This window comes from Rhizobium nepotum 39/7, from assembly GCF_000949865.1.
Classification (GTDB): Bacteria; Pseudomonadota; Alphaproteobacteria; order Rhizobiales; family Rhizobiaceae; genus Agrobacterium; species Agrobacterium nepotum.
This window is the reverse complement of sequence record NZ_JWJH01000014.1, coordinates 1-57,671: the sequence shown is the minus strand read 5'-3', so window position 1 is coordinate 57,671 and position 57,671 is coordinate 1. Positions and strand designations below refer to the sequence as shown.

Sequence of the window (57,671 nt, the reverse complement as noted above, 5' to 3'; positions counted from 1 at the left end):
ATGAAGCGCCAGGGTGAAATCCTCACCTCCGCAACGACCTTCGGCTTTGATGGTTCCGACCTGATGCCGGGCAAGATCGGTGCCGGTGCATTCTGGACCGGCATGATCGATTTCGTCGGCGGCAAGGCCGCAGATCAGGTCGCCGCCGATATCCAGAAGGCCTGGGACGGCCTGAAGTAACCTCAACAGAGCTTGGCCCGGCGGTGATACCGTCGGGCCTTTGCCAACGGAACGACCCGACGACCGCATAAAATCAGCGCGGCGCGGAGAGGATCAAGGGAGGGAACATGGCTCAACAACTCGTTTCTGCCATAGGCGTCATGGTGGCCGGCGTTTTTGCCTGCGCCGCCTATTATTGGCTATCCGACAAACTGTTGCAGGTGATCTTTCCCGTCCGCTCGGGAGACGTGTTGCAGGCATCCCGCAACCTCAATCGCCGCGCGGCGGTCCGGCCCTGGCTGTTCGTCGGCCCGGCCCTTCTCCTTCTTTTGGTCTATTTGGTCTATCCGGTCATCGCGACGCTGATCCTGTCGTTTTACGACCGGACCGGCGCCGAATTCGTCGGCCTTGCCAATTACCGCTGGGCGTTCTTCGATGCGGGTTTCCGGCAATCGATCTTCAACAATATTCTCTGGCTGGCCGTGGTGCCGGCCGCCTGCACCTTCTTCGGCCTCGTCATTGCCGTCATGACAGACCGCATCTGGTGGGGCAACATCGCCAAATCCATCGTCTTCATGCCGATGGCCATCTCCTTCGTCGGCGCATCGGTCATCTGGAAATTCATCTACGAATACCGCGCCGAAGGGCAGGTGCAGATCGGTCTTCTAAACGCCGTCGTCGAGTTTTTCGGCGGCAATCCGGAGGTGTGGATTTCCATGCCGTTCTGGAACAACTTCTTCCTAATGGTTATCCTGATCTGGATTCAGACCGGTTTCGCCATGGTCATCCTGTCTGCGGCGCTGCGCGGCATTCCGGAGGAAACCATCGAGGCTGCGGTCATCGACGGCGCCAATGGCTGGCAGATTTTCTGGAAAATCATGGTTCCGCAAATCTGGGGCACGATCGCCGTCGTCTGGACCACGATCACCATTCTCGTTCTCAAGGTTTTCGATATCGTGCTGACCATGACCAACGGCCAGTGGAACACCATGGTTCTCGCCAACCTCATGTTCGACTGGATGTTCCGCGGTGGCGGCGATAGCGGCCGAAGTGCTGTTATCGCGCTTATCATCATGGCCGCCGTTACGCCGATCATGGTCTGGAATATCCGCCAGGCCAACCGCGAGATGGAGGGCCGCTGAGATGGATATCGTAAAACGTCTGCGCCGCGTCGGCCTGCCGCGCCTCATCGTCCACGCCAGCGTGCTGGTCGTCGTGCTTCTATGGCTCCTGCCCACGCTCGGCATTCTCGTCAGCTCGCTGCGTGACAAGGACCAGATTACGGTGTCGGGCTGGTGGACGGCTTTCTCCAGCTCCGAACAGACGGCGGCGGTTCGCCTCGCCGATGCTGCCGTGCAGAAGCAGGACGGAAACCGCTATGTCATATCAGGCAACGTCTTCGAAAGCGGGCAGGGCGGCAAGGTTGCTGCCTTCGGCGTCCGCGTGCAGGAGCCGACAGCCTTCAAGGCGGGAGAGGCGGCCGATATCGGCGACGGCGAGACGCTTCTCGTCAATGCCGACGGCACCTATGAATACAGCAAGGCCTCCAGCTTCGAAGGTGCGCGCGGCAAGCGGGTCTATCTATCCGTTGCGACGCCGCCGGTCTTCACGCTCGATAATTATCGCACGGTCCTGACCTCGGAAGGTATCGGCCAGTCCTTCGTCAACTCCTTGACGGTGGCCGTGCCCGCAACGGTCATCCCCATCCTCATCGCCGCCTTTGCCGCTTACGCCCTGTCATGGATGAACTTTTCCGGCCGCAATCTTCTGATTGCAATGGTGGTGGGCCTGATCGTCGTGCCGTTGCAGATGTCGCTGATCCCGCTTCTGAAACTCTACAACGAAATCGGCAATATCTTCGGCGTGCCGTCCAAGACCTATGCCGGCATCTGGCTGGCGCACACCGCCTTCGGTCTGCCGCTCGCCATCTACCTGCTGCGCAATTACATTTCCGGCCTGCCGAAAGAGATCATCGAAAGCGCCCGTGTGGATGGCGCGAGCGATTTCGAAATCTTCGTCAAGATCATCCTGCCGCTGTCATTCCCGGCGCTCGCCTCCTTTGCCATCTTCCAATTCCTGTGGACCTGGAACGACCTGCTCGTCGCTATGGTCTTCCTCGGCACGCAGAAGGACGAGCTGGTGCTGACCGGCGCCTTGAACGCGCTGCTCGGTTCGCGCGGCGGCAACTGGGAAATTCTCACCGCCTCGGCCTTCGTCACCATTGTCGTGCCGCTTGGCGTCTTCTTCGCCCTTCAACGTTATCTCGTGCGCGGCCTGCTCTCAGGCTCCGTCAAGGGAGGCTGATTATTCCATGAACGCCCATACCAGACAGGATGAGACAATGACCGCTCCGGTGACTTCCGCTTTGACGCCCAACAAGGATTGGTGGCGCGGCGCCGTGATCTATCAGATCTACCCGCGCTCCTATCAGGACTCCAACGGCGATGGTATCGGCGACCTCAAGGGCATCACCGACCGGCTGGCGCATATTGCCGGTCTCGGCGCGGATGCGATCTGGATTTCGCCTTTCTTCACCTCGCCGATGAAGGATTTCGGTTACGACGTCTCGAACTATGTCGATGTCGATCCGATGTTCGGCACGCTTGCCGATTTCGACGGGCTGATTGCAGAGGCCCATCGCCTCGGCGTCCGCGTGATGATCGATCTCGTCCTGTCGCACACTTCGGACCAGCACCCGTGGTTCGTGGAAAGCCGTGCCAGCCGCAAAAATCCCAAATCGGATTGGTATGTCTGGTCGGACAGCAAGCCTGATGGCACGCCGCCCAACAACTGGCTGTCGATCTTCGGCGGCTCCGGCTGGCAGTGGGATCCGACCCGCATGCAATATTACATGCACAATTTCCTCACCTCGCAGCCGGATCTCAATCTGCATAATCCGGAAGTGCAGGAGGAGCTGTTGAATGTCACCCGCTTCTGGTTGAAGCGCGGCGTCGATGGCTTCCGCCTCGACACGATCAACTTCTATTTCCACGACCTGCAACTGCGGGACAACCCGGCGCTGGCGCCGGAGCGCCGCAATGCCTCCACGGCGCCTGCGGTCAACCCGTATAACTTCCAGGAGCATCTCTACGACAAGAACCGCCCGGAAAACATCGCGTTTCTGAAGCGCTTCCGCGCCGTGCTGGACGAGTTCCCTGACATCGCCGCCGTCGGTGAAGTGGGTGACAGCCAGCGCGGTCTTGAAATCGTCGGTGAATATACCTCCGGCGATGACAAGATGCAGATGTGCTACGCCTTCGAATTCCTGGCGCCGGACGCTCTCACCCCTCAGCGCGTTGCCGATGTGCAGGCGGATTTTGCCAAAGCCGCGCCGGAAGGCTGGGCCTGCTGGGCCTTCTCCAACCATGATGTCGTGCGCCATGTCAGCCGCTGGGGTGACCATGTCGAAGACAAGGATGCTTTCGCCAAGGTGCTTTCGGCGTTGTTGATGACGCAGCGCGGTTCCGTCTGCATCTATGAGGGCGAAGAACTGGGCCTGACCGAAGCCGATATCGCTTTCGAGGATTTGCAGGACCCCTACGGCATCCAGTTCTGGCCGGAATTCAAGGGTCGTGATGGTTGCCGCACGCCGATGGTGTGGGATGCGGGCCACGCTCAGGCCGGTTTCTCGACCGCCGACAAGACCTGGCTACCTATTCCTACTGAACACAAGCAGCGCGCCGTCAGCGCCCAACAGGGCAATGAGGCTTCGGTGCTGGAGCATTACCGCCGGTTCCTCTCCTTCCGCAAAAAGCACCCGGCTTTCGCCAAGGGCGGCATCGAATTCCAGCCGGTGGAGGGTGACGTGCTGAGCTACACCCGCACGCTCGGCAACGAAACCGTTCTTTGCCTTTTCAATCTGTCCGAGACGCCCGCAAAGGCGACATTGCCGGATGGGAACTGGGAGGTTCTCGATGGCCATGGCTTCGCAAGCGACCTTGAGGGTAAAACCGTAGAACTTCCGGCATGGGGCGCTTTCTTCGCCCGTTACGCCTGAAAAAATTGGGAGGAACGCCACATGACAAGTCTCGTTCTCAAGGATATCCGCAAATCATACGGGCAGGTAAAGGTTCTGCACGGCATTGATCTGGAGATAGAACAGGGCGAATTCATCGTTTTCGTCGGCCCCTCGGGCTGCGGAAAATCGACGCTTCTGCGGATGATCGCCGGTCTGGAGGAAATCACTGGCGGCGAGATGTATATCGATGGGCAACTGGTCAATGAAATCCCGCCTTCGCGCCGCGGCATCGCCATGGTGTTCCAGTCCTATGCGCTTTATCCGCATATGACGGTTTACGACAACATGGCCTTCGGCATGAAGATAGCCAGGGAAAGCCGCCAGGAGATCGACCGCCGCGTTCGCGCCGCCGCCGAAATCCTGCAACTGACGCAATATCTGGAGCGCCTGCCCAAAGCCCTGTCCGGCGGCCAGCGGCAACGCGTCGCCATCGGCCGGGCGATTTGCCGCAATCCCAAGGTCTTCCTGTTCGATGAGCCTTTGTCGAACCTTGATGCGGCGCTGCGTGTCGCCACCCGCATCGAGATCGCCAAGCTCAACGAACAGATGGCCGATACGACGATGATCTACGTCACCCACGATCAGGTGGAGGCGATGACGCTCGCGGACCGTATCGTCGTTTTGAATGCGGGCCGCGTGGAACAGGTCGGCCCGCCGCTCGAGCTTTACGAAAACCCCGCCAACCTCTTCGTGGCGCGGTTCATCGGCTCGCCCGCGATGAACATCCTCGCGGCAAAAATCGTCGGGAGCGGAGAGTGGACCTCGATCGAACTTGCCGGCGGCAAGACGCTCGCCGTCAATGTTCCAACGCCCGCCTCGGAACAGGGCAAGGCTGCGAGCTTCGGTGTCAGGCCGGAAGATCTAAGCATCGTCACCGGTGATGATTATCTCTTCGAGGGCAAAGTCTCGATCGTCGAGGCTCTCGGTGAAGTGACCCTGCTTTATCTCGAGGCGCCCAAGGGGCAGGAGCCGATCATCGTCAAGGTGCCGGGCATCGTTTCCGTCGGCAAGGGCGAAATCCTGCGCTTTGCGGCACCGCAGAAAAAGCTTCATCTCTTCAACGACGAAGGCAAGACCTACCGCCTGTAATCGTCCAGCGCGCCAGAAAAGCCGGCCCCGGAACGGAAGACGTTCCGGGGCCTTTTCATGATCTTTTGCCGCTGTGGAAAAACGCTGGCAATGTGCCGCTTCCGGTCTGTTTAAGGTGACGCTGATATAAATTGTTAAAGACTATGACCTAATCTTGGATGCGTTGTTAGAGCATGGGAGTCCGGGCGTGCAGAGCGGTGCGGGTGTTATCAAGAACAGTTACCTGACAAGGGAAGAATCCTTCATGTACGACCGCGAAGGCCGGTTTCGCATGGAAGATACCATGAATGCGGCGCGCATCGAATATACCGAGAAGGCCGTCATGCACATGGCCGCCCGCCGTTGCGACGTCACCCGCATCTCGCAGACCGAAGCGGTGCTGGCGCTACTGACGAAATACAACCTGCCCGACCAGTTTTATCTGGATATCCCCGACGCCCGCGTCACCAAGATCGGCTGTGTGCTGTTGCGCGTCAATGTCAACAACACCATCCATGTCCGCTTCCTGCGCATGCTGACGCAAAAGGAACTGGACCGCATTTTCGTGTTCAGCACGCACCCTGCCCACAAGGACCGGAAGCTCGATGTTCGGTCGTTCTGAGTAACTCTCCAGCTATTGGCAAAACGGCTCGATCGGTGGTGTCCGTTGCTCACGTCGTCGTGTCCCATCATTGCTAACTATTATCACCAGATGGTATAAGGGGAGCGAAGAGGATATCGGCATGGCAAGCAGCGCTAATCTCGGTCATCACCTTGAAACCTATGTCTCCGATCTTGTGAAGTCGGGGCGGTATAACTCACGGAGCGAAGTGCTGCGGGAGGGCGTTCGGTTGGTGGAAGAGCGTGAAAAGAAACTGGCGGCTCTCGATGCAGCCATTGCACGGGGCATTGCCGATGCAGATGCGGGCCGCGTCACACCGGTCGAAGATGTCGCATCGGAACTGGGTGCCAAATACCGGAAGATGGCGGAAGAACGCGGCTTGTGATTGTCGTTTTGACCGACGAGGCCAAGACAGACCTCGAACGTATCGGCGATTTTATTGCATCCGGTAATCCCCGGCGGGCCGAAACATTCGTCGGCGAATTGCTTGACCGACGTTTAAGGCTTGCGGAAATGCCTCGGGCGTTCCCACTTGTGCCCCGTTACGAGAAAACCGGCATTCGCCGCCGCCCTTACGAAAACTATCTCGTTTTTATCGCATTGCCGAGACGCGCGTGGAAATTTTGCACATCTTGAACGGTGCACAGGATTACGAATCCATTCTTTTCTCAAAAGACTAGCGGCAGACAGTCCCGCAATGATTGCCTCTGCGTTTGCGCCTTACTCCGCTAGGTTGCGGGTTCAAGAAAGCCCGCCCAGAACCGTCTGCTTCAGCTTCACATCCGGCACTTCGGCGAAGGTAAGATTGCTGCGGCCGAAATAGGATTTCTGGTTGGTGGCGGACCAGTCGTTGCAGACAAGTTTGTAGCGCTCTCTCGTTTCCGGTTTTTCCGGCATGGCGTAAAGATAGTCGCCGGTGCGGTCGGCAAGCGGAATGTCACCATCCTGATTGCAACGCTTGAGGATTTGCGCAAGCACCTCGGCATCCACTTCCGTCACCATCAGCTTGCCGTCGAAACGCAGGGAAGCGTTGAAATCGTAGCGGCTGATATCACCCTGCGGCAGACCTGCGCCGAAGGAGGTGTGGCCGATGAAGCCGACATCCGCACCGGTTTTTGCGGCGATGAACTGCGCCACATGGCGTCCGGCCTCATCCACGGTCATCGCCTTTTCGGTTTTGCCGACGATCGCCCGTTCTTCCACCGTGAGATGTTTTTCGAGCGTCTGTTCGATCAGTCCTTTGAGCGCCGGAGAGGCGGGAACGCTGCTATCGATGGCGACGGTCTCGATGGTCGGAGCCTTGCCGGAGGCAGCGATCGTCGCGATGGCCATGGAGGTGCACCATGAGCCGGTGTGGACATAGCATGTGGCTCCCTGCGCATGGACGAAGTTCAGGTGATCGTGGCCACCGACCAGCAGGGTGCCATCCGGCAGCAATGGCAGGATGTCGCGGTCGGCAACGACGCCTGCATGGCTGAGAACGATGTTGATCGCATCCCGCTTGACGATTGTGGGCAGATTTTCCTTCGCCCATTCCACGGGCTGGGGAACATCCAGCATTTCGCGCGTCGCCTTCGGATAGGTGTTGATCGCGTTGGTGGCGAGGCCCGCAACGACGATCTGCCGTCCGCCCACACTTACCTCGGCGCTGGCCGGTGCGTAGGCAGCGCCGGTCCGCTTGTCGATGATGTTGGAAAGCACGGTAATGCCGAGCGCTTGGGCGCGGCTGACGAAATTGGCGAGATCATTGTCGATATCGGCCTCATGGTTGCCGATATTGATGACGGTGGGAGCGAGTTTTGCGAGTGCCGCCAGGAACGTCCACTCGATTTCGCCGCCCGAACGTGTCGCCACCGCATTACCGGTTTCGAACAGGTCACCGTTCAGAAGAATAATATGGGGCGCCCTGTCGGCGGCGATGCGGGTTTCTATTGCCGCGAGAAGCTGCCCGATGCGCTCATAGGCCGAATGCAGGTCGGTGATCACGATCGCGCGCAGGGGCACATCCTGTGCCTCAGCCGGCGGCGCCGCCACCATCAGTGGCAGCACGGCGGTGCCAGCCATGAGTTTCAGCACATCGCGGCGTTTGCTTGAGAAAATCGTCATATCCGGCCCCATCATCTGCAATTGCGCCATCGTCTCGCGGCTGGCTGAGAAGGCCCTATAGGGCGATCGTCACAGCCGCATGACAAGTTTGACGTTTAAGAGACGGGAAATAAAGCGGTTTCAGCGCCGGCTTTTGCCGGGCAGAACAAAGGACCGGAGGCGAAGGCCGGATCGGGCTTTCGCCTCCGGGCGATCAATGGAACAGAACGCTGGCGCCCTGGTCGGCCGGGCCGACATTGCGGCGGAAGGGGGCGAAAAGTTCGCGGCCCATGCCCCATTCGTTGCCGGAAAGATCGGCGCGCGCCGGTTCGCGTTTTGCCAGTTCTGCAGCAGAAACCAGCACTTCCAGCGAGCCGGAAACGGCGTCGAGACGAATGATATCGCCGTCACGGATGAGCGAGATCGGGCCGCATTCGGAAGCTTCCGGGGTCACATGGATTGCGGCCGGCACCTTGCCGGAAGCGCCGGACATGCGCCCGTCCGTCACCAGCGCGACTTTGAACCCACGGTCCTGCAACACGCCGAGCGGCGGGGTCAGGCGGTGCAGTTCCGGCATGCCGTTGGCCTTCGGGCCCTGGAAGCGGACGACGGCGATGAAATCGCGGTTGAGCTTGCCGTCCTTGAACGCGTCCTGAAGCTCCTGCTGGTCGTTAAAGACGATCGCGGGCGCCTCGATGATGTGGCGTTCGGGTTTGACGGCGGAAATCTTGATGACCGATTTGCCGAGATTGCCCGTCAGCATTTTCAGGCCGCCGGTTGGCTGGAACGGCGTTTCGACGCTGGAGAGAACCTTGGGGTCGTGGCTCTGCTCGGGAGAGGGCTGACGGACGACCGCACCCTTTTCGTCGAGCTTGGCATCCACGGTGTAGGCTTCAAGACCGTGTCCGAAGACGGTGCGCACATCGTCATGCACGAAGCCCTGCTTCAAAAGCTGCTTGATGAGGAAGCCCATGCCGCCGGCGGCGTGGAAGTGGTTCACATCCGCAAGCCCGTTGGGGTAGACGCGGGCGAGCAGCGGCACGATATCCGAAAGGTCGGAAATATCCTGCCAGGTGAGGATGATGCCGGCAGCGCGCGCCATGGCGATGAGATGCATGGTGTGGTTGGTGGAGCCGCCCGTGGCATGCAGGCCGACGACACCGTTGACGATTGATCTTTCGTCAATCATCTCGCCCGCTGGGGTAAATTCATTGCCCTGTGCGGTGATGGCGAGCGCCCGCTTGGCGGCTTCGCGCGTCAGTGCTTCGCGCAGCGGCGTGCCGGGATTGATGAAGGAGGAGCCGGGCATATGGAAACCCATGATCTCCATCAGCATCTGGTTGGAATTGGCCGTACCGTAGAAGGTGCAGGTGCCGGGACCATGATAGGATTTGGACTCGGCCTCCAGCAGTTCGGCGCGGCCGACCTTGCCTTCGGCATAAAGCTGGCGGATGCGGGATTTTTCGTCGTTCGGCAGGCCTGTCGTCATCGGGCCGGCGGGAATGAAGACGGAGGGCAGGTGGCCGAAGGAAAGTGCTGCAATGACGAGGCCGGGCACGATCTTGTCGCAGATGCCGAGATAGACGGCCGCGTCGAACATGTTGTGCGATAGGCCGATGCCGGCGGCCATGGCGATGGCATCGCGGGAAAACAGCGAAAGCTCCATGCCCGGCTGGCCCTGGGTCACGCCGTCGCACATGGCTGGCACGGCACCCGCCACCTGCGCCACGCCGCCCGCTTGCGCGGCAGCCTCGCGGATGATCGCCGGAAAGGTCTCGTAGGGCTGGTGCGCCGACAGCATGTCGTTATAGGCGGTGATGATGCCGAGATTGCCAACCCGGTCGCCGGCAAGGAGGTCCTTGTCGGCGGGGGAACAGACCGCAAATCCATGCGCGAGATTGCCGCAGGAAAGAGTGGAGCGATGAACGCCTTTCGAAACCTGCAGCCGCAGCCGTTCGAGATAGGTCTCGCGGTAGGGCTTGGAACGTTCGACGATGCGGGCGGTAATGGCCTGAATGCGGGAATCGGCGGACATGAGCGTTCATCCTGTTCGTTGGTCGAGAACCGGCGTTCCGGGAGATGAAGGACCGGTTATCGTGTTTTCGTCTTCTTGTCGTCGGGCGCTGTCGCGGGCCGCTTGCGCGGCAACCGCGTCGGCTTATGGCGCCCAGTAAATATCCACGGCGGTTTCCGCCCGGTTCAGCACGGCGCGGATCGGCATTTCGTCCTCATCCTCGCCTGACTGCGCTTTTTCGAGCGTCGCTTTTTTGGTGGCGCCTTCGATATGCAGCACCAGAAAACCAGCGTCGTGAAGGCTGGAGAAGTTGAACGTCAGTCGCTCTTCTCCCGCATTTTCCGCTGCCATGGTCAAAACGCCGCGCGGCTCGTCGAGGTCGAGCGCCTCGTAGAGATTGTCGCCCCCGGGAAAGAACGATGCCGTGTGGCCATCTGTTCCCATGCCGAGCACAACGACATCGAACGGGTCGCAGATCGCCTCGGTCTTGACGGTCGCAAGCGTCGCCGCATCTTCAGGCGAGGCCGCCGGCTGGAACAGCGGCACGAAATAGGCCGCCTTCGCCTTGTCCTGCAAAAGGTTCTCGCCGACCAGACGATGGTTCGAGCGTTCGCTTTCCGGCGGCACGAAACGCTCGTCCACCAGCGTCACGCTGATGTTGCTCCAGTCGAGATCGTGGCGGGAAAGCGCCTGAAAGAACAGCTTGGGTGTGGAACCGCCGGAAACGGCAATGCTTGCCGTCCCGTATTCTTTCGTTGCCGCGTCCAGGCGCTGGGCGATATCGGCTGCCAGAGCGTTCGCCAGTTCGGCGGCGGTGTCGAAGACATGCATTGTTTCGCTCATCTCCGCGCCCTCAATCCGCGTCATGCCAGGTGCGGCCATCGCGCTCGATCAGCGCGATCGAGCCGCTCGGACCCCAGGTCCCGGCCGTGTAGCCCTGCACGCCCTGCGCCAGATCTTCCCAGCTCTTGAGAATGGGGTCGACCCAGTCCCATGCCGCTTCCACTTCGTCGCGGCGCATGAACAGCGTCTGGTTGGAGCGGATAGTATCCATCAAAAGCCGCTCATAGGCATCGGGGCTGCGCACGTTGAAGGCTTCGGCAAAGCTCATATCCAGCGAGACCTGACGCAGGCGCATGCCGCCCGGGCCGGGGTCCTTGATGAGGAGCGATTGCTTGACGCCTTCGTCCGGCTGCAGGCGAATGACCAGCTTGTTGGCCTCGATCTTGCCAGCCGCATCATCGAAGATCGAATGCGGGATCTGCTTGAAAGTAACGACGATCTCGGAAACGCGGGTCGCAAGACGTTTGCCGGTGCGGATGTAGAAGGGAACGCCGGCCCAGCGCCAGTTGGCGATCTCGGCCTTGATGGCGACGAAGGTCTCCGTGTTGGAAACGCCGCCCTCAAGCTCCTCCAGATAACCCTTGACCGGTCCGCCTGCGGAAGCGCCGGCGCGGTACTGGCCGCGAACGGTGAGCTTCTCGACATTGCTCGTATCGATCCGCTTCAGCGAGCGCAGAACCTTCAGCTTCTCGTCACGCACGGCTTCCGCATTCATGGATGCGGGCGGCTCCATGGCAACGAGGCAGAGCAATTGCAGGATATGGTTCTGCACCATGTCGCGCAGCGCGCCGGCCTTGTCGTAATACCCCGCGCGGCCCTCGAGCCCGACCGCTTCTGCGACCGTGATCTGCACATGGTCGATATGGGCCGAATTCCACAGCGGCTCGTAAAGAGCGTTGGCGAAACGCAGCGCCATCAGGTTCTGCACCGTCTCCTTGCCGAGATAGTGGTCGATACGGAAGATCTGTTCTTCCTTGAAGACATGGCCGATCGTGTCGTTGAGAATCTGAGCGGAAGCAAGGTCGCGACCGATCGGCTTTTCCACGACGATGCGGGTCGAGCGGGTGATCAGCTTGTGTTCGCGGATCTTGTCGGCAATATCGCCGAAAATGCCCGGCGCGACAGCCAGATAGAATGCGCGTATGCGTTCCTTGCCCTCATCGAGCAGTTTTTTCAGCAGGTCCCATCCATTGCCTGACTTGGCGTCGACGGGCACATAGAAAATCCGGTTGAGAAACAGCGCGACCTGCGCATCGTCATATTCGCCCGCCTTCAGATGCTCCTTCAGCGCGTCCTGCGCGAATTTGCGATATTCCTCGTGGGTCATGACCGAACGCGACGCGCCGATGATGCGGGTAGGCTCCGTGAACTGGCCTTCGACCTGACGGTGATAAAGGGCCGGCAGAAGCTTGCGCTCCGCCAGATCGCCGGTGCCGCCGAAAACGACACAATCAAAAGCTTCAACAGGAATAATCTGACTGCTCATATCGATTCTCTCGATCTTCAAGGGTTGGGGCATCCATAATCTAATCGATTTAAAAATGCCAGTCTCAGTTATGTGAAATTATGATTTTTGGCTTTCGGGGGATGAAACCGGTGCCGATATCGTCATTTGTTATGCCGGCTGGAAGGCAGGTTTTTTGAACAGGCCCCTTGCCGGCGGCGGAACGGAAAAAAAGAAGAAAACGATAATCGCTGCAATTTTCACCATCCATGATCGCGGTGTCGGTTCTTCGGCGTTGCATGACGCATCGACACTGTCCAGAAGCAGTTTCGCATCATGCCTTTGCCATTCAGGCACGCGGATTTCCATGCCTCCGAAAGCGACAGCCAAATGCCAGTTTACGGAAACAATATGCGCTGCAGGGACCGTGATGTGGATGCCGTAGGCACGCAGAAACGAACATGTCACTGCGGTTTCCGCCATCCCGTAACCGGTCACAATCGTTATAGGCCTGTCGCTGGGTCTTTGCATCTGATCTCCAGAAGTAGGCAGCTTTCCTAAAACCTGTCCCGCAACGCATACCATGACAACGCCAGGAACAGCAGCGGCGTCCGCAGCGAAGCCCCACCCGGAAAGGATGGCACCTTCAGCCGGGCGAAGGGTGCCAGCATGTCCTTTTTGCCGAGAACGAGATCGGCATAGAGCTTGCCGCAATAGTTCGAGAGCATCACCCCATGGCCGGAATAGCCACCGATGGAGGTGACGCCGGGCATCACTTCCCGCACGAAGACCTGTCGCGGCAGGGTGATGCCGACGGAGCCGCCCCATGAATGGGTGACATCGACATTTTCAAGCTCAGGATAGATTTCCGCGATCTGACGGCGGATATGGCTGGAAATATCGCGTGGCGTATCGGCGGTGTAGGCTTCGCGCCCGCCAAACAGCAGCCGGTTGTCGGTCGTCTTGCGGAAGTAGCGCACCACGAAACGGGAATCGGCGACGGCTTGCCTGCCAGGAATGATGTCGGGATAAGCGTCGAGCGGCGCGGTCGCGCCGATGAAGGAGCGGATCGGCATGATATGGGCGGCCGTCACCGGCTCCAGATTGCCGATATAGGCATTGGTCGCGATAAGCACCCGCGTCGCCGTCAGCGTACCGCTGGGCGTTTCGATGATCGTCTTGCCGCCGGACTGGTGGATGGATCTGGCGGGCGTCATTTCGTGAATATCCGCGCCTGCGGCTTTTGTCGCTTTGGCAAGGCCGACCAGCAGCTTCAGCGGATGGATATGGCCGGTGCCGGTGTCGTGGGTACCGCCGAAATAATGGGTGGAGCCGACACGTTTGCGCGCCTCCGCCCGCTCCATGTAGGAAATATGCGGATAGCCGTAGCGATTGTTCATCGCATCGACGCTTTTGCGGTAGTCGTCTTCGTAAGCCGCCTTGTGCGCCACATAGAGCTGCCCCGGCAGATACTCCATGTCTATGCCGTGGTCGCGGGCGAAGTCGAGGACGTAATGTTTGGCATCCTCGGCAATGTCGAACAGTACCTTCGATTGCTCGAAGCCGATCTGCTCTTCCATCTCGTCGGGAAACGAGCGCTGGCCGGTGCCGAACTGTCCGCCGTTGCGGCCTGACGCGCCGTCACCGAAACGATGCGCCTCGATGAGGGCGACGGAAACGCCGTTGGCTGCGAGATTGCAGGCAGCCTGAAGGCCGGTGTAACCGCCGCCGATAATCGCGACGTCCACCTGTTTTGACCCGTCAAGCGCCGGATATTCCGGCCGCTCGCCAACGGTTGCCTGATACCAGGAAATTCCCGGCGCAATCGGGCTTTGCCATGTCATGCTGCGAACACCTCACACGTTGAGAAGCAGGAATTCCCGCTCCCAGGGGCTGATGACCTGCATGAAGGTCTCGAATTCCCCGCGTTTCAGGCCCGCATAAAGGCCAACGAATTCATGGCCGAACACCCGCTCGAACTGTTCTTCGCCCTCAAGCAGCGCCACGGCTTCCAGAAGGCCGCGCGGCAGGTCGATGGAGCCTTCGTTTGCCGTCTCGGCGGTCGGCTCGGTCGGTTCGATATTGTTGACGATGCCCAGCCAGCCGCAGGCAAGCGAAGCGGCAAGCGCGAGATAGGGATTGGCATCCGAACTCGGCAGGCGGTTTTCGACGCGCCGCGCCTGCGGGCTTGAAATCGGCACCCGGAAGGCTGTGGTGCGGTTGTCGTAACCCCAGGCATTGTTGACCGGGCAGGCCATGTCGGGCGTCAGGCGGCGATAGGAGTTCACGTAGGGCGCAAGCATCACCAGCGCATTTGGAACGTAACGCTGCATGCCGCCCACGAAGGAGAAGAACTCCTTGGAAGGGCCGCCGTCCTTGTTCGTGAAAATATTGCGACCGCCGTCGATTTCCACCACCGACTGGTGGATATGCATGGCCGAACCGGGTTGGCCCTGCATGGGCTTGGCCATGAAGGTGGCGTAGATGCCATGCTTCAGGGCAGCCTCGCGGATGGTGCGCTTGAACAGGAACACTTGGTCGGCAAGCTCGATCGGATCGCCGTGACGCAGGTTGATTTCAAGCTGGGCCGGGCCTTCCTCGTGGATCAGCGTGTCGATCTCGAGGCCCTGTTTTTCGGAGAAATGATAGATGTCGTCGATCAACTCGTCGAATTCGTTGATGCCGGCGATGGAATAGCTCTGCCCGCCGACAATGGAGCGGCCCGACCTGCCCTTCGGCGGATGCAGCGGATAATCCGGGTCGTCATTCATGGCGACGAGGTAGAATTCGATTTCCGGCGCCACGACCGGCTTCCAGCCCTTTTCGCTATAGAGCGAAAGAACGTTCCTCAACACGTTGCGTGGCGTGTAAGGCACGAAATTGCCTTCGACATCCACCACGTCGCAGATTACCTGCGCGGTCGGGTCGCTTTCCCACGGCACGACGGAGAGCGTGGAAAGGTCCGGCACCAGCTTCAGGTCGCTGTCGCGCGGCTCGTAGCGGAAGTTTGCGGTCTCATCGGGATATTCGCCTGAGATCGTGTGGCGGTAGAGCGCGGAGGGCAGGGCGAGCGAGGTATCGCCCGTGAATTTCGCCGTCGGCATCATCTTGCCACGCGCAACTCCGGCAAGATCGGGTGTTATGCACTCGATATCCTCGATACCGCGCGCCCTCAACCATTGCGAAGCTTCGCGCCAGGAGGAAACGCCACGGGTGGAGGAGAGGTCGAGAGGAGGTTTTTTTGCCATGGTTGCCTGTTTTTTCGGGCGGAGCATGGTTTTCTTCGAGGGCATGTATCACCGGGTCTGTGTTTCGACTGGCGCCATCATAACCGGAGTTTGGCAATTGGCGAGGGGGAAAGCGCCATTGACAATGGGCGGCACTTCGAAAAGAGGAAAGGGAGAAGCAAACGGAAAACAACCATGGCAGAGAAATGTGACGTGCTGATTTTGGGGGCGGGGGCCGCCGGCATGATGTGCGCCATCCGCGCCGGCCAGCGCGGTCGCTCCGTTATCATCCTCGACCATGCCAAGGCGCCGGGCGAGAAAATCCGCATCTCCGGCGGCGGCCGCTGCAATTTCACCAACATCCATGCCGGGCCGAAGAATTACCTCTCCGCCAACCCGCATTTCGCCAAATCCGCACTCGCCCGTTACACGCCGCGAGATTTCATCGCTCTGGTCGAGAAACACCGCATCGCCTGGCATGAAAAGACGCTCGGGCAGCTCTTTTGCGACGACAGCGCCAAGGACATCATCCGTATGCTGCTTGGCGAAATGCAGGCCGCGAAGGTGAAATTGAGGCTCGAAACTGCCGTCTCTGATGTCGCCCATGATGGCGGGCGTTTTCGCGTGACGACCTCCGGTGGCGTTATCGAGGGAGAAAGCCTCGTCGTCGCAACGGGCGGCAAGTCGATCCCGAAAATGGGCGCGACCGGTTTCGCCTACCAGATCGCCGAGCAATTCGGCCTGTCGCTTCTCGAGACGCGCCCAGGCCTCGTGCCGTTGACGCTCGATCCTGCCGCGCTGGAAAAGCTGAGCCCGCTTGCCGGTGTCGCGGTCCCGGCTGAAATTTCCCACGGCAAGACGGCTTTCAACGAGGCGCTTTTGTTCACCCATCGCGGTTTGAGCGGCCCGTCCATCCTGCAAATCTCCTCCTATTGGAGGGAGGGCGATACGATCCGCCTGAAACTGGAGCCGGCGCGCGATATCCTCGCTTTGCTCAAAGAAGCGAAACAGATGAACGGTCGCCAGTCGCCGCAGACCGCGCTCTCGGAAATCCTGCCGAAGCGGCTCGCCCAGCACGTGGTCGAAAAATCCGGCCTGACCGGCAATCTCGCCGATATGTCCGACAAGATCCTGGCGAAGTTGGCGAATGAGGTGCAGGACTGGCAGATCAAGCCCGCTGGCTCCGAGGGTTATCGCACGGCGGAAGTCACGCTCGGCGGCGTGGACACGACCGGCCTTGATTCCCGCAGCATGGCGGCGAAATCACTGGCCAGCCTTTATTTCATCGGCGAATGTGTGGATGTGACCGGCTGGCTCGGCGGTTATAATTTCCAGTGGGCCTGGGCCTCCGGCCAGGCGGCAGGCGATTTCGCCTGAGACGGGCTCTATTGTTGAAATATTCGTGATTCTCTCCTCCGTCATGCCGGCCTTGAGCCGGTATCCAGTCAGCCCAAGTCCTTGGGCTGAAAAGACTCTTCACGCCGCACGGACGTGCGTCGGCTGGACCCCGGATCACGTCCGGGGTGACGGAGTGCGGATGTTACACCTTCGCCAAACTCGCTTTCGTTGACTGAGTTTACAGTCCATTTTTGTCCTTTTTAATATTGTGTTAATAGGCGCGGAGTCATCCTGACCGAATGCCAGCAAAGCCGGAATAGCATTATGGTCCGGCTGCACATGATGTCATGCTGGAGGCTCTTTACAGGGCATGGGTCGGTTGAGTTTTTAGTCAGGAGCCCGCGCATGAACAGATCCGCACATCGCCGCCCTCGCGCCATTGCCATCGCCCGCGCCGAAAGCGAGAGCAGGCAGTTTATCTTTCGCCTCACCGCAATCGCAGCCGGTGCTTTGGCTGCCCTGATCGCTCTTTTTTACTGAGGCCGGGCTCCTCTTCCTTGCCATTCCGACAATCGCGGTAAAGAACCGCCACGGCCGAGATGCGTCGGCCATATCGGCATAGAATTTCTCTTCCTGCCGGATGGCCTCCCGCCGCGTGCGCGGCTTTAGATTTTCAATGATAACCTGTGCTGCATAAAACGCGGGCATGTCGCTCATGTCACTCTCCTTGTTGCAGAAGATCATGATGCACGCCGTTTTTTGTTTTATCTGCGCAAGAAAATGCGCTACATTTTTCACTGATGAAAAACGTCACCTGGGATTCCTACCAGCTTTTCCTCGATGTATCCCGCAGTGGCGGCTTGACGGGTGCTGCGGCGCTGACGGGTTTGAGCCCGGCGACGATCGGGCGGCGCATGGTCGAACTGGAAGAGCGCATCGGCAAGGCGCTGTTTCTGCGCAGCCAGACCGGATACGCGCTGACGGCGGATGGCCGCGCCCTGTTCGACCGCCTTCAGGGTATGGAAAACGCAGCGAAGGACATCGAAGGATGGCAGAAGGCGTCATCCGCGTCTTCAGTTGTGCGCATTGCGGTCGGCACCTGGAATGCCTGGCTGCTGGCCGTGAATTTTTCCGCCATCTGCACGGATCGTGATGATTTCCGCATCGATCTTTTCATCGCCGAACAGCGGGCGTCTTTGGCGCATCGTGAAAACGACATCGGCATTCGCGCCTTCGAGCCGCAGGAGCGCAACCTCGCCGCCATCAAGACGGGAGAGGTGGCTTATGCGCCCTACAGGCTGCGCAACGCCGCCGCTTCCGTTGCCGACCGCTGGTTGGCGGTGGCGGGAGAAAACGCCATTTCCGCCTATCTGCGCTGGCCGCATGAAAACCGGCGCGACGATATCGTGGTGACCGTCAACAGGCCGACCGCGCTGCTCGATCTCACGCTCGCCGGGGCAGGGGTTGCGGTGCTTCCCTGTTTCGTGGGCGATGCGGACGCGCGGTTGATACGCGAGGGCGGCGAGATCGAGACGCTTCGTCACAACCAGTGGATCGTCATGAACAATGACGATCGCCACCGCCGCGATATACGGACGGTGGCGGACCGGATGACCAGGTTGATCAAGGGACATTCTGATTTATATGCCGGGCGCAAGAGCCGCCCAGCTTGAGTGAGACTCTATTTAGGTTGTACTTTTAGTTTTGATAATTTTTGGTTGCAGTCACTCAATAAACTGACAGGTTGTCTGGTGTAAAATAAATCCCTTTAGGTTGAGGTCATTATGATAATTTCACCGTCATATGTAAATGCGATGTCCGCAGCAGGAACGCCGGAAGAAGCGGCAAAAGTTTTTTACGCAGCAGTCAGCAAGGGCCTTGCGGCGGTCGTGGCCGACGCTCTTTCACAATCTGTAGCGGCAATTGCGCCGGCGGCCGCAGACGCCAAGATCGCAGGTTGGGAAAAGCTCATCGGGGGCGTGGCGATGCATCTGGCCTGGGAATCTCCCGCCATTCTGAACCCGATCCCTCTAACGCAAATTGCCTGCTTTGCTCCCTATGCACCCGAATTGCAGAGCAATGTCGAGGCGATGGGAGTGAATGTCAGTATCGGTGTTTCCGTATCGGCGAATTTCTGAGCCGGAGCACGTCGGGCACTTTTAGCTGGGCTTAAATGTTAAGGGCCGGAACATCGTTTATGATGTTCCGGCCTTTTCGTTTCAGGCGGCAGCGCTTCCCTGCGCGACGATAACCGGGATCAGAAGATCGCCCCAGTTGCCGCCGCCGCCGTGGTGGCGGGCCGAGCGGACCAGCTCAACGGAAACACCGGCTTCGACGGCTTTCATGACGGCCTGGTTAAGGCGGTGCAGATCGTTGGCCAGCATGCGGATGGCGACCTGCTGATCCTGCGTCATGGCGGAGGACTGCTCCTCGGCGCGTTCCTTGACGTGGGTCTTGATGGGGTTGTGAGCATTCATGGCATTTCTCCTCTCGTTATTGTCCGGGGTTTTTGACTGGATTTGCAAGCCCTTCCCGGCGTCGGGAAGGGCGTTTTTTCGGTTTATTCCGCCGCCGGGCGAAACTGGTCGTGCTCGGTGGATTCTTTCATGGCGGTGGTCGAGGACGTACCGCCCGAGATTGCCAGGGACACGGCGTCGAAATAGCCGGTGCCGACTTCGCGCTGGTGCTTGGTGGCGGTGTAGCCATTGATCTCGGCCGCGAATTCCGCTTCCTGAAGCTCTGAATAGGCCGCCATCTGCCGGTCCTTGTAGCCGCGCGCCAGTTCGAACATGCCGTAATTCAACTGGTGGAACCCGGCCAGCGTGATGAACTGGAACTTGTAGCCCATCGCCCCCAGTTCCCGCTGGAACTTGGCAATCGTCGCGTCGTCGAGGTGCTTTTTCCAGTTGAACGACGGCGAGCAATTGTAAGCGAGCTTCTTGCCCGGATGCGCCTTGTGCACGCCCTCGGCAAATCTTCGCGCCTGTTCGAGATCCGGCTTGGAGGTCTCGCACCAGATCAGGTCGCAATAGGGTGCATAGGCCACTGCGCGGGCGATGCAGGGTTCAAGACCGTTCTTCACTTGATAGAAACCCTCCACGGTGCGGCCGGCATCGTAATCCACGAAGGGCTGGTCGCGCTCGTCGATATCAGAGGTCAGAAGCTTGGCTGCCTCCGCATCGGTGCGGGCGATGACCAGCGTCGGCACACCCATGACATCGGCTGCAAGACGCGCCGCCGTCAGGTTGCGAATATGCGCCGCCGTCGGGATCAGAACCTTGCCGCCGAGATGGCCGCACTTCTTTTCAGATGCCAGCTGGTCTTCATAGTGAACACCGGCTGCGCCCGCCTCGATGAAGGCCTTCATGATCTCGAAGGCATTGAGCGGCCCGCCGAAACCGGCCTCCGCATCGGCAACGATCGGCGCAAACCAGGTGTCGACCGAAAGACCCTTGCCTTCCGCCGTCTCGATCTGGTCTGCGCGTTGCAGCGTGCGATTGATGCGCTTGGCAAGCTCCGGCGCCGCATTGGCCGGATAAAGCGACTGGTCCGGATACATGGCCGAGGCCGTATTGGCATCGGCTGCAACCTGCCAGCCGGAAAGATAGATCGCCTTCAGCCCGGCGCGCACCATCTGCATGGCCTGATTGCCGGAAAGCGCGCCGAGCGCATTGACGAAACTCTCCTCGTTGATGAGCGTCCACAGCCGGTTCGCACCCATCTCGGCCAGCGAATGGCGGATTTCGACAGAGCCGCGCAGCCGCTCCACGTCGGCGGCGGTGTAGGTGCGCTCGATGCCGTCGAAGCGTCCCTGCGGTGCACCCGGAACTAGTTTGTAAAAATCCGTCATACTTCTCTCTCCCATGACAAATGTGGTTTCGGAAACGTGCTGCCTTCAACTTCGTGAAGCGCCGTTCGATGTGACTACATTTACATTTTCGAGAGTTTGAACGCCAGAACAAACATAAAAACAGTGACTTGAAAGAAGTTATCCTGTAGGGTGCGTGACAGGGTGGAGTTGTAAAATTGTAAATTTTGTAAAAGTCTTCCGCCCGGTGAATTTGTAACAGGCTTGTATGTGTCGAGGACACAGAGGTGAGGCGGTGTCGGAAAACAAGATTTTTGCTGGTCCGCGCGTGCGCCGCATTCGCAACGGTCTCGCGCTGACGCAGACGGCGATGGCCGAGGCGCTGGCGATCTCGCCATCCTATCTCAATCTCATCGAGCGCAACCAGCGGCCCCTGACCGTGCAGCTGCTGCTGAAGCTTGCCTCCGTCTACAGGGTCGATCTGGACGACTTGCAGGGAGAAAGCGCCGGTTCCGCCGGGCAGTTGCGCGAGGTCTTCGCCGATCCGCTGCTGGCGGGGGAGGTGCCGTCGCCGCAGGAGCTGATCGAGGTTGCCGATGCTGCGCCCAATGCGGCAAGCGGCGTCGTCAAGCTTTACAGGGCTTACAGGGAGCAGGCCCAGCGCCTTTCCGACCTGTCGGATCTTCTGGCGCGGGAGGGGCATGAGACGGCGCTTTCCTCGACCCGCCTGCCGATCGACGAGGTGCGGCACGTCTTCGAAACCCGCCCGGCCTATTTTCATTCCATCGATGCGGCGGCGGAAGAACTCCACAAACAATTGTCGGCGGGCGACGATCTCGCCTCTGGCCTTCGCGCATGGATGCAGAAAAATCACGGCATCGTGGTCAGAACCCTGCCGGTGCATGCCATGCCCAATCTGCGGCGGCGTTACGACCGGCACTCCATGCGGCTGTTTTTATCCGAGCGTCTGTCGCAGCCGGACCAGCTCAGGGAAATGGCGATGGAAACCTGTCTTCTGGCGCTCCGCGACGAGATCGGCGCGGAGCTTGAAGGGCTTGGCCTGACGGGCGAGGAGGCGAGGCGCATTGCCCGCTTCGAGCTGGCGCGTTATGCCGCCCATGCTTTGATGATGCCCTATGGTGCGTTTCTGAGCGCCGCCCAACGCGCGAAATACGATCTCGGCGTCCTGCGCTCGCGTTTCAACGTCTCGTTCGAACAGGCCGCCAACCGCCTCGTCAGCCTGCAACGGCCGACGGCTGCGGCAATCCCGTTTTTCCTGATGGAAATCGACAATGCCGGCAACCGGTTTCGCATGGCGGGTGCCGGCGGTTTTCCGAGGGCGCGTTTCGGCGGTCTCTGTCCGCGTCTTAATGTCCACGCCGCCTTTGCCCAGCCGGGGCAGGTGCTGGTGGAGGCGGTGGAGATGCCGGATGGCGACGCCTTCCTGACGGTTTCGCGCACGCTCGAAGGTCCGCTGGCGGGTTTTGGCGAAAGGGTGCGGCGAACGGCCGTGCTGTTGGGCTGCGATCTGGCCCAGGCCGGGGAAACGGTTTACGGCGCTGCCGGCTCAGGTGTGCCGACCGTTGCCGTCGGTCCCTCGTGCCGGTTGTGCGAAAGGCAGGGCTGTCTGTCACGGGCGGAAGCGCCGCTGACGCGGCCGCTCGGTCTGGACGAAATGGTAACCGGTCTTAGTGTTTTCGACTTCCAGTAGGTGTTTCGCAGCGCTTTTCGAAAGGCGGAACACATTCGGTTGAAAATGCTGTGCTGCACATTTCCCGCTTGCTCCCTTTTGTTTTCCTTTCTAGTCTCTCAAAAAAAAGGGGATCACGCTTCCGTCGTGAGGTTGCGTAAACAGGAGACATCATGAAAAAACGTTCGCTCCGCCTGACTTTGGCCCTTACCTCCGCGCTCGTTGCAGCAGGCTCGGCAATGGCCCAGGAAAAGGTCGTTCACGTCTATAACTGGTCGGATTATATCGACGAATCGATCCTTACCGATTTCACCAAGGAAACCGGCATCAAGGTCGTCTACGACGTGTTCGACAGCAACGAACTCGTGGAAACGAAGCTTCTGGCCGGCAGCTCCGGTTATGACGTGGTGGTGCCGACCGGCCCCTTCCTCGCCCGCCAGATCAATGCCGGCGTGTTCCAGAAGCTCGACAAGTCCAAGCTGCCCAACCTCAAGAACTTGTGGCCGGAAGTTTCCGAGCGTCTGGCAAAATACGATCCCGGCAACGAATATGCCGTGAACTACATGTGGGGCACGACCGGCATCGGCTATAATGTCGCCAAGGTGAAGGCCGCTCTCGGCGATGTTCCGGTCGACAGCTGGGATATTCTCTTCAAGCCGGAAAATGCCGAAAAGCTGAAATCCTGCGGCATCAATATTCTCGATGCTTCGGACGAAACCTTCGCTATCGCCATGAATTACCTCGGCAAGAATCCCGACAGCAAGGAAACGGCCGATCTGGAAGCGGGCGGTGCGGTCTATTCGAAGATCCGCCCCTATGTGAAGACCTTCAACTCCTCCGCCTATATTGATGAGCTGGCGAATGGCGACAGCTGCATCACCATCGGCTGGTCGGGCGACATCCTGCAGGCGAAAAGCCGCGCCGAGGAAGCCAAGAACGGCGTCGAGGTGAATTATATCATCCCGAAGGAAGGCACCTATATGTGGTTCGACAACCTTGCCATCCCGGCGGATGCCAAGAATGTCGAGGAAGCCCACACCTTCATCAACTATCTGATGCGGCCGGAGATCATCGCCAAGGCGTCCAACTACGTTCAGTATGCGAACGGCAACCTCGCCTCGCAGGCCCTGATGGACGAGTCCGTCGCCAAGAACCCTGCGGTCTATCCCGATGCCGAGACGATGAAGAAGCTCTTCACCATCTCGCCTTACGGACCGAAGGAACAGCGTGTCTTGAACCGCGTCTGGACGCAGATAAAAACCGGCAGCTGATAGCTCCGCACGCTGGTTGAGAAACGGCCGGCGGGCCTGTTTCTCTCATCCCTTTGCCGGCAGGTCATGCACCCTGCCGGCGCTGCCCGCCTTCCAAAATCAAACGGATTTGAGGGTAGGGTGGATGGCGAAAACTCTGGGGCCGGTCAAACGCAAATTTAGCCCTTGGGATAATCCCGATGCGGTTCCCTTCATCCGTTTTGAAAACGTCACCAAGCGTTTTGGCGATTTCGTCGCCGTCGACAATCTGACGCTCGATATTTACGAGCGCGAGTTCTTTTCGCTGCTCGGCCCTTCCGGCTGCGGCAAGACCACGCTGATGCGCATGCTGGCCGGTTTCGAGGAACCGACCGATGGGCGCATTCTCCTTCAGGGCAAGGATATTTCCGGCGTGCCGCCCTACAGGCGTCCGACCAACATGATGTTCCAGTCCTATGCGTTATTCCCGCATATGTCGGTGGAAAAGAACATCGCCTTCGGTCTGGAGCAGGATGGTCTGCCCAAGGCGGAAATTGCCTCCCGCGTGGAGGAAATGCTGCGTCTCGTGAAACTCAGCGAATTTGCCAGGCGCAAGCCGAGCCAGCTTTCGGGCGGCCAGCGGCAGCGCGTGGCGCTCGCCCGTTCGCTCGCCAAGCGGCCGAAGGTGCTTCTCCTGGACGAGCCGCTCGGCGCGCTGGACAAGAAGCTGCGCGAGGAAACCCAGTTCGAGCTGATGGACATCCAGACCAATCTCGGCTTGACCTTCCTGATCGTCACCCATGACCAGGAAGAGGCGATGACGGTGTCGGACCGGATCGCGGTCATGGACAAGGGCATGGTTGTGCAGGTGGCGACGCCGGCCGAGATTTACGAGGCGCCGAACAGCCGTTACGTGGCGGATTTCATCGGCGACATCAATATCTTCGACGCGAACGTCGTCGCCAATGCTTCCGACGTCAGCAAGCCGGGGCTGGTGACGCTGGATTGCGACGGACTGGCGGTTTCAGTGGAACAGGAATGCACCGCCGCGACCGGTAGTCGGGTGGCCTTTGCCATTCGCCCGGAAAAGGTCCGCATCTCGGTCGATCAACCCGCCGATAGCGCCATCAATTCCGCCTATGGCGAGGTCTGGGATATCGGCTATCTCGGCGATTTTTCGGTGTTCATCGTCAAGCTTGCCGATGGCCGTGTCATCCGCGCGGCGCAGGCGAATGTCTCGCGTCTCGTGGATCGCCCGATCACATTCGGTGATATGGTGTGGCTTAACTGGAAACCGGATTCCGGTCTTGTGCTAACGCGCTGAGGGAGGCTTTCATGGCGATCACCACTCCCGAAAACCGGCAAAGCCCCTGGCGATGGCTGGTCGTTGCAGTTCCCTATTTCTGGCTGCTGCTGTTTTTCGTTGCGCCGTTTTTGATCATTTTCAAGATATCGCTTTCGGATACGGCGATATCCATGCCGCCCTATACACCGGTCTTCGAAGGATTTTCAAAACTCGGGGCCTTCTTCTCGCAACTCGATTTCGAGAACTACCTGTTCCTGACGGAAGACCCGCTCTACATCGACGCCTATCTGTCGTCGCTGCGCATCGCCTTCATCTCCACCTGCCTGCTTTTGCTGATCGGTTATCCCATGGCGCTGGCCATGGCGCGCGCGCCGTCATCCATCCGCCCGACGCTGGTGATGCTGGTGATCCTGCCGTTCTGGACCTCGTTCCTGATCCGCGTTTATGCCTGGATCGGTATTCTTAAACCCGAAGGCCTGTTGACGGTGCTGTTCCAATGGCTCGGTTTTCTCGGGCCGGACCAGCAGGTCAATATCTTCCGCACCGAGACGGCGATCTTCATCGGCATCGTTTATTCCTATCTGCCCTTCATGGTGCTGCCGCTCTATGCGGCGCTGGAAAAACTCGACAATACGCTGCTGGAGGCGGCCGCCGATCTCGGTTGCCCGCCCTGGAAAGCCTTCTGGAAGATCACATTCCCGTTGTCGCTGCCGGGCGTCGTCGCCGGCTCGATGATCTGCTTCATCCCGATAACAGGTGAGTTCGTCATCCCCGATCTGCTCGGCGGCGCGCAGACGCTGATGATCGGCAAGACGCTCTGGACGGAATTCTTCGGCAACCGTGACTGGCCATTGGCGTCCGCCGTCGCCGTGCTGCTGCTGCTGTTGCTGGTGGTGCCCATCGCCATTTTCCAGAACCAGCAAAAGAAGGTGGGGTGAGGCCATGAAGCGCGGAAAATTCGACATCACCGTCCTGACCCTCGGTTTTGCCTTTCTCTATATCCCGATCATCATCCTGATCGTCTATTCCTTCAACGCCTCCAAGCTGGTCACCGTCTGGGGCGGTTTTTCGCTGCAATGGTACAAGTCCATGTGGTCGAACCAGGGGCTGATGGATGCGGCCTGGGTAACGCTTCGCGTCGGCATTTTGAGCGCCACCATCGGCACCATCCTCGGAACGCTGGCGGCGTTGTCGCTGACGCGGTTCGCACGGTTTCCAGGGCGGATGCTGTTTTCCGGCATGATCTATGCGCCTCTGGTCATGCCGGAGGTCATTACCGGCCTGTCGCTGCTGCTTCTGTTCGTGGCCGTCGGGGTGGATCGCGGTTTCTGGACGGTGGTCATCGCCCACACCACCTTCACCATGTGTTACGTGGCGATCGTCGTGCAGTCGCGCCTCCTGACCTTTGATCGTAGTCTGGAGGAGGCGGCGCTCGATCTCGGTTGCCCGCCGGTCAAAACCTTCTTCCGCATTACTCTGCCGCTGATCTTCCCGGCCGTCATCGCCGGCTGGATGCTGGCGTTCACGCTGTCGCTCGACGATCTCGTGATCGCAAGTTTCGCCACCGGTCCCGGTGCAACCACGCTGCCGATCAAGATCTATTCGCAGGTTCGCCTCGGCGTGACGCCGGAAATCAACGCGATCTGCACCATCCTCATCGGACTTGTCACCATCGGCGTGATTGCTGCTTCCATCGCCTCCAAACGTACCGAACTCCAGCGGATGAAGGACGAACACGCAGCGGCGCGAAACTGATCGGATATGTCTCTCCGGTTTCTACGCGTTACTGTTGAAGTCGTAATAAATTTAGAAACCTATAATTTAGTTTTGGCCCTTTACGGTCTCAAAATAGGAATTATCGTCGGTAATTGATCGATTTTGGTTTTAACCGCTTGTTAATAGGAGTTGGCGGAAAGTAAATCCCAACGCAGGGCTGTCAAGTTTTTGATAGCCGGGATTGATAATTTCCATATGGCGAGGTTGTCCCCCTTTCTCTCGTTAAAAAAGCACAACTAATACAGGCGGTCGCAAGGCCGCCTTTCTTTTTGCCGTCACGCCGGTTGCCGTTCAGCGGTTTTCGGGATGATCCATCGATTTCGACACGAGAAGCACGGGGATAAGCCCGGCAATGATGATGATAATGGCAGGCACGGCGGCGTCCTGCACCCTCGAGCGGGATGCATCCTCATAGACCAGCGTTGCGAGCGTGTTGAAGCCGAAGGGTCTGAGCAGGATGGTTGCGGGCAGTTCCTTCATGGATTCGATCAGCACCAGAAGAAAGGCGGTCAGCGCCGCTGGCCGCATATTCGGCAACAGCACCTTGAACAGTGTCTGCAACCGGTTGCGCCCGAGCGTTCGTGAAGCCATGTCGATATGCGGCGAAAGCTTCTGAAAGCCGGCATCGAGCGTGCCTTCCGCCATGGTCATGAAACGTACCGAATGGGCGTAGATGATGGCGAAGGCGGTGCCGGAAAGCAGCAACCCGCTTGAAAGCCCGAAATGCGACCGGATCAGCCCATCGACACGATTGTCGAGACCGGCCAGCGGAATGAGTACGCCGATCGCAAGCACCGTTCCCGGCACGCCATATCCCATGGAGCCGAGGCGGGCGGCCACCTTGGATGTGCGCGAGCGTTCGGTGCGAATGGCATAGGAAAACACGAAAGCCGCAAACAGCGTGACGAAAGCGGCGGAAAGTGAGACTTCGAGGCTGTGCCCGAGCGCTTTCAGCAGCTTCGGTGCAAACAGCGCATCCAGCCTCTTTGCGGCGTAACCGCCAAGAACGATGACGGGAATGAAGAAACCGCTGACGACCGGAACAAGGCAGAACAGGCTCGCGGACCAGCGCCGCCAACTATCGAGGCTCTTCAGCCGATGGCGCTGCGCCATACTTGTGGCTTTTGGCGCGGCAAACCGCTGTTTTTCGCGGGCGTTGCGTTCGATGAAGATCAGCGCGCCGACGATGAGCAGGATGACGGCGGCGATCTGTGTCGCATTGGCGAGGTTGCCGCGATTGAGCCAGGTCTCGTAAATGGTGAAGGTCAGCGTCTGGACACCGAGATATTCGACGGCGCCGATATCGTTCAGCGTCTCCATCAGGACCAGCGAAAGGCCGATGGCTATTGCCGGCCGCGCCATCGGCAATTGCACGGAAAAGAACACGTTCAGCGGTTTTGCGCCAAGCGTGCGGGCCGCTTCGGCCGCAAACCGCCCCTGCATGGAAAAGGCGGCGCGGGCGGACAGATAGACATATGGATAAAGCACCGAACTCAGAACGATCACCGCGCCGCCGAGCGAGCGTATGTCGGGAAACCAGTAGTCACGGATGCTGTGATAGCCGAAGGCGGCGCGAATGGCGCTCTGTACCGGGCCGGTGAAATCGAGAAACTCGCCGAAAGCATAGGCTGCCAGATAGGAGGGAATGGCGAGCGGCAGGACAAGTGCTGCGGACAATACCCGTCGCAACGGAAATTCGAATGTTGTGACGAGCCAGGCGCAGGCGATGCCGAAGAATGCAGTCGTCGCGGCCGTCATCCCCAGCAGCAGGAAGGTGCGAAACCCGGCACGCGGCAGAACATTGGCAAGGAGATGCTGCCATCCCTCCGTACTGCCGGTCAGCGCCAGCCAGAAGATCGCCAGAACGGGCATGGCGGCGATGGCTGCGACGACTACCGCCGCTATGGGCAACACTGAAACGCGTTTTGTCGCTGGAAGGGAAGCCGTCATGGGCATGCGAGCCTGCTGTCTTGCGAGATACGGAGGGCGCCACGCACGTCACTGCACAATATAAAACGCGAAGATTTACTGTGACACCGCATGCATATTTCCCTCATTCCTGTGCTTGTCACAGGAATCCAGCCGACGCGCGTCTGCGCGGCGAGAGGAGTCCTTCCAGCCCAAGGACTTGGACTGGCTAGATTCCTGTGACAAGCACAGGAATGAGGGAGGAGACGATAGTGCTAGAAAACCGTCTACCCCTCTGCCGCATTGCTACGCCTGCATGGCCTCAGTTGGCAAGAACCCGCTGCGACGGAAAGGTAATTTCCACCAGCGTTCCCTCATTCGGCGTCGAGGTGATGGAGAAGTTCGCACGGTTGGCGTCTACCATCGCCTTGGTCAAGGGAAGGCCGAGCCCGGTGCCGTCGCCCCGCACGCGCTTGCCCGACGACGCCACCTGCCGGAACGGCTTCATGGCCTGTTCCAGCTCCGCCCGCGTCATGCCGATGCCGGTGTCGCGGATGCGCAGCGCTACGCTGCCATTGGCCTCATAGGCCGTTGAAACCACGATTTGGCCGCCCGACGGCGTGAACCGGATGGCGTTCGACAGGATGTTCAGCACGATCTGCTTGATCGAACGCAGATCGGCGACGATCTGCGGCACGGATTGCGAAAGCGCCGTGCGGATGATGACGCGCTGGTTGTTGGCCTGTGGTTGCACCAGCGATACCGCTTCGGCCACCGTCTCGTTCAGCGGCACGGCGATGAAATCCACATCCATCTGCCCGGCTTCGATCTTGGAGATGTCGAGGAGATCGTTGACGATGTCGAGCACATGCCGGCCCGAGCGGCCGATGTCATTAGCATATTCCACATAGCGCGGATGGCCGATCGGCCCGAAACGTTCGGTCGCCATCATGTCCGAAAAGCCGATGATGGCGTTGAGCGGCGTGCGGATTTCGTGGCTGACGCGCGCCAGGAAATCGGTCTTGTGGGCATTGGCGGTTTCCGCCGAGCGCTTGGCGTTGCGCAGTTCTTCTTCCGTACGCTTCCACTGGGTAATGTCGCGCATGACCACGCAATAGCCGTGCGAGGATTTGAGCCGGCCGATGGTCATGAACAGCGGCAGAAACCCGCCGGACGCCTCGCGGCCGATCACCTCTCGGCCATCGTTCAGCACGCTGGCGACGCCGTTATTGGCAAGGCCGGAAAGATAGTCCAGCACCGCGCGCTGGCTCTCATGCGCAAACAGCGTGACGAAGGGTTTGCCGGCGATTTCGCCGTTGTCATAATTGAACAACGCGCTGGCGGAGCGATTGAGCGAGCGGATTTCACCGTCGTCTCCCAAAAGCACCACGCCATCCGTTGCCGTTTCCAGAATGGAATGCAGTTCCTCGACTTCGCCCTGCAGCACGGAAACACTGCTTGCCTCCGCATTCGCCGTTTCGGCCGCTGCCGCATTTTCATTGGCCGCCGTTACCGACGCCTGCTTTTCTTCCAGCGGGACCAGCGACAGCATCAGCGCCGTGGTTTCTTCCCAGCGGATGGATTGCAGCCGTGCCTTGACCGGAATGATATCGTTTTCCGCGCTGACGACCACCATGCCGCCCTCGTTATCAGGCATATCTTCCAGCTCCTGCCGTTGCAGCAGTGCTTCCAATCCGCCGACCTCTTCCAATTCATCGAGAGAGCCGTAGCCCGTCAGCCGCAGGAAATCCGGATTGGCGTGGATCAGCCTGTCGCCAGCATGCACCAGGAGCGCCACAGGCATCTGGTCCAGCGTTTCGGCGCTCAGCGCATGGGCGGGGCGGAGCGGCGGGCTGACCATCGCGGCGGCGATATCGGCCACCGGCTGTGCATCGCTTACGGCGTCTTTCTTTTCTTCGAGCGCGTTTTCATCCGCAGGCTTGTGAATGGCCGCAGACCGTTCGCCACGAACATAGTCCGCGAAGAGATCGTCGTCCTCCGCCGTTTCGACGACCTCTGCCGCAGCGGGGTCCACTTGTGTCCCGGCGTCGATATCGTCGTAGATGCCCTGCTCGGCGCGCGCGGCGGAACGGGCTTCTTCCTCCGTCTTCCGGTTTTCGTCCGGAACGGCATCCGTGGGTGCCAGCGTCCGGCCAATTTCCCGGAACGCAGCCTGTTCGCCCGCGGTCAGGCCCTCGCGGGAACGCCCGCGACGCTCTTCCAGATGAACAACCTTGTCGGAATAGGGTGGCTCGACCTCTGGTTCCGGCGCGGATGCGGCTGCCAATACCGGCACTTCGAACTCCGGCGGGCTGAAATCGTGGTGCTGTTCTTCGCCCAAAATTTCGGCCGGCGCATCTTCTGGCACATGGGCTTCCGCCGCCGGGCTTTCGTCGCCACCGGCCGCGTGATCACCGTCCTCGAGAAACGCCACCAAGTCATGGCTTTCATCCTCGGCAGCCGGCTGTGGCAAGGCTTCGGTTTGAGCATCCTCTTCCCCATCCAGGAAGGTAAGGCCGGTGGCGTGGGGATCCTCAGCGGCATCGGCCAGCCGGACGATGCCGAAACCACGGAAACCGTCAAATTCGCGCGAGCGCGTATAGGTGGGCAGGGCGGCGAGATCGATTGGCACCATGAGGGAGGTGCCCTCCACCGGCCAATAGATCGTCTTGCCCGACCATGTGTCGCGGCGGCCGAGAAGTTCGCGAATCTTGCCTTCCGGGTCGAGGTTGAAAAGCGCTGCCACATCGGCGAAGCGCATGCCCTCGACAGCTGCCGCTTTCGCGCCCACCGCCTCCGCGAATTCATGCGAGATCGAGCTGAAGCGCCCCTCCGCATCGATCTTCCAGACGAAACGGGACGCGCGTCCCCCTGCGTTGAAGACAAAAGATGGTGCGCCTTCCGCCGGTTCTGTTTCCGCCGGCAGATCTTCTTGCTCCGGTGTCGTGGCCTGCGCCGTCACCGTTTCGGCAATTTCATCTTCTGCCGGTGCACTCTCTGCATCCAGGGCATTTTCGGGATGGTCCTCGCCAGTCGCCCGACCGGTTGCCGGAACCTCCAGCTCATCCGCATCCAGTTCGAAAAGATCGGCAATATCGTCGGTCATCGCTGCATTCGCAGCGCTATCGGCATCCTCCAGGGAGATATCCGCCGGGGTATCCGTTTCTTCTATTGCTGCCGACATTGGCGGAATGGTTTCCTGATCCTGATCCTGATCCTGATCCTGATCCTGATCCTGATCCACCGCCACTTCGTCTTCGGAGTCGACAGGCAGTTCCTGCACGTCCTCCACATCCTCGATACCGGCGACGGCGTCGAGTACGGAATCGAACGAGGCAACCGCTGCGGCAACAGGCGCGGTCTCGGCAACCGGCAAAACCGGTTGGGGGGCGGCGGGGGTTTCCTGCGGCTTGTCTTCGGCAAAGCCGTTAACGGGATCGAGTGTCCCGAGCGCGGTTTCGACCACGAAGAGCAGGTTGAGTTCTGGCGATGTGGTGATCTGGCCGGCGGCGGCGGGCATGTAACCCTTGCCGGTCGGCACGGGCCGTTTGACGAGATGGCCGGATTGCCCGGCGGCCATCCTCACCAGCGTCTTTGCCGTATGCGGCGTTATACCGAGCGACGCAAACTTGGCCGAGGCGGCGATGATCTCGTTTTCACCATTGATAACCGCGATATGGATGTCGGGATCGTCGAACCCCTCGATCATGCGCCGGGCGCATTCTGCCGTATCGGGCGCTGTCTGATCGGTAAGGGCGGAAAACAGAATGGCGGGCTGGCCAGGTTCGGCCTCGATGATTTCCGCTTTGGCGGTAACGGCAAGGCTGCGAAAACCCGCATTGACGCGAATGGTAAACGGCAGGCTGTCGCCGGTCCTGGAAAGCCGCGTCGCCGTCGTTGCCAGCTGTCGGAAGGTCACGTCCTGCCGTTTGGGGCCCTGTTCCAGAAAATCATAGACCATCGGCGTGCCGAACAGCGCCGCACCTCGTCCATTGGCCCAAAGCGCGTTCCGAAGGTCAAGCGAGAACAAAGCCATCGCCTCGCCGCGTCCGAAACCTTCACGCACCCGTTCATGTACTGCTATGTCGATAAAGGGATATTGGACGGCGGGCATGTCGAAACCTATTTTGGCACTACCGGACCTTGCGAGGCTTTCTGCTTCCTCATGAAGCTGAAACGTAAACCCGCGCAGGCACCACGTTAACAGAATTTTAAATAACTTCACAGGGCGGCGGGGTCCACCGCCGCCGGAATGAATCGCCAAATAGAGTTAACATGAACAGGCCCGGCCGCACCCGTTCTGGCCCCGTTCCGGTCCGCCCCCGATTGCAGGCGGCGTGGCCGGCCGCCGACTTTCGCCAACCCTGGCGCAACGAAAGCGGCTTGCCTTTCCAAGCCTTTTTTCGCAAAATTCACCGGGGGACTTGCAAATGGCGATAACACCTTTTATGTCACCCCCCGTAGCGCCGGTTCGGCGTTTGATGTGCGGTTGTAGCTCAGTTGGTTAGAGCGCAGGTTTGTGGCACCTGAGGTCGGAGGTTCGAGACCCCCCAACCGTACCATCTCCAATTTTCCGAAAACCCCCGAAAATCATTGCAGTGATTTCAGACCCCGATCCGGGTTTGTCCGCGCGTAGGCCTTTTACGGCACCCGCACCCTGCCGTTTCCAGGCTCCCAAAAACCATTTGGCTAAAATCGCTTGCGCTGGTATTGTCCACCCAACGAAACCTTATGAAAGCCAGCAGCATAGCGTCTACGCTTGTGCGCGGCGAAATGGACAAGACAGTGATCGACCCCGGAAACGGCCCAAAGCCGTCGGACCAAGGGGCGTCGGTGGCAAACAAAGGGAAAGCGAAGCGATCCCGTCGTGGCAAGAAAAACAGGCGTGACGGTAAACCCCGTGACGTTGCTGTGCTGTCGCATGATGTTGCCGCAGATGTTCCGGCCGGTTCCCCCTATGTATCGGCTCTCGAGCCGGATGCCGAGCCGCGTAAAAGAAAGCGCCGCAGGCGTTCCCGTGGCAAAGGCACCTCCCAGCAGACGCCGCCCGCCAGCATCGAGCCGGGCGAGGCTTCAACAACCGCAGCGGACCCCACAAATCCGTCCCTGGTGCCGCTCGGTGGCGTCCGAAAATCGCGCAACCGCAAGCGGGCTCACCGCGATCCGCGCAGCCGCGACCCGCAGGGCCGTCCGCTGGTTCCGTCCCATGCGCCCCGACATGTCGGCAAGCAGAACGGTCGCGCCAATGGCGCGTCTCAGGACCAGCACCGGCAGCAAACTGAAATTTCCGCCCGTCACGGCGCCCGCCAGCAAGAGCATGGCCCCGAGTCGCCGACGGATATGTATGCGGCGCTCGATCTCGGCACCAATAATTGCCGCCTGCTGATCGCGCAGCCGACACGGCCCGGCCAGTTCCGGGTCGTCGACGCCTTTTCGCGCATTGTCCGGCTGGGCGAGGGGCTGGTGTCGACCGGCCGTCTTTCCGACGAAGCGATGGATCGCGCGGTGGAGGCTCTCAAGGTCTGCTCCTCGAAACTTGCTGGCCGCCCGATCAGGCGCATGCGGCTCATCGCCACCGAAGCCTGCCGGGCTGCATCCAATGGCGAGGAGTTTCTGGAGCGGGTTACCCGGGAAACCGGGCTCAAGCTTGAGATCATCAGCCGCGAGACGGAAGCCCGCCTTGCCGTGTCTGGTTGCGCTTCTCTGGTAGGGCGCGAAGCACGCTCCGTGGTGCTGTTCGATATCGGCGGCGGATCGTCCGAAATTGCCGTCATCAAGGTCGGTGAAAACCGGTCCAACCGGCTCGCCAACCACATCACCCACTGGACGTCGCTTCCTGTCGGCGTCGTCACGCTCTCGGAACGCCATGGCGGCCGCGATGTGACGCCGGATGTTTTCGCGGCCATGGTGCGGGAAGTCGAAGGACTGCTCGACGCTTTCCATTGCCCGCCACTGGCGCCGCTTGCCCATCACGAGGATTTTCACCTGATAGGAACCTCGGGCACGGTGACGACGCTTGCGGGCGTTCATCTCGATCTGCCGCGATACGATCGCCGCAAGGTAGATGGCCTCTGGCTTTCCGATGCCGAGGTGACGGCCATGCAGGACAAGCTTCTGGCCTGGGATTTCGCCGGCCGCGCCGCCAATGCCTGCATTGGCCCTGACAGGGCCGATCTGGTTCTGGCCGGCTGCGCCATCCTCGAGGCCATTCGCCGTCGTTGGCCGGCGCGGCGCATGCGCGTCGCCGATCGCGGTCTGCGCGAAGGGCTGTTGACGGATATGATGGCGGATGACGGCGCATGGCGGCGTAACCGGATAAGGCGCATGCAGATGGCACGGCAGGACAGAACGGAAGGTTTGACATGAGCAAGGCGCCCACAAGCACCAATCGCACCGGCCGAAAGATCGGTCAGAAGGTCAGGAAGACCAAGCTCAAGGCCTCATCGCGCCGTTGGCTTGAGCGTCATATCAACGACCCCTATGTGCAGCGCGCCAAGCTGGAAGGCTATCGCGCCCGCGCCGCCTTCAAGCTTCTGGAAATCAACGACAAGCATCAGATCCTGAAGGGGGCCACCCGCATCATCGACCTTGGTGCGGCACCCGGAAGCTGGTCGCAGATCGCTTCGAAGGTGACTGATTCCACCGAGGACGATATCCGCGTCGCGGCCATCGATTTTCTCGAAATCGATCCCATCCCCGGCGTCAAGATCCTGCAACTCGACTTCCTCGATCCGACCGCGCCGGACAAGCTGATGGAAGCCGTTGGCGGCACGCCGGATCTGGTGCTGTCGGACATGGCGGCGCCAACCACGGGCCATCAGAAGACCGACCACATTCGCACCATGCATCTTTGCGAAGTCGCAGCCGATTTCGCGGTTCAGGTGCTGGCGGAAGGCGGCCATTTCCTTGCCAAGACCTTCCAGGGCGGTACGGAAAAAGCGTTGCTCGACATGCTGAAGAAGAACTTCAAGCAGGTCCTGCACATCAAGCCGGCGTCGTCACGGTCTGAATCGGTCGAAATGTTCCTGCTTGCCAAGCACTTCAAGGGCCGGACGGCCGCGACGCAGTCCGTTATGCACGTGGATGAGGCGGACGAAGACTAACGCATCGGACAGATAATCATATTCGATTTTCGTCTGTAACGATGTGCAGTTCAAAGAGTTGGAGCGCCGTGTGTCCCGAAGGATGCACGGCGCTTTTGTCATTCCGCCGGTTGCGAGACCTTGCCGCGGTGGCCGGAGACAGCCGCGCCTGCTTGTGCGTCCATGCGGATGATCGGCACGATGGCGAACAGCGAAATGAGCGCCACGATGGCGAAGGCGATGTGGAAATCGGCAAGCTGGAGATGCGTGCCGGACATCATGCTGCTGACTTCCAGAATGGAAGCGGCGAAAGCCACGCCGAGCGCAAGGCTGATTTGTTGCAGCACGGACGCCATGGAGGTCGCCTGGCTTGCCTGGCTGTCCTCGATGTCGGAATAGCTGAGCGCGTTCGATCCGGTAAAGAAGAACGAGCGGGCAAACCCTGCGGTGACCAGAAAGATCATGATAAGCGGGTAGGGCGTTTCAGGCGTGAAGAAGCTGTTGGCGAGGGTCGTGAAAGCGCCGACGACGCCGGCCCCGATCAGCGTCGATTTGAACCCCGTTGCCGCAAACACCCGCTTGGCCATGAATTTGGTGGTGATGGCGCCGATCGCGCCCGCAAAGGTGATCATGCCTGATTGAAACGGATTAAGCCCGAAACCGATCTGCAACATCAAGGGCATCAGGAAAGGTATCGCCCCTGTCGAGATGCGGAAGACCGTGCCGCCGACGGAAGCCGCCCGGAACGTCGCATTGCGGAAAATCCGGAAATCCAGAGTGGGGGCGGGGTGGTGTGCTGCGTGGCGCAGATAAAGAAAGCCGCTGACGAAGCCGATAACCGTCGACGCGATGCCGATGGCGGGCGGCAATGCCGGAAGGCTGACGACCGAAACGCCAAAGACCACACCCGAGGCGGCAATGCCGAACAGTACGAACCCCTTGCCGTCCATTGGCGGCGGATTGGTGGTTTCGATTTCCGGCAGGAAGATCGTCGACAGCCAGATGCCGATGATGCCGATCGGCACGTTGATGAGGAAGATCCAGTGCCATGAAAAATAGGTGGTGATGAAACCGCCGATTGGCGGGCCGGTGAGCGGCCCCACGAGCCCCGGTATCGTCAACAGCGCCATGGCGGAAACGAGTTCGCTGCGTTTGGTCGTGCGCAAAAGGACGAGACGGCCGACGGGCGTCATCATCGCGCCGCCCATGCCTTGCAGGAAACGCGAGAGCACGAATTCGAACACCGACGACGAGGCCGCGCAGCAGAGCGAGCCCACCACGAAGACGCCGATGGCGATACGGAAGATTTTCTTCGCGCCGTATTTGTCGGCCATCCAGCCGCTGACAGGAATGAAGATCGCCAATGCCACCATATAGGCCGTCAGCGCGAGCTTGAGCGTGATCGGGCCGACATGGAGGTCTGCCGCAATCGCCGGAAGCGATGTGGCGATGACGGTGGAGTCCATCTGCTCCATGAAGAGAGCGACTGCCAGGATCAGGGGAATGATGCGGTTCATGAGGCTGCCTGCGGCTTTCCGCTGCGACAATGATGTCGCATTTCTCCTACGCCTGATGGGCCGGCTTGCCAACACGTTAATTATCGATTTCTGACGTTCCGATCAAACCTGCGTGAGGGTGGTTTCCTTGCAACTTTCTCGCTCTATTGTCCGTTGGGCAAAGTGACTTTGGCGATAATCGGGAGAAAAATGATGACTCAATCATTGGGCATGAGCAGACGCGGCCTTATCGGTGTGGCGGGAGCAAGCGTTCTCGGCGCGCCGCTTTTGATGGCACGCACCGCAACGGCGCAGACGAACCAGCCGCAAACTTCCATGGAGATCACACACGCCATGCCGCCTGAAACTAACCGCTTCAAGCTCGGTAATTTCGAAGTGCTTGTCGTGAAGGACGGCGCGCGCGCCGCGCCCAATCCGGGCGAGACCTTCGGCACCGACCAGTCGGCTGAGACCGTCGGCAAACTGCTGGAAGACAATTTCCTGCCGAAGGAGCAGTTCGTCAATTCCTTCTCGCCGGTCCTCGTCAATACCGGCACGGACCTCGTGCTGTTCGACACCGGTTTCGGCGAGGCCGGTCGTGACGCCGGCAATGGCCGCCTGATCGAAGGCATGGCGGCCGCCGGTTACACGCCGGAGGATGTGACCGTGGTGGTGCTGACCCACATGCACGGCGACCATATAGGCGGGCTGATGGAGAAGGGCGCACCGGCTTTCTCCAAGGCGCGTTATGTCTTCGGCCAGACGGAATATGATTTCTGGACGGACGCAAAGCGGGTTGGCACGCCTGCCGAAGGCGGCCACAAGGGCGTCGTCGCCAACGTCAAGCCGCTGGCGGAAAAGGCGACCTTCATCGGTGACGGCGCAGATGTGGTTTCCGGCATTACCGGCATTGCGGCATTCGGCCATTCGCCCGGACACATGATCTTCCGCGTCGAATCGGAAGGAAAACAGCTGATCCTGACGGCAGATACTGCCAACCATTTCGTCCTGTCGCTGCAAAGGCCGGACTGGGAGGTCAAGTTCGACATGGACAAGGCGGCAGCCGCCGCAGCCCGCAAGAAGGTCTACGACATGATCGCCACGGACCGGCTGCCCTTCCTCGGTTATCACATGCCTTTCCCGGCTGTCGGTTATGCGGAAAAGCTGGATACGGGTTATCGTTTCGTGCCGAAATCCTATCAGTTCGACATCTGATATCTGCTGCAATGCAGCAACAGAAGAAGCCCGGAAGGTCATTCCGGGTTTTTTCTATTCCCTTCCTGTCATGAACGTGTTACCAGCCCTCGCCAACTTCCAAGCAATCCTTGCAGGGCGCCGGGGTGAACTTTTCGTTCCGGAACGGCCACGCATTTTCATTATGAAGGAATTTGGTCATGGCACGCATCATTCAAACACCCACTGGTTTGGACGCTCTCACATTTGACGATGTGTTGCTGCAACCCGGGCATTCCGAAGTCATGCCTGGACAGACGAATATCGCAACCCGCATTGCCCGCGATATCGATCTCAACCTTCCGATCCTCTCTTCCGCAATGGATACGGTCACCGAAAGCCGTCTTGCCATCGCCATGGCGCAGGCCGGCGGCATCGGTGTCATCCACCGTAACCTGACCCCCATCGAACAGGCCGAAGAAGTCCGGCAGGTGAAGAAGTTCGAAAGCGGCATGGTCGTCAACCCGGTCACCATCGGCCCGGACGCCACGCTTGCCGAAGCGCAGGCGCTGATGAAGGCGCATAGCATTTCCGGCATTCCGGTGGTTGAAAACGGTGGTTCCGGCGGTCACAAGAATGGCCGCCTCGTCGGCATTCTGACGAACCGCGACGTGCGGTTCGCTTCCGATCCGCAGCAGAAGATCTACGAACTGATGACCCGCGAAAACCTGGTCACGGTCAAGGAAAGCAGCGTCGATCAGCAGGAAGCGCGCCGCCTGCTGCACAAGCACCGCATTGAAAAACTGCTGGTGGTGGATGGAAAAGGCAATTGCGTCGGCCTCATCACCGTCAAGGATATCGAGAAGTCGCAGCTGAACCCCTACGCCACCAAGGATGTGCAGGGCCGTCTTCGCGCCGCCGCCGCCATCAGCGTCGGTGCCGATGCCATCGAGCGTGCCGAGCGCCTGATCGATGCCGGTGTCGACCTTCTGGTGGTTGATACGGCACATGGTCATTCGCAGCGCGTGCTCGATGCCGTTTCGCAGGTCAAGAAGATGTCGAACTCCGTTCGCATCCTTGCCGGCAACGTTGCGACTGCCGACGGCACCAAGGCGCTGATCGATGCCGGCGCCGATGGCGTCAAGGTCGGTATCGGCCCCGGCTCCATCTGCACCACCCGCATCGTCGCCGGCGTCGGCGTTCCACAGCTTGCCGCGATCATGGCCTCGGTCGAAGTGGCCAATGCCGCCGATATTCCTGTTATCGCCGATGGCGGCATCAAGTTCTCGGGCGATCTGGCGAAGGCCATTGCCGCCGGTGCCTCCGCCGTCATGATCGGCTCGCTTTTGGCCGGCACGGATGAAAGCCCGGGCGAAGTGTTCCTCTATCAGGGCCGTTCCTTCAAGGCCTATCGCGGCATGGGTTCCGTTGGTGCCATGGCGCGCGGTTCCGCCGACCGTTATTTCCAGGCGGAAGTGCGCGACACGCTGAAGCTCGTGCCGGAAGGTATCGAAGGTCAGGTTCCCTACAAGGGACCGGTTTCCGGCGTCCTGCACCAGTTGGCCGGTGGCCTGAAAGCCGCCATGGGTTATGTCGGCGGCAGCAACATCAAGGAATTCCAGGAACGCGCCACCTTCGTGCGCATCTCCAGCGCGGGCTTGCGCGAAAGCCACGCCCATGACGTGACGATCACCCGCGAAAGCCCGAACTACCCCGGCGCGGTTTGATCTTTCGAGGCGAATCCGTAAAAGGATACTGAGTATTTGGCGCTCCCCGATTCATGCCGGATCGGGGAGCGTTTTTTATGATTGGAGGAGAAAGCATGTCGCCGACCACCGCAATGTTCTGGCCGATGATCGCCCATGCTTTTCTTGTCTTCGCTCTTTACGCATTGCTTCTCTATCGGCGCAAAACATGCACGCTGACAGATCGAGAAGCCGTCCTCAGATATCGTGAAACGGGCGAGGAGGGGCGCGAAAGCCATCTGGTCAACAGGAACATCGTCAACCAGTTCGAACTCCCTGTTCTCTTTCATGCCATCTGCCTCCTGCTTTATATTACCGACGCCGATAATATCGTCACCGTTGTTCTGGCCTGGCTCTTCGTTATTTCCCGCTATGTGCATTCTTACGTGCACGTCACCAGTAATCGTCTGCGTTATCGTGCTCCGCTCTTCGGCATCGGTTTCGCCATTCTGGTTTGCCTTTGGGGTTGGCTCGCCATCTGGCTGGCTCTGGAGTGACAGCCGCCGTCCCGGTGTTTGGGAACCGCTGGCCATCGAGGAAACAGCGCTCACGTAAATGTGTGGCGTCGCTTGCGCCCGCCTCATTCCCCATGAGATGATCTGCGTTATCCTGCTTGATACATCCGTGCGTTCAAGGAGGACAGGGCGATGGACAAGCCTAAGATTACGCAGGCCATGATCGACGCTTACGATGAATATACCCATCTCAGCCTCGACCGCCGCAAATTCATGGAAAAGCTCACCCTGCTTGCCGGGTCGGGTGCGGCTGCGGCTGCAATCGCGCCGCTTCTTTCGGCCAACAGCGCCCGTGCGGCAATCGTCGCTGCGGATGATGCGGGGATTGTTGCCGAAGAGGTGACGTATCCCGCCCCCGCTGGCGAGATGAAGGGTTATCTCGTCACGCCGAAATCGGTTTCCGGCCCCATCGGCTCGGTCATCGTAATCCACGAGAATCGGGGCCTCAACGACCACATCCGCGATGTGGCAAGACGCGTGGCGCTCGCCGGTTTCCGGGCGCTTGCGGTTGATTTCCTGTCGCCGCAAGGCGGCACGCCCTCGGATGAGGATAAGGCGCGGGAGATGTTCAGCGGTCTCGACATGGACGCAACGGTTGCCAATGCCGAGGCAGGCCGGGTGTGGCTTGCCGCAAGGCAGGGTGCGAACGGCAAGGTCGGTGCAGTCGGTTTCTGCTGGGGTGGCGGGCTGGTCAACCGTTTCGCCACCAAATCGGCGGGCCTGAATGCCGGTGTCGCCTATTACGGCCAGCAACCGCCAGCGGCCGATGTGCCAGCCATCAAGGCGCCCTTGCTTTTACAATATGCGGGTCTGGATGAGCGCATCAATGCCGGTATAGATGCCTATAAGAAGGCGCTGGAGGAAAACGGCAAGACCTTCGAAATCTTTGTCTATGACGGTGTCAACCACGCCTTCAACAACGATACCTCCTCGGCGCGATACGACAAAGCCGCCGCCGATCTTGCCTGGGGCCGCACGACGGAGTTCTTCAAAAAATATTTGGCGTGATGGGTTAGTAGTGGGTTCTCGACGCTGCCGGTTGTTTCTTCTCCCCGCCGGGGAGAAGGTCGCGGCAGCGGGATGAGGGGGCAAAGGTGCGGTCTATCGCTGAGGTTGCCCCCTCATCCGACCCTTCGGGCCACCTTCTCCCCGGCGGGGAGAAGAAACAAGTGGCACCCAATCAAACGCCGCCAGCCCCGCGTTTCAAATGCTCATCGAGCCGGGGCATGATTTCCACGAAGTTGCAGGGCATGTGGCGGTAGTCGAGTTGGGCTTTGAGGATGCCGTCCCAGGCATCCTTGCAGGCGCCGGGAGAACCGGGCAGCACGAAGATGAAGGTGGCATTCGCCACGCCGCCGGTTGCCCGCGATTGAATGGTGGCGGTGCCGATCTTTTCATAGGAAATGCGATGGAAAATGGCGGAAAAGCCGTCCATGCGCTTTTCGAATAACGGTTCCAGCGCCTCGGGCGTCACGTCACGACCGGTAAAGCCCGTGCCGCCGGTGGTGATGACCACATCCACACCCTCGGCAAGTGTCCAGTCGCGTACGGTGTTGAAAATGGCGGCCTTATCGTCGGCCACGATGGCGCGGGCGGCGACATGGTGCCCGGCTTCCTTAATCCGCGCGACAAGCGTATCGCCGGACTTGTCATTCTCCAGCGTGCGGCTGTCCGATACGGTCAAAACCGCGATGCCGAGGGGAATGAAGGGTCTTTCGCCAGCCATGGCCTTATCCTCGAATTGTGTGGTCTTCAGATGGTCCGCGTCGCCTGAAAATACCAGCCGGGGCGTTTGTTTCGAAGCGATGTTTCCGCTTTTCGGGCAGCCTCCAAGGAATGAAAAACCCCGAAACAGGTGGCGCCCGAACCGGACATGCGCACGAGGGAAGCACCTTCCTGCGACAGCATCCCGGCGATTTCACCAATCTCCGGCAGCAGCGCCTTGGCGGGCGCTTCCAGATCATTGCGGCTTTGTGTAAGAAAATCCACCCATCCGGCTGCTTTCCGTTCCGGCAGGGGCGGATTGGTCTTGTCGAGCAATCGCCGGAAAATCTCCGGCGTCGAGACGGCTTTCAGCGGATTGGCGAGCAGCAGAAAGAGTTCCGGCAGATCGGAGACCGGCTCGATATCCTCGCCGATGCCGCGCGCGATAAGTGCACGGCTTTCAAGGCACATCGGCACATCCGCGCCAAGCGTAAGGGCGAGAGAGGCAAGCTTGTCCGGCTCTATCCCGGCATTCCAGTGCCGCAATAGCGCCCGCAGCGTCGCCGCCGCATCTGCCGAGCCGCCGCCGATGCCGGAGGCGACCGGCAGGTTCTTTTCGAGATGAATGGCGACCGCGCGCGCGGGTTGACTCGTTGCTACAAGCGCATCGCGCAACAGGTCCCGGGCGCGGATAACGAGATTGTCGCCGCCATCGCCCGCCCGCAGAAGGTCGCCGAAGGGACCGGAGATCGAGAAGGTGTCGGTATCGGCATCGCGAATGCGGATCGCGTCGCCCGCCTCGGTGAATGTCACCAGCGTTTCGAGCAGATGATAACCATCCGCCCGCTGACCGGTCACATGCAGTGCCAGATTGATCTTGGCCGGGGCCGCCTCGATTGTTTCGACAGCCCCGGTAACCTCATCCGCCCGCATGCCGCGTCAGGATTTCTTGTCCGGGGCAGGGGTGGTGGGGGCCGGTGCTGGCGGAGCCGGCGGTTGCGGCGCGGCTTCCTTCTTGGCAGTGTTTTCGGCGTCCTTTTCCAGCGGCGGCAGGCCGTTGGCGATCTTTTCCTTCACCTTGGCCTTGTCCAGATCGTCATTGTCGCCAATCAGCGCACGGTTCCACTGATATACGGCCTCGATCTTGCGGCCGACGCGCCAATAGGCGTCGCCCAGATGATCGTTGATGGTCTGGTCGCCGGCCTTGAGCTCGATAGCCCGTTCCAGTTCCGTCACGGCCTGGTCAAATGCGCCCAGCCGGTAATGCGCCCAGCCCAGCGAATCGACGATGTAACCGTCATTCGGCCGAAGCTCGACCGCACGGCTGATCATCTTCATCGCTTCATCGAGGTTGATGCCCTTGTCCACCCAGGAATAGCCGAGATAATTGAGCACCTGCGGCTGTTCCGGGTTGAGTTCGAGCGCACGCTTGAAGTCCGGCTCGGCCTTGTCCCATTCCTTCAGGCGCTCATGGGCGATGGCGCGCTGGAAGAACACGGTCCAGTCCGATTTCTGCGGCACGGCACCGATCACTTCGACGGCCTTGTCGTAATTTTCGGCCATGGCCTTGTAGTCCTTGGCGTCGGAAAGCACGCTGCCATAGGCGAGATAAGACCGGATGTCCTTCGGGTCGGATTGCAGCAGGGATTGCAGGTGTTTGCGCGCTTCGTCCACCTTGTCCGTCTGCGCCAGCGTCAGCCCGAGCTGAAGCTCGGAGATGCGGTACATCGGCGAATCCTTCGGCACGTCGCGGTAGAAGGCAATGGCGCGGTCGGGCTGTTTCATCGCCTCGGCAAGTCCGCCGAGAAGGATCAGCGTATCGGCGCTTTGCGGATCGAGCGCCCGAGAGGTCTGAAGGTAAAGCGTGACGATCTCTTCAGCGCCTTCGCGGTTCAGCGCGCCCGCGATGGAAAACATCACGGAAGCGGCGCCTTCGACGGCATTGGTGATCTGCTGCTGCGGTTTCTCACCATTCTCGATGGCCTGGCGAAGCGCTTTCAGCGGCGCGTAATTCGGCGCAAAAGTATCGCCGACCGCAATCGCGTCCAGCGCCTTCTGCTTGTTGCCGGCGGAAGCCTCCAGTCGTGCAAGCGCCATCACCGCCCGCATATAGGTGTCGGAAGCGGTTGCCCCGCCTTCGCGGTCCGTCACCGCTTCGTTCAGGCTCTTGCGGGCGGCATCGGTGTTACCAGAGACAAGCGCGATCGCCGCCGCATTGTACTTCTGGAAAATCGAGATCCAGCCTGGACCCTTCATATTGTTGACGAGCGCCAGCGCTTCCTTCGGCTTGCCGGAACCGGCGCGCGCCCAGGCGGTCAAAAGCGTGTTGACCATGCGGTCGAGATCGTTCGGGCCGGTATATTTCAGGATTTTCTCGGCCTTGACGAATTCCTTGTCCTTGATGGCATCGAGACCGCGCACGATGGTCGTCACGCGTTCGACGGAGCTGTCGTCCTTCATCGAATCGGCAATCTTGGCGCCGGCCTCGAAATTGCCGCTCAAAAGTTCGGCGATCATCAGGCGCTGGCGGATTTCAAAATTGGCCGGATCGTATTCCAGCGCCTTCTTGTAGAGCGAAATCGCGGTGGGATAGTCCTGATCGACATCGGCATTGCGCGCGGCGAGGAAGGCACCGGAGAAGGTGTTTACCTTGGCAGGATCGAAAGTAACGGCCTTGGTTTCCGTTTTCGTCTCCGCAAAGCCGGGGCTTGCACCCGCGCCAAGTGCGAGAGCGGCGGCGAGAGCCGCGCTGCAAAGAAGACGAAGTGCTGGTTTACGCCGCATGAGGGAACCCTTGCCTTTGTGCAGAAGCACGGAAAAATCAGTTTCCATTGTTTGGTCACGATAGAATGGCTTTTTTGAAGCAACCCCGCAACAAATTATGGCCCGGGCCACAATCTCTCCTTGCGGGGCGTCTGGTGCGAAACATCAGGCGGATGGTCTTGTCCATCCGCCGTTCGCCCCGCCTTTAGCGTCAGTTGAGACGCTCGATGCAGAAGTCGATGACTTCCAGAAGCGCGTTTTTCCACGGACTCTGCGGCAGCGGCGCAAGGGCATCGCGGGCAATGGTGCCGTAATGCGTGGCGCGGCCGATCGTGTCGCCAAGACCGTTGTATTTGGTGATGAGGCCGAGCGCCTTTTCGAGGTTCTCATCGCTGCTTTCGCCGTTTTCGATGGCGTTGCGCCAGAAGGCGCGCTCGTCCGGCGTGCCACGACGATAGGAAAGAATGACCGGCAGCGTGATCTTGCCCTCGCGGAAATCATCGCCGGTATTCTTGCCGAGATCGGCGGATTTGCCGCCATAATCCAGCACGTCGTCAACGAGCTGGAAGGCGAGGCCGAGATTCATGCCGTAGGATTTCAGGGCGCTGCGGCTTGCCTTGTCGGTTTTGGCGACAATGGGGCCAACTTCCGCCGCCGCCGCGAAAAGGGCGGCCGTCTTGGCGCGGATGACCTGAAGATAGTCGTCCTCGGTCGTTTCCATGTTCTTGGCGACCGAAAGCTGCAACACTTCGCCTTCGGCGATCACGGAAGCGGCGGTGGACAGCACGTCGAGTGCATCCAGCGAGCCGACATCCACCATCATCCGGAACGCCTGGCCGAGCAGGAAGTCGCCGACAAGAACGCTCGCCTGGTTGCCCCAGATGGTGCGGGCGGTGGACTTGCCGCGGCGCAGGTCGCTTTCGTCCACCACGTCGTCATGCAGAAGCGTCGCCGTGTGCATGAATTCCACGCTGGTGGCGAGCTTGATGTGATTGTCGCCCTCGTAACCGAACAGGGAAGCCGAAGCGAGCGTCAGCATCGGCCGCAGGCGTTTCCCCCCCGACGAGATCAGATGATTGGCCACTTCGGGTATCATCTGGACATCGGAACCGGCTCTGGAAAGGATAAGCTGGTTCACCCGTTCCATGTCGGCACGGGTCAGGTCGACAAGCGGCTTGACGGATGCGAGTTTGTTTTTGCTTTCTTCAAGCGGTATGACGACGCCCAAGGGACAGGACTCCTGTTCGAATTTGAATTCGACAATAAAAACTGGCGCCTGTCGCGGCAAGGGGCGAATTGCCGCTAGCCATTCAAAAAGTTGGGAATTTAGGGCTTATCCATGCGTGAACTGATCCGAACCAACGATGCCGTGCTGTTGTCCTTCGCCGAAAGCCTGATGAAGGATGCCGGTATCCACTGCCTAATTGCCGATCAGGCGATGAGCATTCTGGAAGGTTCGCTCGGTCTTTTGCCCCGAAGGTTCCTTGTGGAGGAGGACCGTGCCGGTCAGGCCCGCCGCATTTTAACGGATGCCGGACTGGGCGACGAATTGCGCAACGAAGAGGCTTAAGCGGACGTGGGCGGCGATATTTCGGAAACTCTGGATGCGTTTCACCGGGGCCGGTTTCACATCATCCAGCCCAAGGGCAGGGGGCACCGGGCCGGCATGGACGCCATGCTTCTGGCCTCGCTGGTGGCGGACGAGCGCGCCTGCCGCATTGCTGATCTCGGTGCTGGCGCGGGCGCGGCCGGCATCGCGGTTGCAGCCCGGCTCGAAAAGGCTGAAATAACCCTGTTCGAGCGCTCGCCGGAAATGGTGGAATTTGCCCGCCGCAGCCTGGCATTGCCGGAAAACGCCGCTTTTTCCGCGCGTGTCAGCGTGCGCGAGGCCGATGTGACCCTGCGTGGCAAGACCCGTGTCGGGACAGGTTTGTTGGACGGGCATTTTCATCACGTCATCATGAACCCGCCCTATAATGATGCGGGCGACCGCCGCACGCCTGACGCGCTGAAGGCCGAGGCCCACGCCATGACGGACGGTCTGTTCGAGGACTGGATCAGGACCGCAGGCGCGATCACGGTTCCGGGCGGGCAGCTTTCCCTGATTTCACGGCCGCAATCGGTGGCGGAAATCCTGGCCGCCTGCGGCAGCCGTTTCGGCGGCATAGAGATCACGCTCATCCATCCGCGACCCGGCGAGGATGCGGTGCGCATGCTTGTCACCGGGATCAAGGGTTCGCGCGCGCGGCCGTCGTTTCGGGCGCCGCTCGTCATGCACGAGGCTGGCAGCCACGCTTTCACGCCCTTCGTCGATGACCTGAGCAATGGCCGCGTCGCCTATCGCCGTAATGTGAAGGCAATCAGGTCCGGCCTATAAATTCGCCGTGACGCCGGTCGCAAGCCATTGTGTTTTCCCGGGCGATACATACATCCCTGACGTACGGTGGTTCCCGACGTAGGGGGCATCCGTGACGAACATGCAATTGCTTGTGAGGATTGAGTTGTGGGTTTTCTGAAGTATCTGGTACCGAAACGTTTCCGCAAAAAAGAACTCGTCATTCCGGTCGTGCGAATGCACGGCGCCATTATGGCGGGCGGCAACCAGTTTCGTCCTGCTCTCAATCTCGCCTCCTATGCGCCTCTGCTGGAAAAGGCCTTCGCCATTAAGGATGCGCCGGCCGTTGCCATTTCCGTGAATTCTCCCGGCGGTTCGCCGGTGCAGGCGCGGATGATCTATAATCGCATTCGCCAGCTCGCCGAGGAAAAGGACAAGAAGGTCCTGATCTTCGTGGAGGACGTGGCGGCCTCTGGCGGCTACATGATAGCGCTTGCCGGCGACGAGATCATCGCCGACCCGACCTCCATCGTCGGTTCGATCGGCGTCGTCTCGGGCGGCTTCGGTTTTCCGGAAATGCTGAAGAAGCTCGGGGTGGAGCGTCGCGTCTATACCGCCGGCGAGAACAAGGTCATCCTCGATCCCTTCCAGCCGGAAAAGGAAGGCGATATCGATTACCTGAAGTCGCTTCAGGTCGAAATCCACAATGTTTTCATCGATATGGTCAAGATGCGCCGTGGCGCGAAGCTAAAGGGCGATGAGACGATCTTCTCCGGCCTGTTCTGGACCGGCATGCGTGGTCTGGATCTCGGCCTGATCGACGGTTTGGGCGACATGAGAGACGTCCTGCGCCGCCGTTACGGGACAAAGGTCAGGCTTCAGCTCGTCACCGGCGGGCGCTCGCTGTTCGGCAAAAAAGTGCCGGGCGTGAATGCGGCGCTCGGTCTCAATGCCGAACGGCTCGCAGCAGGCGCCGTATCGGGGCTTGCAGAGGTCGCCGAAGAAAAGGCATTGTGGTCGCGTTTCGGTCTGTGATGTCGCGGGAATAGGGCCTTATGGCGCAGCTTATTACAATCATTCTTCTGGTGGTGGGATCCGTCATCCTCTACCGCCGTTTCGTTCGTGATGCCGAAAAGCTCTCCGCGAAATCGAAACAGCGCGAGAAGGAACGCGAGACCGGCGCGATCGGCACGCTGATCAAGGATCCTGAAACCGGTGAATACCGCGTGAAGCGTGAGGACGAGGCGTGATCGACCCCTGATGGTGCTTTGGCAGCTCCGTCTCGCACATGGCATCACTGATATGGCGTTAACCCAGTCATCAGCTTTTCCTGGTGGACTATAGTTTGTTCGGGCGTCTTCCATGGAAATATGCAAGTAACGCGCAGTGATATTTGAAAGCGCTGTATGACGTCTATTTGAACCGGTTCCGGTCGTGGCCCTCGTGCAGCCGGCTGCGCGGGGGCATCGTTGCAAAAGGTTCATTCCATCCAGTTTCTGCGGGCTCTGGCGGCGCTGTCCGTGTTGTTTTTCCATATTGTCGGACCGTCATTCACCATCGGCGCCGCAGGCGTGGATGTATTTTTCATCATTTCCGGCCTGATTATGGGAATGGTCGCCGACAAGGCGCCACCCGGCCAGTTTTTATACCATCGCCTTCTGCGCATCGCGCCTTTGTACTGGGCCGTTACGCTTGTCATGTGTCTCGGCGCGATGGCCGGTGTCTTTTCCACGTTCAGTTTCACGATCGAGCAGCTGTGGAAATCGCTGCTGTTCATCCCCTACGCCAATGAGGCGGGCGAAGTGGCGCCGCTGGTGATCGTGGGCTGGACGCTCAATATGGAAATGTTATTTTATCTGGTCTTCACGGTCGGCCTGGCCGTGCGCGCGCCGATCGTGGTTACGGTCGCCGTCCTGTCCGTCATGGCCCTGTCGGGGCAGGTTGTGGATTGGCAATCCCCGTTGATGCAGATCTGGACATCGCCGCTCTTGCTGGAGTTTCTTGCCGGCCTTCTGCTTTCCCGCTTCGTTTCCGTCGGATTTCGCCATGGCGCGGCGGCGCTTGGTGTGGCCCTTGCGGGTTTTGCGCTGGCGGCTGTCATCGGCGAGCAATTTGGCCTGCTGCGGATCCTGAACTGGGGCATACCGGCCTTTTTGCTTGTTGCAGGATGCCTATGGATCGAAAAAGCCGGAGCGTGGCCGGTGCGATTGCTGAAACCGTTCGAGATCGTCGGCGATGCCTCCTATGCCCTTTATCTTTTGCACGGGCTGGTGATTTCAATCGTCCATAAAATCATTCAGCCCGGCCTGATGGCAGGCGCGGTGATCGTGATCGTTGCTTTGGTCGTGTCGATAGGTGCGCACCTCCTCTTCGAAAAGCCGCTTGTAAAACTGTTCAGGAAACTCGGACAGGCGGGCGGCGGCGGTGCCAGGTCAAGCCGGGTGGCCGGCTGAGGCAGAAGCGCCGGTCAGGACGGGCCGGTGCGCATAAATCCTTGACCCCTTCGCCATGCCGTGGCACCAGTCCGCATCCAAAGTAAGTCAGTGCTTACTTGTCCTCCTAACGCCGCGATGACTGCAATGACCGATATTCCAGACCATATGAACCCCAAGCGTTCCTTTCAGGCGCTTATCCTGACGCTGCACAATTACTGGGCCGACAAGGGCTGCGCGGTGTTGCAGCCCTATGATATGGAAGTGGGCGCGGGTACGTTTCATCCGGCGACGACGCTGCGCGCACTTGGGCCACGGCCGTGGAAGGCCGCCTATGTGCAGCCATCGCGCCGCCCTTCCGATGGCCGTTACGGGGAAAACCCCAACCGGCTCCAGCATTATTACCAATATCAGGTCATTCTGAAGCCTAACCCTTCCAATCTTCAGGAGCTGTATCTCGGTTCGCTGAAGGCGATCGGTCTCGATCCGCTGCTGCATGACGTGCGCTTCGTCGAAGACGACTGGGAAAGCCCGACGCTGGGCGCCTGGGGTCTCGGCTGGGAATGCTGGTGCGATGGCATGGAAGTGTCGCAATTCACCTACTTCCAGCAGGTCTGCGGCATCGAATGCTCGCCGGTCGCCGGCGAACTGACCTATGGTCTGGAACGTCTGGCCATGTATGTTCAGGGCGTCGACAATGTCTACGACCTGAACTTCAACGGCCGCGAAGGCGAAGAGAAGATCTCCTATGGCGACGTCTTCCTTCAGGCGGAGCAGGAATATTCCCGCCACAACTTCGAATTTGCCGATACCGGCATGCTGCATCGCCATTTCATCGACGCGGAAAAGGAGTGCCAGGCGCTTCTCGCCGCCGGTGCGCCGGGCGACGACGCCAACCAGCGCCTGCATAAATGCGTGTTCCCGGCCTATGACCAGTGCATCAAGGCAAGCCATGTCTTCAACCTTCTTGATGCGCGCGGCGTGATCTCGGTGACGGAACGCCAGAGCTATATCCTGCGTGTGCGCACGCTGGCGAAAGCCTGCGGCGAAGCCTTCCTGCTGACGGATGCAGGCGGGCTGAACTGGAACAGGGCCGCCTGATTTCAACGGCAAGCTCTCGTCAAAAGTTTTAGTGAATTTGAAAGGCCGTTCTTGACGGCCTTTTATTTTGTGTGATTGGTATGCCGAATATAGCGATGGATTTAAGCATGAGTAATATTAGAAATTTCTGTTTTTTATTCGCATTTACACTGGGATGTCTCCTCGGCAATGCTGCGGCTGCCGAAACGACAGATTGGATGAGCGGCAAGGATGCCTTTGCCCGCGCCGACAAGCTGCGTTCTTTCGGCATGATCGTCACCCGCATGGAGTGCAAGGACAGCGGCCAGCGCTCTCTCGATGTGGGTAGCGCGCTCGTCCGCATGCACTACACGCGCAATACGAAAATGCTCGACTGGGTTATAGACGGCTGGAACCATCTGGAAGGAAACAAGGAATATTGGGCCGAACGCGGCTACAGGCTTGCCTCCTATACTCTGTTCGTACGCAAGGTATCCGGCCTGAAATTGTATTGTACCGTCTTCTATAAATAACGGACGTTTGCTTCTCGCAGTGTGTCTCTTCTGGCAAAAACGCAGAGAATGACCGAAGCCTCATGACTTTGCGGCAATGAGCGGCTATCGTTACGTGCAACGAAGCTGGGAATCGCAATTCATGTTCATCACGCTGGCAATCATCGCGGCAATCGCGCTCTATGTCGTCTTCATCTATAATGGCCTAGTCAAGGCGCGGCAGATGAAGGAAGAGGCGTGGTCGGGCATCGACGTGCAGCTGAAACGCCGCGCCGATCTCATCCCCAACCTCATCGAGACCGTGAAGGGTTACGCGGCGCATGAAAAAAGCACCTTCGAGGAGGTGATTGCCATGCGCAACCGGGCGCAGGCCGTGCCGGCTGGCGACGTCGAGGGGCGCGCCCAGGCGGAAGGCATGCTGTCGCAGGCGCTTGGCAAGCTCTTTGCGCTCGCCGAAGCCTATCCCGATCTCAAGGCCAACACGAACTTTCTGGAATTGCAGCGCTCGCTGGAAACCATCGAAGGCGAACTCCAGATGTCGCGCCGTTATTACAATGGCGCCGCGCGCGATCTGAACGTCAAGGTGGAAAGCTTCCCCTCCAATCTGGTCGCCGGCCAGTTCGGTTTTGCGAAGGCGCCCTATTTCGAGATCGACAACCCGGCCGACCGTGCCGTGCCGACCGTGAAATTCTGATACGGCTGTCACTGGGGTCAGAACCCTCCCGCTCAAATTCCAATAGTCCGGCTCTCCGCCGCATTCTTTGACAAGACGACGATCATGATCGAACTGACCATAACTCCGCCCGGCCACCCGCTCTCCGGTAAGGTCGAGCCGCCCGGCTCCAAATCCATCACCAACCGCGCGCTTCTCCTCGCTGGTCTCGCCAAGGGCAAAAGCCGTCTGACCGGCGCGCTGAAAAGCGATGATACGCTTTATATGGCCGAAGCCCTGCGCGCGATGGGCGTGAAGGTAACCGAGCCGGACGCCACGACCTTTGTGGTGGAGGGTACAGGTGTGTTGCAGCAACCGGAAAAGCCGCTTTTCCTCGGCAATGCCGGCACGGCGACGCGGTTCCTCACGGCGGCTGCCGCTCTCGTGGACGGTGCCGTCATCATCGATGGCGACGAGCACATGCGCAAACGCCCGATCATGCCGCTGGTGGAAGCGCTGCGTTCGCTCGGTGTCGAGGCGGATGCGCCGACCGGCTGCCCGCCCGTTACCGTCTGCGGCAAGGGCACAGGTTTCCCGAAGGGCAGCGTCACCATCGACGCCAACCTTTCCAGCCAGTATGTGTCCGCACTTTTGATGGCCGCCGCCTGCGGCGACAAACCGGTGGACATCATCCTCAAGGGCGAGGAAATCGGCGCCAAGGGTTATATCGATCTCACCACATCAGCCATGGAAGCCTTTGGCGCCAGGGTGGAGCGGGTCAGCAACGCCATCTGGCGCGTGCATCCGACCGGCTACACGGCGACAGATTTCCACATCGAACCGGACGCCTCCGCCGCCACCTACCTCTGGGGTGCGGAGCTTCTGACCGGCGGTGCTATCGATATCGGCACGCCCGCCGACAGGTTCACCCAACCGGATGCCAAGGCCTATGAGGTCATGGCGCAGTTTCCGCATCTGCCCGCTGAAATCGACGGTTCCCAGATGCAGGACGCCATTCCGACCATTGCGGTTCTGGCCGCCTTCAACGAGACGCCGGTGCGTTTCGTCGGCATCGCCAATCTGCGCGTCAAGGAATGCGACCGCATCCGCGCCGTCTCGCTCGGCCTCAATGAAATCCGTGACGGTCTGGCGCATGAGGAAGGCGACGACCTGATCGTGCATGCCGATCCGGCACTGGCGGGCCAGACGGTCAATGCCTCCATCGATACCTTTGCTGATCACCGCATCGCCATGAGCTTTGCGCTCGCGGCGCTCAAGATCGGCGGCATCGCCATTCAGAACCCGGCCTGCGTGGCCAAGACCTATCCGGACTACTGGAAGGCGCTCGCTTCGCTCGGCGTCGACTACACCGAAAAGGAAAGCGCTGCCGAGCCGCAGCATTGAAACTGGCTGGAGGAAACCGCCCGTGAAGACCATCGCCGCAAGACTTTTCGCGCTGCTCGTCTTCTTGGGCGCGGCCTTTCCGGCCTTTGCGGAAGAGTTTATCCGTTCCTACCATTCCGTCGTGGAAGTGGCGACGGACGGCAAGCTGGCGGTGACGGAAACCATCACCGCCCGCGCCGAAGGCCAGAACATCAAACGCGGTATCTTTCGTGATTTCCCGCTTTATGTGCTGGATGCGAATGACCGCCGCACAAAAGTCGATTTCAACGTCGTGTCGGTGGAGCGGGACGGCGCGCCGGAAGACTGGCGCACCGAAAATATCGATGGTGGCATCCGCATTTACACCGGCAGCGCTGACCGGTTTCTGCCGACCGGCGAGCATATCTTCCAGATCACCTACACCACTGCCCGGCAGATCCGTTATTTCAGCGATTATGACGAACTCACCTGGAACGTTACCGGTAATGGCTGGCAGTTCCCGATGGGCGAAATTTCTGCGACCGTGGTTTTACCGGAAGGCGTGAAGGCAACCGAAACGGCCGTCTTTACCGGCGCTTATGGCGCAAAAGGCAAAGATGCGCGGGTTCTGAGCGAAGGCAACGAGGTATTCTTCGCCTCCACCCGTCCGTTTTCGGTGGGCGAAGGCATGACGGTTGCCGTCAAGCTGCCGAAGGGCGCAATCGCCGCGCCTGATACTTCGCAGGAGGCGGGCTGGTGGCTGCGCGACAATCTGGCCATCCTGCTTTCGGGCGGTGGGCTTTTCGCCATTTTGCTGTATTATCTGAGGGCATGGTTCGCCGTGGGCCGAGATCCGGCCAAAGGCGTGGTGGTGCCGCGCTGGGATGCGCCGGAGGGTCTTTCTCCGGCTCTGGTCAACTACGTCGATAACCGCGGTTTTTCCGGCGCGGGCTGGACAGCGCTCTCCGCTACAGCACTTGATCTCGCGGTAAAGGGATATGTCGTTCTGGAGGATTTGAAGAGCGCCATCGTCATCCGCCGCACGAAAAAGGAAACCGCTGCCGATCTGCCGACCGGGCAGAAGACGCTGCTCTCCTCCATCGGCGGTCCGGGCAAGGCGCTGACCATCGACAAGGCCAATGGTGCGGAAGTCGAAAAGGTTGGCAAACAGTTCCGCGCGGCGACAGAGAAAGAGCATCGCGGCAAATATTATCGCGGCAATGCCGGTTACACCGTGTTCGGCATCTTCCTCAGCATCGCCATCATCGTCGCGACGCTGGTGTTCGGCGATCTCGATGAAAACGCCATTGCCGCCGTTCTGGTCTTCGGCTTTTTCGCCTTCTTCTTCAGCATCCTGTCGATCGGCATCGGCCGGCAATTCTCGCGCGGAGCACCGTTGAAGAAGCGGATCGGCGGCATCGTCATGCTGGCCTTCGCCGGCTTCGTGGCGTTTTCGGTCATTGGCGGCATTGCCACGCAAATCCTGCTGGATGTGACGCATGATACGAAATCGCTGGCGCTGGCGGCCATCGGCGGCATCGTGTTGACCAATGCGCTTTTCCTGTTTTTGATGGGCGCGCCGACACCGCTCGGCCGCAAGCTGATGGACGGTATCGAGGGGCTCAGAACCTATCTGACGCTGGCGGAAAAAGACCGGATGAACACGGCGGGCGCGCCCGCCATGTCGCCGCAGCATTTCGAAAAATTGCTGCCCTATGCGGTGGCGCTCGGCGTGGAAAAACCCTGGAGCAGCACTTTTGAGACCTGGCTTGCCACAGCCGCCGCCGGTGCCGTCGCGGCAAGCTATGCGCCCGGCTGGTATGCGGGCAGCAATTACGGCAGCTTTGGCGACAGGATCGGCGGGTTTTCTTCGGCGATGGCGAGCACCATCGCCTCCACGATTCCTCAGCCCGTCAGTTCTTCCGGCTCCAGCTTTTCGGGCGGTGGCGGCGGCGGATTTTCCGGCTCTGGCGGCGGCGGTGGCGGCGGCGGCGGCTGGTAACGCCCGCCAGCGGTAATTTAACCGATAGCTGGTGACTTTTGCCGCTGGTCTTGCTAAGTCCGCGACACTCTTTTGCAACAGATTAAAGTCCTTATCCCATGCCCGATCTTCTGCTTGAACTTCGCTCCGAGGAAATCCCTGCCCGCATGCAGCGCAAGGCGGCGGGCGATCTGAAGAAACTCGTCACCGACGCTTTGGTGGAGAGAGGGCTGACCTACGAGGGTGCGCGTGAATATTGGACGCCGCGCCGCCTGACGCTGGATATTCGCGGCCTCAACGCCCGCTCCGCCGATGTGCGCGAGGAAAAGAAGGGCCCGCGCACCGACGCCAATGAAAAGGCCATCGAGGGCTTTCTGCGCGGCGCTGGTCTCGATGATATTTCGCAGGCTCAGGTCGTTTCCGACCCGAAGAAGGGCGATTTCTACGTCGCCATCATCAACAAACCCGGCCGTCCGGCAGAACAGATCATCGCCGAAGTGATGCCCGGCATCATCCGATCCTTCCCTTGGCCGAAATCCATGCGCTCCGGCCCGGCCTCCATGCCGAAGGGCTCGAGCTATGCCGGCATCGAAGGCAAGGGCTCGGAGAGCCTGCGCTGGGTGCGCCCGCTGCAATCCATCGTCTGCCTGTTTGGCCCCGAACATGACGAAACGCAGGTCATTCCCTTCGTGATAGACGGCATCGTTGCCGGCAACATCACCTATGGCCACCGTTTCCATGCACCCGGCCCGATCACCGTGCGCCGTTTCGAAGATTACGTGTCGAGCCTTGAAAAGGCGAAGGTCATCCTCGATGCCGACCGCCGCAAGGATATCATCCTGCACGATGCCAAGGACCTGGCATTCGCCAACGGTCTCGAACTGGTGGAAGACGAAGGCTTGCTGGAAGAAGTCTCCGGCCTCGTCGAATGGCCGCAGGTGCTGATGGGCACCTTCGAGGAAGATTATCTGCAAATCCCTGCGGAAATCATCCGGCTGACCATCAAGACCAACCAGAAGTGTTTCGTCACCCGCAATCAGGGCGCGGAAGAGGGGCTTTCCAACCGCTTCATCCTGATCTCGAACATCGAGGCCAGCGACGGTGGCAAGGAAATCATCCATGGCAACGGCAAGGTCGTGCGCGCCCGCCTGTCGGATGCCCGCCATTTCTGGAACCGCGACCAGGGCGATCTGCCCGATCTGGAAACGCTGAAGGAATCGGCTGCGAAATTCGGCCTCGATCTCAAAAAGCCGCTCGACCAGCGCATGGCCAAGCTCGATGCGCTGAACGTCACCTTCCATGCCAAGCTCGGCACGCAGGGTGAGCGCGTGAGCCGCATTCGCGAACTGGCGAAGGCGTTGGCTCCGGTCGTCGGTGCCGATGCTGATCTGGTGGACCGCGCTGTGGTACTGGCGAAAGCCGACCTGCGCACCGAAGCCGTCGGCGAATTCCCCGAGCTTCAGGGCTTGATGGGCCGCAAATATGCGGCTTTGCAGGGCGAAAACGAAAGCGTCGCGGCTGCCATCGAAGATCATTACAAGCCGCAGGGCCCCTCCGACCGCCTGCCGGCCGACAAGGTCGCCATCACCGTTGCTCTGGCGGATAAGCTCGATACGCTCGTCGGCTTCTGGGCCATCGATGAAAAGCCGACCGGTTCGAAGGACCCGTTTGCGCTGCGCCGTGCGGCGCTGGGCGTGGTACGCATCCTGCTCGAGCGGAATGTGCGTCTGCCGCTTCTAAGCGTCGTGAAGGACCCGGATCTTATCTCCTTCTTCCACGATCGCCTGAAAGTCTATCTGCGCGATCTCGGCGCCCGTTACGATCTGATCGACGCCGTTCTGACACCGGAATCCGATGATCTGCTGATGATCGCCCGCCGTGTCGAGGCGCTCACCGCCTTCATCACCGGTGAGGATGACAAGAACCTTCTGGCAGGCACCAAGCGCGCCACCCAGCTTCTGGCCGCCGAGGAAAAGAAGGGCACTGTGGTGGCGAACAGCGTTTCGGAAGAACTGCTGAAGCTCGACGCCGAAAAAGCGCTTTACGCGGCGATCAAGACGGCTTCTGCCGATGCCGCCAAGGCGGTTGAGGCAGAAGATTTCCGCTCCGCCATGCAGGCGCTTTCGACGCTTCGCGCCCCGGTCGACAGGTTCTTCGAGGATGTGCTCGTCAACGACGAGGATGCGGCCGTCCGCGCCAACCGTCTGGCGCTGCTGAAAGCCATTCGAGAAGTCACCGGCACGGTTGCGGATTTCTCGAAGATCACCGGGTGAAGACCTAACCGGGATGGTGGTGTGCTTGGTTCACCCCCCTCTGCCCTGCCGG

The 57,671-nt window shown here is 59.9% G+C and carries 49 protein-coding genes, 1 tRNA gene and 1 pseudogene (1 of these 51 running past the window's edge); 34 read left to right on the top strand and 17 right to left on the bottom strand.

Annotation, left to right across the window (positions count from 1 at the left end):
• From RS75_RS15710 to RS75_RS15675, 8 genes and pseudogenes are all read left to right on the top strand, one after another.
• Positions 1-180, top strand: the final stretch of a protein-coding gene (locus tag RS75_RS15710; RefSeq protein WP_045021967.1) for an ABC transporter substrate-binding protein. Its footprint begins 1,182 nt before the window's first position; 180 of the gene's 1,362 nt are visible here — the last part of the coding sequence; its start codon lies off the left edge, out of view; the stop codon is at positions 178-180.
• Positions 181-287: 107 nt separating this feature from the next.
• On the top strand, positions 288-1,301 hold the full coding sequence (locus RS75_RS15705; protein WP_045021966.1) for a carbohydrate ABC transporter permease: 1,014 nt from the start codon (positions 288-290) through the stop codon (positions 1,299-1,301).
• 1 nt (position 1,302) lies between these two features.
• Positions 1,303-2,463, top strand: coding sequence for a carbohydrate ABC transporter permease (locus RS75_RS15700; protein ID WP_045021965.1), 1,161 nt, complete (start codon positions 1,303-1,305; stop codon positions 2,461-2,463).
• A 37-nt stretch (positions 2,464-2,500) separates the two neighbouring features.
• Entirely contained in the window at positions 2,501-4,156 is a 1,656-nt protein-coding gene (bglA, locus tag RS75_RS15695; protein ID WP_045022060.1) for a beta-galactosidase BglA, read from the top strand.
• A gap of 21 nt (positions 4,157-4,177) precedes the next feature.
• Positions 4,178-5,266, top strand: a complete 1,089-nt coding sequence (locus RS75_RS15690; RefSeq protein ID WP_045021964.1) for an ABC transporter ATP-binding protein — start codon at positions 4,178-4,180, stop codon at positions 5,264-5,266.
• Between the two features lie 244 nt (positions 5,267-5,510).
• Positions 5,511-5,867 carry a hypothetical protein gene (locus RS75_RS15685; RefSeq protein ID WP_045021963.1) on the top strand — a complete coding sequence of 119 codons (357 nt, stop codon included), beginning with the start codon at positions 5,511-5,513 and terminating at the stop codon, positions 5,865-5,867.
• A 121-nt stretch (positions 5,868-5,988) separates the two neighbouring features.
• Positions 5,989-6,252 (top strand): type II toxin-antitoxin system ParD family antitoxin, encoded by a 264-nt coding sequence (locus tag RS75_RS15680; protein WP_045021962.1) that lies wholly within the window; start codon positions 5,989-5,991, stop codon positions 6,250-6,252.
• Positions 6,249-6,547 (top strand): annotated as a pseudogene (locus tag RS75_RS15675) (type II toxin-antitoxin system RelE/ParE family toxin). The gene RS75_RS15680 and the pseudogene RS75_RS15675 overlap by 4 nt, the downstream one beginning before the upstream one ends.
• A 61-nt stretch (positions 6,548-6,608) precedes the next feature.
• Here the strand turns inward: RS75_RS15675 and RS75_RS15670 are convergent.
• From RS75_RS15670 to RS75_RS15640, 7 genes are all read right to left on the bottom strand, one after another.
• On the bottom strand, positions 6,609-7,973 hold the full coding sequence (locus RS75_RS15670) for a metallophosphoesterase (RefSeq protein WP_045022057.1): 1,365 nt from the start codon (positions 7,971-7,973) through the stop codon (positions 6,609-6,611).
• A gap of 193 nt (positions 7,974-8,166) precedes the next feature.
• Complete coding sequence (gene edd / locus RS75_RS15665; RefSeq protein ID WP_045021961.1) at positions 8,167-9,987, bottom strand: phosphogluconate dehydratase; 1,821 nt, start codon at positions 9,985-9,987, stop codon at positions 8,167-8,169.
• A 123-nt stretch (positions 9,988-10,110) separates the two neighbouring features.
• On the bottom strand, positions 10,111-10,809 hold the full coding sequence (gene pgl, locus RS75_RS15660; protein WP_045021960.1) for a 6-phosphogluconolactonase: 699 nt from the start codon (positions 10,807-10,809) through the stop codon (positions 10,111-10,113).
• Between the two features lie 10 nt (positions 10,810-10,819).
• On the bottom strand, positions 10,820-12,295 hold the full coding sequence (gene zwf, locus RS75_RS15655) for a glucose-6-phosphate dehydrogenase (protein ID WP_045021959.1): 1,476 nt from the start codon (positions 12,293-12,295) through the stop codon (positions 10,820-10,822).
• A gap of 129 nt (positions 12,296-12,424) precedes the next feature.
• Positions 12,425-12,838, bottom strand: a complete 414-nt coding sequence (locus tag RS75_RS15650; protein WP_234704285.1) for a hypothetical protein — start codon at positions 12,836-12,838, stop codon at positions 12,425-12,427.
• The gene (locus tag RS75_RS15645; protein WP_045021957.1) at positions 12,811-14,097 is read right to left on the bottom strand and encodes an NAD(P)/FAD-dependent oxidoreductase; all 1,287 of its coding nucleotides are present in this window, start codon (positions 14,095-14,097) and stop codon (positions 12,811-12,813) included. The genes RS75_RS15650 and RS75_RS15645 overlap by 28 nt, the downstream gene beginning before the upstream one ends.
• 12 nt (positions 14,098-14,109) lie before the next feature.
• Positions 14,110-15,546 carry a glutamine synthetase family protein gene (locus RS75_RS15640; RefSeq protein WP_045021956.1) on the bottom strand — a complete coding sequence of 479 codons (1,437 nt, stop codon included), beginning with the start codon at positions 15,544-15,546 and terminating at the stop codon, positions 14,110-14,112.
• Between the two features lie 129 nt (positions 15,547-15,675).
• Here RS75_RS15640 and RS75_RS15635 point away from each other — a divergent pair, with 129 nt between their 5' ends.
• A complete protein-coding gene (locus RS75_RS15635) occupies positions 15,676-16,857 on the top strand; it encodes a BaiN/RdsA family NAD(P)/FAD-dependent oxidoreductase (RefSeq protein WP_045021955.1) in 1,182 nt (393 codons plus the stop codon).
• 348 nt (positions 16,858-17,205) lie between these two features.
• Here the strand turns inward: RS75_RS15635 and RS75_RS15630 are convergent, their stop codons facing one another.
• Positions 17,206-17,526: a hypothetical protein gene (locus RS75_RS15630; protein ID WP_045022054.1), complete on the bottom strand. Its 321-nt coding sequence runs from the start codon at positions 17,524-17,526 to the stop codon at positions 17,206-17,208.
• A gap of 92 nt (positions 17,527-17,618) precedes the next feature.
• On the opposite strand from RS75_RS15630, the gene RS75_RS15625 reads away from it, so the two are divergent.
• The gene (locus RS75_RS15625) at positions 17,619-18,491 is read left to right on the top strand and encodes a LysR family transcriptional regulator (protein ID WP_045021954.1); all 873 of its coding nucleotides are present in this window, start codon (positions 17,619-17,621) and stop codon (positions 18,489-18,491) included.
• Between the two features lie 141 nt (positions 18,492-18,632).
• Positions 18,633-18,956, top strand: coding sequence for a hypothetical protein (locus RS75_RS15620; protein ID WP_045021953.1), 324 nt, complete (start codon positions 18,633-18,635; stop codon positions 18,954-18,956).
• 81 nt (positions 18,957-19,037) lie between these two features.
• Here the strand turns inward: RS75_RS15620 and RS75_RS15615 are convergent, their stop codons facing one another.
• The gene (locus tag RS75_RS15615) at positions 19,038-19,295 is read right to left on the bottom strand and encodes an SMc00767 family acetate metabolism repressor (protein ID WP_003515151.1); all 258 of its coding nucleotides are present in this window, start codon (positions 19,293-19,295) and stop codon (positions 19,038-19,040) included.
• 83 nt (positions 19,296-19,378) lie between these two features.
• Positions 19,379-20,668 (bottom strand): isocitrate lyase, encoded by a 1,290-nt coding sequence (gene aceA / locus RS75_RS15610; protein ID WP_045021952.1) that lies wholly within the window; start codon positions 20,666-20,668, stop codon positions 19,379-19,381.
• Positions 20,669-20,921: 253 nt separating this feature from the next.
• Between aceA and RS75_RS15605 the strand changes: the two genes are divergently transcribed.
• The 5 genes from RS75_RS15605 to RS75_RS15585 all read left to right on the top strand — a co-directional run bounded on the left by RS75_RS15605 (position 20,922) and on the right by RS75_RS15585 (position 26,606).
• Positions 20,922-22,337, top strand: coding sequence for a helix-turn-helix domain-containing protein (locus RS75_RS15605; protein ID WP_045021951.1), 1,416 nt, complete (start codon positions 20,922-20,924; stop codon positions 22,335-22,337).
• Between the two features lie 152 nt (positions 22,338-22,489).
• Positions 22,490-23,587, top strand: a complete 1,098-nt coding sequence (locus RS75_RS15600) for a polyamine ABC transporter substrate-binding protein (RefSeq protein WP_045021950.1) — start codon at positions 22,490-22,492, stop codon at positions 23,585-23,587.
• Between the two features lie 124 nt (positions 23,588-23,711).
• Positions 23,712-24,869, top strand: a complete 1,158-nt coding sequence (locus RS75_RS15595; RefSeq protein ID WP_045021949.1) for an ABC transporter ATP-binding protein — start codon at positions 23,712-23,714, stop codon at positions 24,867-24,869.
• Between the two features lie 11 nt (positions 24,870-24,880).
• A complete protein-coding gene (locus RS75_RS15590; protein WP_045021948.1) occupies positions 24,881-25,789 on the top strand; it encodes an ABC transporter permease subunit in 909 nt (302 codons plus the stop codon).
• Between the two features lie 4 nt (positions 25,790-25,793).
• Positions 25,794-26,606 (top strand): ABC transporter permease, encoded by an 813-nt coding sequence (locus RS75_RS15585; RefSeq protein ID WP_045021947.1) that lies wholly within the window; start codon positions 25,794-25,796, stop codon positions 26,604-26,606.
• 312 nt (positions 26,607-26,918) lie between these two features.
• Here RS75_RS15585 and RS75_RS15580 read toward each other — a convergent pair whose 3' ends face one another.
• The gene (locus RS75_RS15580) at positions 26,919-28,583 is read right to left on the bottom strand and encodes an ABC transporter permease (protein WP_045021946.1); all 1,665 of its coding nucleotides are present in this window, start codon (positions 28,581-28,583) and stop codon (positions 26,919-26,921) included.
• A gap of 274 nt (positions 28,584-28,857) precedes the next feature.
• Positions 28,858-32,649, bottom strand: a complete 3,792-nt coding sequence (locus tag RS75_RS15575; RefSeq protein ID WP_045021945.1) for an ATP-binding protein — start codon at positions 32,647-32,649, stop codon at positions 28,858-28,860.
• 371 nt (positions 32,650-33,020) lie between these two features.
• Between RS75_RS15575 and RS75_RS15570 the strand changes: the two genes are divergently transcribed.
• The 3 genes from RS75_RS15570 (at position 33,021) to RS75_RS15560 (ending at position 35,638) form a co-directional block, all read left to right on the top strand.
• Positions 33,021-33,097: transfer RNA gene (locus tag RS75_RS15570), tRNA-His, on the top strand.
• Positions 33,098-33,266: 169 nt separating this feature from the next.
• Positions 33,267-34,901 (top strand): Ppx/GppA phosphatase family protein, encoded by a 1,635-nt coding sequence (locus RS75_RS15565; protein ID WP_045021944.1) that lies wholly within the window; start codon positions 33,267-33,269, stop codon positions 34,899-34,901.
• The gene (locus tag RS75_RS15560) at positions 34,898-35,638 is read left to right on the top strand and encodes an RlmE family RNA methyltransferase (RefSeq protein WP_045021943.1); all 741 of its coding nucleotides are present in this window, start codon (positions 34,898-34,900) and stop codon (positions 35,636-35,638) included. Before RS75_RS15565 ends, RS75_RS15560 begins: the two co-directional genes overlap by 4 nt.
• Before the next feature lie 98 nt (positions 35,639-35,736).
• Here RS75_RS15560 and RS75_RS15555 read toward each other — a convergent pair whose 3' ends face one another.
• Positions 35,737-37,134 (bottom strand): MDR family MFS transporter, encoded by a 1,398-nt coding sequence (locus tag RS75_RS15555; protein WP_045021942.1) that lies wholly within the window; start codon positions 37,132-37,134, stop codon positions 35,737-35,739.
• Between the two features lie 192 nt (positions 37,135-37,326).
• Here RS75_RS15555 and RS75_RS15550 point away from each other — a divergent pair, with 192 nt between their 5' ends.
• From RS75_RS15550 to RS75_RS15535, 4 genes are all read left to right on the top strand, one after another.
• A complete protein-coding gene (locus RS75_RS15550) occupies positions 37,327-38,328 on the top strand; it encodes an MBL fold metallo-hydrolase (protein ID WP_045022052.1) in 1,002 nt (333 codons plus the stop codon).
• A 179-nt stretch (positions 38,329-38,507) separates the two neighbouring features.
• Positions 38,508-40,013 carry an IMP dehydrogenase gene (gene guaB / locus RS75_RS15545; RefSeq protein ID WP_045021941.1) on the top strand — a complete coding sequence of 502 codons (1,506 nt, stop codon included), beginning with the start codon at positions 38,508-38,510 and terminating at the stop codon, positions 40,011-40,013.
• Positions 40,014-40,126: 113 nt separating this feature from the next.
• Complete coding sequence (locus RS75_RS15540; RefSeq protein WP_045022051.1) at positions 40,127-40,528, top strand: MAPEG family protein; 402 nt, start codon at positions 40,127-40,129, stop codon at positions 40,526-40,528.
• A gap of 150 nt (positions 40,529-40,678) precedes the next feature.
• Entirely contained in the window at positions 40,679-41,554 is an 876-nt protein-coding gene (locus tag RS75_RS15535) for a dienelactone hydrolase family protein (protein WP_045021940.1), read from the top strand.
• 172 nt (positions 41,555-41,726) lie between these two features.
• Here the strand turns inward: RS75_RS15535 and moaB are convergent, their stop codons facing one another.
• The 4 genes from moaB to RS75_RS15515 form a co-directional block, all read right to left on the bottom strand.
• Complete coding sequence (moaB, locus tag RS75_RS15530; protein WP_045021939.1) at positions 41,727-42,272, bottom strand: molybdenum cofactor biosynthesis protein B; 546 nt, start codon at positions 42,270-42,272, stop codon at positions 41,727-41,729.
• 26 nt (positions 42,273-42,298) lie between these two features.
• A complete protein-coding gene (locus RS75_RS15525; RefSeq protein ID WP_045021938.1) occupies positions 42,299-43,183 on the bottom strand; it encodes a 4-(cytidine 5'-diphospho)-2-C-methyl-D-erythritol kinase in 885 nt (294 codons plus the stop codon).
• A gap of 6 nt (positions 43,184-43,189) precedes the next feature.
• Complete coding sequence (locus tag RS75_RS15520; RefSeq protein WP_045022048.1) at positions 43,190-45,034, bottom strand: tetratricopeptide repeat protein; 1,845 nt, start codon at positions 45,032-45,034, stop codon at positions 43,190-43,192.
• Positions 45,035-45,224: 190 nt separating this feature from the next.
• Complete coding sequence (locus tag RS75_RS15515; protein WP_045022046.1) at positions 45,225-46,241, bottom strand: polyprenyl synthetase family protein; 1,017 nt, start codon at positions 46,239-46,241, stop codon at positions 45,225-45,227.
• A gap of 111 nt (positions 46,242-46,352) precedes the next feature.
• Here RS75_RS15515 and RS75_RS15510 point away from each other — a divergent pair, with 111 nt between their 5' ends.
• The 11 genes from RS75_RS15510 (at position 46,353) to glyS (ending at position 57,619) form a co-directional block, all read left to right on the top strand.
• Positions 46,353-46,583 carry a putative signal transducing protein gene (locus RS75_RS15510; RefSeq protein ID WP_045021937.1) on the top strand — a complete coding sequence of 77 codons (231 nt, stop codon included), beginning with the start codon at positions 46,353-46,355 and terminating at the stop codon, positions 46,581-46,583.
• Positions 46,584-46,589: 6 nt separating this feature from the next.
• Positions 46,590-47,390: a tRNA1(Val) (adenine(37)-N6)-methyltransferase gene (locus RS75_RS15505; protein ID WP_045021936.1), complete on the top strand. Its 801-nt coding sequence runs from the start codon at positions 46,590-46,592 to the stop codon at positions 47,388-47,390.
• Between the two features lie 126 nt (positions 47,391-47,516).
• Positions 47,517-48,383, top strand: coding sequence for a S49 family peptidase (locus RS75_RS15500; RefSeq protein ID WP_045021935.1), 867 nt, complete (start codon positions 47,517-47,519; stop codon positions 48,381-48,383).
• A 20-nt stretch (positions 48,384-48,403) separates the two neighbouring features.
• On the top strand, positions 48,404-48,598 hold the full coding sequence (locus tag RS75_RS15495) for an NfeD family protein (protein ID WP_004432742.1): 195 nt from the start codon (positions 48,404-48,406) through the stop codon (positions 48,596-48,598).
• A 219-nt stretch (positions 48,599-48,817) separates the two neighbouring features.
• On the top strand, positions 48,818-49,801 hold the full coding sequence (locus RS75_RS15490; protein WP_045021934.1) for an acyltransferase family protein: 984 nt from the start codon (positions 48,818-48,820) through the stop codon (positions 49,799-49,801).
• Between the two features lie 117 nt (positions 49,802-49,918).
• Complete coding sequence (locus tag RS75_RS15485; RefSeq protein ID WP_045021933.1) at positions 49,919-50,881, top strand: glycine--tRNA ligase subunit alpha; 963 nt, start codon at positions 49,919-49,921, stop codon at positions 50,879-50,881.
• A gap of 197 nt (positions 50,882-51,078) precedes the next feature.
• Positions 51,079-51,372 (top strand): hypothetical protein, encoded by a 294-nt coding sequence (locus RS75_RS15480; protein ID WP_234704283.1) that lies wholly within the window; start codon positions 51,079-51,081, stop codon positions 51,370-51,372.
• 121 nt (positions 51,373-51,493) lie between these two features.
• The gene (locus tag RS75_RS15475; protein WP_045022044.1) at positions 51,494-52,045 is read left to right on the top strand and encodes a LemA family protein; all 552 of its coding nucleotides are present in this window, start codon (positions 51,494-51,496) and stop codon (positions 52,043-52,045) included.
• 84 nt (positions 52,046-52,129) lie between these two features.
• Positions 52,130-53,407 (top strand): 3-phosphoshikimate 1-carboxyvinyltransferase, encoded by a 1,278-nt coding sequence (locus RS75_RS15470; protein WP_045021931.1) that lies wholly within the window; start codon positions 52,130-52,132, stop codon positions 53,405-53,407.
• Positions 53,408-53,429: 22 nt separating this feature from the next.
• The gene (locus tag RS75_RS15465) at positions 53,430-55,367 is read left to right on the top strand and encodes a DUF2207 domain-containing protein (RefSeq protein WP_045021930.1); all 1,938 of its coding nucleotides are present in this window, start codon (positions 53,430-53,432) and stop codon (positions 55,365-55,367) included.
• Between the two features lie 98 nt (positions 55,368-55,465).
• Entirely contained in the window at positions 55,466-57,619 is a 2,154-nt protein-coding gene (gene glyS, locus RS75_RS15460) for a glycine--tRNA ligase subunit beta (RefSeq protein ID WP_045021929.1), read from the top strand.
• The last annotated feature ends 52 nt before the right edge of the window (positions 57,620-57,671 follow it).

Coding starts and splice junctions, on each gene's coding strand:
- RS75_RS15705 (WP_045021966.1), top strand. CDS start 288: ATGGCTCAACAACTCGTTTCTGCCATAGGCGTCATGGTGGCCGGCGTT.
- RS75_RS15700 (WP_045021965.1), top strand. CDS start 1,303: ATGGATATCGTAAAACGTCTGCGCCGCGTCGGCCTGCCGCGCCTCATC.
- bglA (WP_045022060.1), top strand. CDS start 2,501: ATGACCGCTCCGGTGACTTCCGCTTTGACGCCCAACAAGGATTGGTGG.
- RS75_RS15690 (WP_045021964.1), top strand. CDS start 4,178: ATGACAAGTCTCGTTCTCAAGGATATCCGCAAATCATACGGGCAGGTA.
- RS75_RS15685 (WP_045021963.1), top strand. CDS start 5,511: ATGTACGACCGCGAAGGCCGGTTTCGCATGGAAGATACCATGAATGCG.
- RS75_RS15680 (WP_045021962.1), top strand. CDS start 5,989: ATGGCAAGCAGCGCTAATCTCGGTCATCACCTTGAAACCTATGTCTCC.
- RS75_RS15670 (WP_045022057.1), bottom strand. CDS start 7,973: ATGACGATTTTCTCAAGCAAACGCCGCGATGTGCTGAAACTCATGGCT.
- edd (WP_045021961.1), bottom strand. CDS start 9,987: ATGTCCGCCGATTCCCGCATTCAGGCCATTACCGCCCGCATCGTCGAA.
- pgl (WP_045021960.1), bottom strand. CDS start 10,809: ATGAGCGAAACAATGCATGTCTTCGACACCGCCGCCGAACTGGCGAAC.
- zwf (WP_045021959.1), bottom strand. CDS start 12,295: ATGAGCAGTCAGATTATTCCTGTTGAAGCTTTTGATTGTGTCGTTTTC.
- RS75_RS15650 (WP_234704285.1), bottom strand. CDS start 12,838: ATGGTATGCGTTGCGGGACAGGTTTTAGGAAAGCTGCCTACTTCTGGA.
- RS75_RS15645 (WP_045021957.1), bottom strand. CDS start 14,097: ATGACATGGCAAAGCCCGATTGCGCCGGGAATTTCCTGGTATCAGGCA.
- RS75_RS15640 (WP_045021956.1), bottom strand. CDS start 15,546: ATGCCCTCGAAGAAAACCATGCTCCGCCCGAAAAAACAGGCAACCATG.
- RS75_RS15635 (WP_045021955.1), top strand. CDS start 15,676: ATGGCAGAGAAATGTGACGTGCTGATTTTGGGGGCGGGGGCCGCCGGC.
- RS75_RS15630 (WP_045022054.1), bottom strand. CDS start 17,526: ATGCCCGCGTTTTATGCAGCACAGGTTATCATTGAAAATCTAAAGCCG.
- RS75_RS15625 (WP_045021954.1), top strand. CDS start 17,619: ATGAAAAACGTCACCTGGGATTCCTACCAGCTTTTCCTCGATGTATCC.
- RS75_RS15620 (WP_045021953.1), top strand. CDS start 18,633: ATGTCCGCAGCAGGAACGCCGGAAGAAGCGGCAAAAGTTTTTTACGCA.
- RS75_RS15615 (WP_003515151.1), bottom strand. CDS start 19,295: ATGAATGCTCACAACCCCATCAAGACCCACGTCAAGGAACGCGCCGAG.
- aceA (WP_045021952.1), bottom strand. CDS start 20,668: ATGACGGATTTTTACAAACTAGTTCCGGGTGCACCGCAGGGACGCTTC.
- RS75_RS15600 (WP_045021950.1), top strand. CDS start 22,490: ATGAAAAAACGTTCGCTCCGCCTGACTTTGGCCCTTACCTCCGCGCTC.
- RS75_RS15595 (WP_045021949.1), top strand. CDS start 23,712: ATGGCGAAAACTCTGGGGCCGGTCAAACGCAAATTTAGCCCTTGGGAT.
- RS75_RS15590 (WP_045021948.1), top strand. CDS start 24,881: ATGGCGATCACCACTCCCGAAAACCGGCAAAGCCCCTGGCGATGGCTG.
- RS75_RS15585 (WP_045021947.1), top strand. CDS start 25,794: ATGAAGCGCGGAAAATTCGACATCACCGTCCTGACCCTCGGTTTTGCC.
- RS75_RS15580 (WP_045021946.1), bottom strand. CDS start 28,583: ATGCCCATGACGGCTTCCCTTCCAGCGACAAAACGCGTTTCAGTGTTG.
- RS75_RS15575 (WP_045021945.1), bottom strand. CDS start 32,649: ATGCCCGCCGTCCAATATCCCTTTATCGACATAGCAGTACATGAACGG.
- RS75_RS15565 (WP_045021944.1), top strand. CDS start 33,267: ATGAAAGCCAGCAGCATAGCGTCTACGCTTGTGCGCGGCGAAATGGAC.
- RS75_RS15560 (WP_045021943.1), top strand. CDS start 34,898: ATGAGCAAGGCGCCCACAAGCACCAATCGCACCGGCCGAAAGATCGGT.
- RS75_RS15555 (WP_045021942.1), bottom strand. CDS start 37,134: ATGAACCGCATCATTCCCCTGATCCTGGCAGTCGCTCTCTTCATGGAG.
- RS75_RS15550 (WP_045022052.1), top strand. CDS start 37,327: ATGACTCAATCATTGGGCATGAGCAGACGCGGCCTTATCGGTGTGGCG.
- guaB (WP_045021941.1), top strand. CDS start 38,508: ATGGCACGCATCATTCAAACACCCACTGGTTTGGACGCTCTCACATTT.
- RS75_RS15540 (WP_045022051.1), top strand. CDS start 40,127: ATGTTCTGGCCGATGATCGCCCATGCTTTTCTTGTCTTCGCTCTTTAC.
- RS75_RS15535 (WP_045021940.1), top strand. CDS start 40,679: ATGGACAAGCCTAAGATTACGCAGGCCATGATCGACGCTTACGATGAA.
- moaB (WP_045021939.1), bottom strand. CDS start 42,272: ATGGCTGGCGAAAGACCCTTCATTCCCCTCGGCATCGCGGTTTTGACC.
- RS75_RS15525 (WP_045021938.1), bottom strand. CDS start 43,183: ATGCGGGCGGATGAGGTTACCGGGGCTGTCGAAACAATCGAGGCGGCC.
- RS75_RS15520 (WP_045022048.1), bottom strand. CDS start 45,034: ATGCGGCGTAAACCAGCACTTCGTCTTCTTTGCAGCGCGGCTCTCGCC.
- RS75_RS15510 (WP_045021937.1), top strand. CDS start 46,353: ATGCGTGAACTGATCCGAACCAACGATGCCGTGCTGTTGTCCTTCGCC.
- RS75_RS15495 (WP_004432742.1), top strand. CDS start 48,404: ATGGCGCAGCTTATTACAATCATTCTTCTGGTGGTGGGATCCGTCATC.
- RS75_RS15485 (WP_045021933.1), top strand. CDS start 49,919: ATGACTGCAATGACCGATATTCCAGACCATATGAACCCCAAGCGTTCC.
- RS75_RS15480 (WP_234704283.1), top strand. CDS start 51,079: ATGAGCGGCAAGGATGCCTTTGCCCGCGCCGACAAGCTGCGTTCTTTC.
- RS75_RS15475 (WP_045022044.1), top strand. CDS start 51,494: ATGTTCATCACGCTGGCAATCATCGCGGCAATCGCGCTCTATGTCGTC.
- RS75_RS15470 (WP_045021931.1), top strand. CDS start 52,130: ATGATCGAACTGACCATAACTCCGCCCGGCCACCCGCTCTCCGGTAAG.
- glyS (WP_045021929.1), top strand. CDS start 55,466: ATGCCCGATCTTCTGCTTGAACTTCGCTCCGAGGAAATCCCTGCCCGC.